A 57,671-nucleotide genomic window follows, 5' to 3' on the forward strand; every position below is an offset into this window, starting at 1 on the left:
AAAGCCAAATCTGAAAAGTGGATGCTACAAGTCCAGAGGGAATCTTCAAGAAATGAAATTCTGAAGAAGCATAAGTTTTATTGCGAAAAACAAAAGACCAGTATTCTATTTGGAACAGGCAGCTTTTCTGAAGGCTTAGATTTGCCGGGTAAACTACTTGAAAACCTCATCATCACAAAAATTCCGTTTGCCGTTCCGACATCCCCTGTAGAGGAAGCGCATGCGGAATATATAGAAAGAAAAGGTGGAAATCCTTTCCTGCAAATATCTGTGCCTGAAGCCAGTAAAAAGCTGATTCAATCTGTCGGGCGGTTGCTGCGTAAAGAAAGAGATTCTGGTAGAGTCATCATCTTAGACAGAAGACTTGTCACCAAGCGATATGGCAAGTCTTTGATTGACTCATTGCCCCCATTCAAACGACGTATCGAATACTAATAACGACGTGTCGATTATAAATAAAGAAAAACTAATACATGGAATTCATTGAGCCAACAATGTTGGTGGTGCTCGCTTTAGTGGCATTCTTAGCCGGATTTATCGATGCTGTAGCTGGTGGAGGCGGTATGCTTACTGTCCCTGCCCTACTTTCGCTGGGTCTGCCACCACATATTGCACTAGGTACCAATAAACTCGCTGCAACTTTTGCTTCTTCGACTGCAGCCATCACTTACTATAAAAAACGTCTATTCAGACCTGAGTGCTGGAAGAAAGCATTTATAGGAACGTTAATAGGTGCGACACTAGGAACACTCGTTGTTGATGCGATCAGCACAGAGTGGTTGGAAAAAGTTCTTCCATTAGTCATTTTGCTCTCAGCGCTTTACACCATTTGGCACAAACCCGTAAATGCATCCAATAATGCCGTTCCTGAACCGTGCCCAAGCCTGACTCGAAAGCAGTGGCTACAAAGCCTCACTTTAGGTTTTTATGATGGGGTTGCTGGTCCGGGAACCGGGGCATTTTGGACCGTCAGTAGTATGGCTTTGTACAAAATGAACATTCTGCTAGCGTCTGGACTGGCAAAAGCCATGAACTTTACCAGTAACTTCACCTCTCTGATTACTTTCGCAATCTTAGGTCACATTAACTGGGTACTTGGGCTCACCATGGGTGTATGCTTAATGGCAGGTGCCTATGTAGGCGCTCACTCAGCTATCAGGTTCGGAGCAAAGTTCATACGACCAGTATTCATTACCGTTGTCGTAGTTCTGGCTGGAAAATTAGCGTTTGATGCATGGTTTGTAAGCCTATGAGCAATTTCAGATCGTTAAAACAGAAAATCGAGCAGCTTAGTGAACAAGCTGCACAACTCGACAGGCAGAGAGGCGAACACCATCAGCCGTTGTTTGATGAAAGGCTTTTTCACAGTAGGTCTCGTCTTCTTGTACCATGCGTAAAAGAACTCCAAGCGACTTATGATTCTATCGTCCGAGAGCAAGAAAGCGGGCGATTAACAGCTCTTAGAGCAGAGCATTTAACCTCTCAGATGGTTGCTCAGATGGAAGCCATTCAAAGAGAGCTGTCAACTCAAACCATACGTAAAAGTGAAATCAAGCATTCCAGCCACTTTCAAAAACCGATTAACCAGCTATATCAGGAAATGGCTCAGCACCAAGAATGGGAACGTCGCCTCAAGGAGCTGGTTTTAGAAAAACAACGGGAACTGGATGCCTCGCCAGCCTATATGCAGGGTCAGGCGCAACAAGCATTAGTAGCCACAGAACAGAGGCTAAAGCGCTGTCAGGAATCCAAACTAAAACTCGAAAATCAAATTACTTATAGAGAACGTAATCAGCCATGAGCAACCCTACTCCACTAGATTCAGCACCTGACGAAATCAAGTTGGCTGTCGACCTTATTTATCTTCTCGAATCGAATGAAATTGAAGCCAAGACAGCATTGGCTGCACTGGAGATCGTAAAAGCAGATTTAGAAAGGAAGCTGGACTCAAAATAGATCTGAGCCACATAGATCACTTTTGAAAAAATATCGTCACTTCAGCGACTTCGATTCCGAACTTTCGAATTGAAGTTCGGTTGAACACGTGTTTTTCATCCTGACGGTATAGCCAGTCATCGAAATGAACTTCAATTGTCGAATCATCAAGTTCGAGCAAAAAGTCGTAACGCCAATGAAGAGCGTTGCCTGATTCGACACCCGTCGCCTCTCCAACAATATCATCGGCTCTTCCAATATAACTGCCATCGTCTTCTCGGGTGATGACCCATATCCTTTGGTCTTTTTCTCCGTCATCGAATACAAAGTCCTCGACCAAAGTGAGCGTGTTTTCTTCTACAGTACCAACCAAATCAACCGTGAAGCGGCGTGCCTGCTTGTCTGTGTAATCCTGAATCATTCCCCAGGCCTGAGACTCTCCTTCAAAATAGCCAAATAAATCGAAATTCGGCGTCGCCGCTTGATAATCATCGATGTCGGCTGAACAAGCGGCTAAAAGAGTAATAAGCCAGAGAATCAGGATTTTTTTCATCTACGTTTTCCTAAGGTCTGTTGACCTATCAATTGTTTTCTGTGTTTTGGGTATTCGGTATTAGGTGAGAACCAAATAGAAAGAAATGCGTCGTTTAACTGCTCGCTGGTTATATCACCAAGGTGGTTCGCCTTGTTCTGAGAATCGTAGAAAATGAACTGACCATTCTCGCCATCAGACACGTACACCAACCTTTCACCTTTGTTGATGTCTGGATATATACCTGACAAAGTCGCGATCCAATCGTCTCTTTGTTCCTTGCTATAACCCAAATGCTCCCATTGCTCCTGAGTTACATCCAGCAATTGCTGCTTAGGAATATCTCGAAGGTAGTTGATAAGCAACGCCATAGGATGAGGCGACACATCACCGCTCTCTTTGTATACGCCATCAGGGGTTTTTAGCTCAGACTTATAAATATCGAAAAACAACCAGCTTAAGCTGGATTTACCAACGGTTTTCCATCCGTCCCAGTCTTGGTTATCTTGTGAGCTTGGTGTCGAGCTTTGAGCATTAGCAGCCATCAAAATCCCGAACATCAAAATACCTACGTACTTTTTCATAACATCCCCCAGCGAGAGCTTAGTAATTTGGTCACAAAATAGCCGAGCAAAAACCATTCCAAGAACAAAATGGAGAGGGTGAGTAAGACGCCAAGCTCCCAGTCTACCGCTCCTAAGCGATAGCCGGCAAAGTAGCTTAATGATCCGGATACCCCTACTAATAGCGATACGAAAATTCTTGGGTATCGGTTCACCAGACTTCTCATTTGCACGGCATACCAACCAAACAGCCCCCAGAGCAACGTAAGCCAGACAGGGAAGGACACAGAAGGAAAAGTGAAAAGCCCTGTTTGCCAGTTAATGTGGTCGACTAAAATACCGAGAGCACTAACGGCAAAAATTAGCCTCAGCTTTTTCACTTCATCAACAAAGCAGAACAACAGAGTCAATACACTGGCTACAACTAACCATGCCTGAGTGTTTTCTCTACCGATGACAGCAAGGAACCAAAGCCCCTGAAACCATAAGCTGCTGGCGATAACAGGTACATTGCTCTTGCTGATCATAATCAGCTCACCTTGTGGAATGTCAGGTGAACGGTGCTTATCGTATTCGCCAGAAAACCACCTTCACAGTAGCTCAGGTAATAACGCCACATACGCACGAACCTTTCGTCGTATCCAAGCTGAATCACTTGAGGATAAGCTTGATTAAAGGCATGATGCCAGTCGGAGAGCGTACGGGCATAATCTTGCCCTATGTCATATAAGTCCCTGACAACAAAACCACTATGACGTGTCGTTTGTTCCAAAAGATGAGTAACGGACGGCAAAAAACCGCCTGGGAAGATGTACTTTTGAATAAAGTCGACTTGTTTGCTGTATTGTTCGAACCTTTGATCCGCAATGGTGATCGCCTGAATGGCTAACAGCCCTCCCGGTTTAAGCAGGGAGTAACATTTCTCAACATAAGAAGGCAGATACTGCTTGCCTACCGCTTCAATCATTTCAATCGACACGACCTTGTCGTATTGACCATCAAGCATACGATAGTCTTCTTTGAGCAGTGTGATCTTATCTTCTAGCCCAGCCTGTATTATCTGATCTCTGGCGTACGCATGCTGCTCTTCTGAGATCGTAGTGGTGGTAACCTGACATCCGTATCGGGATGCCATGTAAATCGCCATCCCTCCCCACCCAGCACCGATTTCGAGAACGTGATCGTCTTTAGTCAGTCGGAGCTGCTGACAAAGACGTTCCATCTTGTTGATTTGTGCCGAAGCTAACGAATCATTCTCTGAATTGTAGATACCTGACGAGTACAACATGTTCTCATCAAGAAACAATGTATATAGATCGTTGCCTAAGTCGTAGTGCGCTTCTATGTTCTGTTTTGACTGAGTAAGTGAATTTCGATTCAGCCAATGTGCAACCCGTAATCCAGCTTTCTGGATCCAACCAACGTTTTTATCCACCGCATCCAGAGTATCCAGATTCTCCGCCATTACACGGGTTACCTGAGTTAAATTCGGGCTATCCCATAAACCGTCCATGTAAGCTTCTGCTCCACCAATGCTTCCTCCTTTTACCACCCGCTCGTAAAAGTCTGCATCCAGAATGTCTATGATTGCTCTTTGTTCAGCAGATGGGTCTCCAAACTCCATTTGCTCACCAAATCTTTCGGTAATCGTGACCTGCCCTTTGGACAAATTACCTAACAACTTTAAAACCAGAGATCGGTAAGCCTGCTGACGAACAGACAGGACACCTTCAGAGGCAAAGGAACGGCTATTTAGCATGAGGTGTTTCCTTATTTTTATTATCAGGGTGAGAGTAATAATTCGCGCCTTTGACCCAGAGCTTGAGTGCGTGCCAGTAAATGCCCACAACCACTTTCACAGCCATGATTGGAGTTTTTACCAGGTATCGAATCAGCGTCCATCGGTTCAAAGGTTTCGCATCCATCGCCATGGAAGCATCAAACACTTTTTCTTCCTGATGGCACTCAAGGTGCACCATCAGCTTGTTAGTCAAGGGTTTTAACGACCAAACGTATTGTTGTTCGATAGGATTAAAAGGAGATACGTGAAATTCTTTATCGTGTTTCCAGTTTTCTCGTTGTTCCCCAGGTTCGGCTTTCACAGCATAGTAATGGCGCTCATTCCAGGGGGTATTGCTGACTTCTGCCAGAAGATAGCGCCATTCATCTTGTTCATCGTACAGATAGTAAAAATTGACCGGACTAAAATAGATGCCGAAATACCTCAGATGGCAGACAGCTTTCACCTTTCCTTTTAGCTTTACACCCGTCAGGTCTCGAACTTTTTGCTGAACTGCTTCTTTCAAATCACCAGAACCCACGTAATCTTCTCGGCGAAAACGAGCCCAGTGCCAACGTTTGTCACCAAATCCAATCAGTTTTTCTTTCAGATGTTCTAATTCATCCAGATCCAAACAAGGCATAAACAGCGGATATCTCAGGCTGTGCTTCACAGGGGAAAACCGCCTGTGCGTCACTTCGCCTTCTAGCATGCAGCTTGAGAAAGTCATGCGACCCCCTTCTTGAGTGCCGCTGCTTGCATTCTGATGCCTTCAACCACTTCTATCGCACTTCGAACACCGTCTTCATGAAACCCGTTGTACCAGTATGCTCCGCAGTACCATGTCGAGTTCAAACCATCGATTGAGGTCTTCTGCTTTTGTGCTTCGTGTGATTCTTTAGTGAACACAGGATGGTGGTAAGTGAATTGTCGGATAACCTTTGACGCATCAATCTTGTCACTCGAATTCAAGGAAACACAGAAGGTTTCATCGCTTTCTATATGCTGGAGAATGTTCATGTTGTAGGTCAAAGAAGGTAAAGATTGCTCCTCGCCATCTTCCCCAGAGAGAAGATAATTCCAAGATGCCCAAGCCGCGCGTTTTTCAGGAAGCAGTCGGGTATCGGTGTGAAGAACAACTTCATTAGCTTGGTATTGCATATCTGACAGCAAAGACTGCTCTTTCTCAGACGGATCACTCAGCAACCTGAGAGCCTGATCGCTATGACAGGCAAAGACGACAGCATCAAAATGCTCCATTCCGTGTCGTGACTTTATCAGTACTCCACCATGCCTTCTTTCTACGCTTTCCACCGGGCTGTTAAGACGGATATTGTCTTTAAAGCCTTTGGTAAGTGGATCAATATAGGCTTTAGAACCTCCATTGATCACATACCATTGAGGTCGGTCAGTAATATCAAGCAGACCGTGATTCAAAAAGAAATTGAGGAAAAACTGCAGAGGAAACGCTCGCATATCAGCCAGTGTAGAAGACCATATCGCCGCTCCCATTGGCAGAATATAGTTATCGGTGAAGTAGTGACTGAAACGGTTCTGCTGAAGAAAGTCTCCAAGGGTCTGCTCTACCCAATCATTTTCATCTACTGCCTTTTTTGCGAGTTTGTTGAAGCGAAGAATTTCGTAAATGAAATGATAGAACTTGGGATTGAGAAAATTACGTTTTTGAGCAAATAGCGTAGAAAGCGTGTGACCGTTATATTCCAACCCGTTGCTTTGATTGCTCACGCTAAAGCTCATCTGAGTTGGAGTACCTGTCACCCCTATCTCATTCATCATTGATATAAAGTTAGGGTATGTGCGATCGTTGTAAACGATAAAGCCAGTATCTACAGCATAAGTTCTGCCTTTTCGCTCTACATCAATTGTGGCGGTATGCCCGCCAATGTAATCGTTGGCTTCAAAAATCGTAACATCGTACTCTTGATGTAAATAGTATCCACACGTTAGCCCTGATATGCCCGACCCAATAATAGCAATCTTCATTTGTCCTCCATCCCTATCCCGTTGTCACCCACTTCGAGACAATTCTTCGTTGCCACGAGTAAGGTAAAAGCCCAATCGTTCTTAGAATCCAGGTGAACGCTTTGGGAAAATAAATACTTTCTCGTCTCTCATGAACACCAAGACGAATCTTTTCAGATGCTTCTTCCACACTGACCATCAAAGGCATCGGGAAGTCGTTTTTATCAGTAAGCGGTGTCTCGACAAACCCTGGATAAACCATGGAAACATCGACACCTTCTTTCTTCTTCGGTAAAGCCAGACTTCTGGCCAGGTAACTGAGCGCGGCTTTGGATGCGCCGTAAGCTTCTGCTCTAGGAAGCGCAATTTCACTGGCAATAGAACCTATTATGACCAGATGATCACCTTTCATAACCTGTGTCTGGCTGGCTTCTAAGCAGTTAACAACTCCAAGGAAGTTGACGTTTACAATACGCTGAAAGACTTGAGTGCTAACCTCGCCGTTATCGATGTACTCACAATCACCAGCATTAAATATCCAGAGCTCTGGGCGTGGTGATAGTTCATTGAAGGCTTTCGCGGTCTGTTCACTGTCGGTGACGTCAAACTGCAACGTTTTAATATTGCTTGAGTGTTGTTCCAGTTCCTGCAATCGGTCGTGGTTTCGACCACATGCCCATACCTGATGCCCGGACTGTGCATAATCTTTGGCAAGCTGAAGCCCGATGCCTGAAGTCGCTCCGGTAATCAATACTACCTGCTTGCTCATTGCCCTAACCCCGACTTAATTTTCTTAATAAGTAAGCCGAGCACCGGAATTTGCTCGTAAAGCATTGACCCCAAGTCAAAGTAATCTCTATGGTGCTTGACTTTATTGTCTTCAAAGGAGATCTGGCTAACGCCATCCACTTTTACTTCTCTAGCTCGGTTTAGCTTGGGGTGCTTCAGTGACATGGTCCAAACGATAAACCCTGTGTCGCCGAACTGGTGGCTCTCGTGAATGTGAAAATTACACTGTTGAACATTCTGGTACAGGCTTTCGAAGTAGGCATAAAGAACGCCATTTCCTTCTAAACGATGAGCAGGGTCTTCAAATACCACGTTTGGGTGATAAAGTTCTTTCACCGTGCCTAAATTGTGCTTCCCAAGTGAACGGTAAAAATCTGCTACATGCTCAATATCCATCTTTACCCCGCTACTGACTTCCCATTAGTTATACAATTATTTTTTTTGTACACATATTTAATATAGCTGTAAAAGTTGTACAAATATATTTTTGTATAACTTTTGCTGTCAGTTTTGTTTACGAGGGGAAAATCAAAACGGATCACAAACAAAAAAGGCCCGATAAAAATCGGACCTTTTCTTTTACTATTCAGTATGTTTTAGCTGTTTCGAAGCGCAGCAATACGATTATCTAGAGGTGGGTGACTAGACATAAGTGCCGAAAGTGCACTCTTACCGTTGATACCAAATGCCATCATCGAACCTTCCAGTTTCGGCTCGTGGCTGACTTTCAATCGCTCCAACGCTGCAATCATTTTATGCTTACCAACCAGATCCGCAGCTCCGGCATCAGCATAAAACTCACGGCGACGGCTGTACCACATAGTAATGAAGCTAGCTAGGAAACCAAATACAAGCTCCAGCACAATAGATACCGCGAAATACGTCATCATGTTAGTGCCGCCCTCTTCATCGTCATTAGATGAGACAATATTAGCGATAAAGCGAGACAAGAAGATAACGAAGGTATTCACAACACCTTGCATCAAAGTCATGGTAACCATATCGCCGTTAGCAATGTGGCTAATTTCGTGAGCGACTACCGCTTCAGCTTCATCTCGGGTCATATTGTGCAGAAGACCTGTCGAAACTGCGACCAAAGAATCATTGCGCTTTGCACCTGTTGCAAAGGCATTGATATCAGGTGAATCATAGATAGCAACTTGTGGCACACCGATACCTGCCTGCTGAGACTGACGCTGAACGGTTTCAAGCAACCAGTGTTCTGTCTCATTACGTGGGCTTTCGATGACCTGACCGCCCACAGAGCGCAATGCCATCTTCTTAGACATCAGCAGTGAGATAAACGCGCCACCAAAACCAAATACCGCTGCCATGACAAGTAAACCAGACAGGCTACCTGGTGACATTCCAGTTACAGCATAAACAATGTTTAATACGATACTTAGCACCAATATAACGGCTAAATTGGTTGCCAAGAATAACATCACACGCTTCATTAATTTTTCTCCAAATAGGAAGCTTACTTTATCTAACTCTTCGGCTAGTCATACTTTAGGATCTGTTGACCCTAGAATGAAGAGCTTTCTTATACCTTATAAGCGCTCGACAAAACACCTAAGAATGTAACATATACATATAGTCTTAAATTTTAAAAACAAGGTTAAGAGCAAAATTGCAACATTTGATGTCTGAGATGCTCAAATTGTGAATATTCATTCAATCTTAAGAACTTCAGGAAGTTATCGCACAAACAAGCGGTCTTATACTCGGGTATTAGACCATAGTCTTATTGCCGTCGAATGACACTAGATCTAGAGTTGGGACGTCGGAAAGCGATTCCCAAATAGAATATCCACGGAGAATGGAAACATGAATGACAACGGAAATTTTCAGATGGCTATTGATATGCTTTGCTGCCACTTGGGTTTAACCGAAGATGAGGCGCGTGAGCAGCTAGGGTTGAAATCAGACGTTCAACGCCAGCAGCAGATCACTGACACTCAGCAAGCATTGATGGGTCTAACTGCAGAAAAATAAGAAATTCAAAAACAAAAAACGGCTGCTTCTGAGCAGCCGTTTTTTGTTGTTCCAAAGCAGCGGTCAATTAAGCAAATATGGCTTCTTCAACCAAAGCCGACACATCAATATACTTACCAATGTTTTTGCTCTTGGCACTTGGTACGTATGGGATCTCTCCCAGCTTAGGTGCAGGAATTTTGTCTTCAAGCATCTTGATGATTTCAGCATAATGCTCAGTGCCCGGATTAATTCGGTTACCCACCCAGCCTACAAGCTCCAAACCATCATTTTTGATAACTTCAGCCGTCAACATAGCGTGGCTCAGGCAACCAAGCTTAATCCCAACCACCAGCACTACAGGCAGTTTTTCTTTCTTAACCCAAGTCGACAGGCAGTCAGAATCTGAAACTGGAACTCTCCAGCCTCCCGCTCCTTCAACAAGAACCACGTCTGCCTTCTGTTTGTGCTGAGAAAGCTTCTCGCTTAGCACGTCATAATCAATTTCCATACCGTCGCGCTTAGCCGCAATGTGTGGAGAGGCAGGGAGCATCATTGGGAATGGATTTACGTCATCGTAGCTTACATCAAGACTGCAAGCTTCTTGCAGGTGAAGAGCGTCTGAATTTCTCTTCCCTTGTTCTGTCAGCTCGCACCCCGAGGCAATCGGTTTGTAGCCAATGGTTGAAAATCCTTTGTCATTAAGGGCTTGGAGAATTGCTTTTGAAGCAACCGTTTTTCCCACTTCGGTGTCCGTACCGGCAATAAAAAATGCATTTAGCATGCTGATATCTCTCCTAAACAAACTTGGTAAGTTGCAGGTAATAGATCTTGATGGGCATACAAGCGTCGGTAGGCTTTATCTACGTCTTTCAGCTTGGACTTTGTAACCAGACCAACTGAGCGACCTTCGACATAGTTAGCACCGATGCCCTTTAAGTCTCGCATCAACTCCAGAGCAGAGTTGTATCTCAAAGTGATGGGAAACGAGTCTATGTGATGAGTACTACATCCTGCTTGCGCTAACGCAAGTTTTACCTGTTTACTGGATAAAAATGCATTCACATGTTGATATGCATCAACTTTGCTCCATGCGTTCTTTAGCTCTATCAATGAGCCATCCAGAAGAGTAGAAAACCATGCTTTCCCACCCGGCTTTACTACTCGTTGAATCTCCCTTAGCGGCACGGATAAATCATCACACCACTGCAACGCCAAGCTGGAGAAAACAAAATCAAAGCTGTTGTCAGAAAATGGTAGAGAGTCTGCATCGACATTTTCGCAGTGCACGTTCAGTCCCTCACATCGATATTCTGTCGCGGACAACATTGCTTCCGATAGATCTGCCGCCACCACCTTAGCGCCTCTGGTAGCCAGAATTTCAGAGAAGTAACCAGTACCGCAGCCTAAATCCAGTATGATTTTTCCTGTCAGATCCTCAGGCATTTTATCAAGAAGAAGATGACCAACCTGGCGCTGGAACGCGGCATGCTGATCATACGTTGCTGCAGCACGCCCAAAAGATTCGGAAATGGCTCGTTTATCGGATGTGTGATGAGAGATTAAAACCGCTTGTTCTAACATACGCGACTCGCTACTACTTGTTTAATCTTGTTTGCCATCTTTGCTACGTCTGCTATCGAGTGATTCGCTGTCAATGTAATGCGCAGCCTCGCCTGACCTTTAGGCACTGTGGGAGGACGAATAGCCGTCACCCAAATCCCCTGTTCTCTGAGGTTATGAGCTACATCTACCGCTACCTCTGCTTCCCCACAGAGAAAAGGTTTAATCGGAGTATCTGTGTGGACGAATCCGGGTAAATCGGCAAGCGCTTCATCATAAGCATCTGACAACTCGGCTAGTTTTTCCCTTCTCCATTGCTGTGTACGCATCAAGGAAACAGAATGAGTCAGAGCATGCGCCTGGGAAGGCGGCATTGCGGTCGAATAAACATGATGACGAGCGAATTGCGTAAAGTAATCACCCAAATTGGCGTTACACATCACTGCCGCACCAGATAAGCCTGGGGCTTTACCAAATGTCACCACCAGAATGTCTGGTTTAATACCAGCATATTCACAACTACCCCGACCTTCTTCACCCAGTACGCCAATTCCATGGGCATCGTCCACCATCAAAGCGGCATTATTCAATTCGGCTTTTTCTGCCAGACAGGACAATGGAGACAGGTCTCCATCCATGCTGAAAACGCCTTCAGTCACTACCAACGTAGATTTCGAAGGGTCAACAAGCGAATTCAGGTGGTCGATATCATTATGTCTGAAGCGCTTCATGGACGCTGGAGAAAACATCCCCGCTTCCATTAGCGACGCATGGTTTAGCTTATCTTGGATAAGAAGATCATCTTTTTCCAAAAGGGAAAAAAGCACAGCCTGATTCGCACTAAAACCTGAACTGAACAAGATGGCTCGGTCAAAACCCAGCCATTCACACAAAGTCTCTTCTAGCTTGCAGTGAGCATCGGAAAAGCCAGTAATAAGCGGAGAAGCCGCACTTCCGGCACCATATAAACTCAGCCCCTGCTGCCATGCAGACACTAAGTCTGGCTCTGTTGCCAAACCAAGATAATCGTTGCTGGAAAAATTTAGGTATTGCTTACCATCTCGTTGAAAATCCGAGCTATTTGCCCCGCTCAAAGCCGTGAGTCGGCGAGACAGCCCTTTCTCCTCACGCTCTTTTAGCCGGGACTGGATTCGGTCTTTAAACGCTTGCATCGTAGAACAAATCGTCTTTTGCTGGGCGTGCTGCTACACGTTCCACTACCCTATCAAGCAATTCATTCTCTTCAATTTCGTCTGGCTTCTGACTAACAGCCTGGCTGTTGATTCCAAGTTTTTTGAACAGAAGCATATCTTTGTCTTCAGAAGGGTTTGGTGTGGTCAGTAGCTTACAGCCATAGAAGATAGAGTTAGCACCAGCCATAAAGCATAACGTCTGCATCTGCTCATTCATGTTTTCACGTCCTGCAGACAAGCGAACTGCCGACATCGGCATCATGATGCGTGCGATGGCGATCAGACGGATAAAATCAAACGGTTCAACGTCATCCACACTTTCAAGTGGCGTACCTTTCACTTTAACCAACATGTTGATAGGAACACTCTCAGGGTGAACCGGTAAGTTCGCCAGTTCAACCAAAAGACCAGCACGGTCATTTACACTTTCACCCATGCCGATAATACCGCCAGAACAGATCTTCATACCTGCATCACGAACGTGCGAAAGCGTATCCAGACGATCTTGATAAGTACGAGTGGTGATAATGCTGCCGTAGAATTCAGGTGAAGTATCCAGGTTGTGGTTGTAGTAGTCCAGACCAGCATCTGCCAGTTCACTGGCCTGATCCGGCGTTAACATACCCAAAGTCATACAGGTTTCTAAACCCATACCCTTTACCCCTTTGATCATCTGGGTTAGGTGTGGCATGTCTCTTTCTTTTGGGTTTTTCCAGGCAGCTCCCATACAAAAACGAGTTGAACCAGCATTCTTGGCTTTCTGAGCCGCATCGAGAACTCGTTCCACTTCCATCAAACGCTCTTTTTCGACGTCAGTTGTGTAACGGGCACTCTGAGGGCAGTACTTACAGTCCTCGGGACACGCACCGGTTTTGATTGAAAGCAGGGTACTTACCTGAACATGGTTGTGCTGCTGATGTTGTCTGTGAATCAATTGTGCTTCAAACAACAGATCCATAAACGGCTTATCCATAAGGGCTCTGACTTCAGCATGAGTCCAGTTATGACGTACTTCCACGTGCGTATCCTTAATTTTGATTATTGTTAATTGCTACTTGGCTAGTGTACTGACAACCGATAGACTGTCAACATTGCAAACCCAACCAAGGTTTACAATTGTTCATTTTTTAAACAATTAAAATTAAAGAGAGCACCATGGATTTAGCCTTCGACCGAGAGCACATCTGGCATCCCTACACTTCTACCCTCACACCTCTGACCTGCTATCCAGCCGTATCAGCCAATGGAGTTAAGATCCACTTGGAAGATGGTAAAGAGCTTATTGATGGGATGTCGTCTTGGTGGTCGGCTATTCATGGGTATAACCACCCAGTTCTGAATCAAGCAGCAAAAACTCAAATCGATAAAATGTCGCACGTGATGTTTGGTGGGCTTACTCATGAACCCGCCATTGAGCTCTGCAAAAAGCTATTAAACATCGCACCAAGTAGAATGGAACACGTATTCCTCGCCGATTCTGGGTCAGTCGCTGTCGAAGTCAGTTTGAAGATGGCATTGCAATACTGGCATGCCAAAGGAGAAAAGCGTCCGAAGTTTTTAACTTTGAAAAATGGATACCATGGCGACACGTTTGCGGCGATGTCAGTCACCGATCCTGATAACTCCATGCACAGCCTGTATAAAGGCTTTCTGCCAGAACACATTTTTGCTGAAAATCCAAAATCTGGGTATTTCGATGAATGGAAGCCAGATGACATCACTGATTTTGAGCTGAAACTCAAAACTCATCAAAGCGATATTGCTGCGGTCATTTTAGAACCCATTGTTCAGGGTGCTGGAGGCATGCATATATATCATCCCCAGTTTTTGAAAGAGGTTCGTCACTTGTGCGATGAGTACAAGGTTCTTCTGATTCTCGACGAAATTGCCACTGGGTTTGGTCGTACGGGTAAAATGTTTGCATCTGAACACGCTGAGATTGAACCAGACATTCTATGCGTAGGAAAAGCCATTACCGGGGGATACATGACCCTCTCTGCCACTATGGCATCAAAAGAAGTCGCGAATACGGTTTGCGGAGGCGAAGCAGGCTGTTTTATGCATGGTCCCACGTTTATGGGTAACCCTTTAGCATGTGCCGTTGCCAGCGCAAGTTTAGCGCTGCTTGAAACCAATGACTGGAAACAACAAACACAGAATATAGAAAATTGGTTCTCAGAAAAGCTTCCAAAACTAGCATCTAATAAACGCGTTAACAACGTGCGCTGGCTCGGAGCAATTGGCGTTGTAGAAACCCATCAGAACGTCAATATGGAAGTGATTCAGGAGCATTTTGTTCAGCAGGGTGTCTGGATTCGCCCGTTTATGAATAGAATTTATATGATGCCTCCGTACATTAGTGAAGAGCAGCATGTCGATATACTGATTTCTGCTATATCAAGCGCTTTAGAAAAAGACGTTTGCTTCCAGTAAGGAAGGGCATTCAAAACGCAAAAAGCTGGCATAAGCCAGTCTTTTTTTTACGTTTTAACTCAGTTAATTAACCGATGTGCGTTGCACCATTCATGTACTTCTGAAGTGCGGTTGGAATGGCGATACGACCATCCGCTTCCTGGTTGTTTTCCAATATAGCAACCATGGTACGACCTACTGCCAGACCGGAGCCATTCAATGTATGTACAAGCTCTGGTTTCTTTTCACCTTTACGGCGGAAACGAGCTTGCATACGGCGTGCCTGGAAGTCCCACATGTTTGAACAAGATGAAATTTCGCGGTATGTCTCCTGAGCCGGAACCCAGACTTCCAAATCGTAAGTTTTACGAGCACCGAAGCCCATATCACCAGTACAAAGTACGACTTTACGGTAAGGAAGCTCCAGAAGCTGAAGTACCTTTTCAGCATGACCAGTCAATTCTTCAAGTGCATCCATTGAATCTTCTGGTTTAGTGATTTGAACCAGCTCTACTTTGTCGAACTGGTGCATGCGGATAAGACCACGTGTATCACGACCATAAGACCCCGCTTCAGAACGGAAACAAGGTGTGTGTGCTGTCATCTTAAGCGGTAAATCAGCTTCTTCAGAGATGGTGTCGCGAACCATATTCGTTACTGGCACTTCTGCGGTTGGAATCAGCGATAGTTTACGAGGTTCTTCATCGCTGACTTTTTCAGTCAGTGGCTCAGTGTGGAACAGATCTTCACCAAATTTTGGAAGCTGACCTGTACCATAGAGACTATCTGCATTCACAAGGTACGGCACGTACATTTCAGTGTAACCGTGCTCATCGGTGTGAAGATCCAGCATGAACTGTGCAATTGCACGATGCAGACGAGCAAATTGACCTTTCATTACGATGAAACGTGCACCCGTAATTTTGGTCGCGCTTGCGAAGTCCAACCCACCGCTAAGCTCACCAAGGTCGACATGATCTTTCACTTCAAAGTCGTACGATTTCGGTTCGCCCCAGCGAGAAATCTCAACATTTTCGCTTTCGTCTTTACCGTCTGGCACAGAGTCATCTGGCAAGTTTGGTACAGACAGGGTTACGTCTTCTAACTGAGACTGAATTTCAGCCAGCTGCACTTTCTTTGCATCCAGCTCACTGCCAAGGTTGCCGATTTGTTTTTTAATCTCTTCCGCGCCTTCTTTGTCGCCAGCAGCCATTTTCTGACCAATTTGCTTGGAGATGGAGTTGCGTGAGGATTGTAAATTTTCAACTTCTACTTGAATGGACTTACGTTGTTCTTCAAGTTGACGAATTGTCTCTACGTCTAGCTTAAAGCCGCGACGTGCTAATTTTGCAGCTGTTTCATCCAGCTCAGTTCGAAGTAATTTAGAATCCAGCATTGCTAATCCTATGCCTTTTGGTTTGTTTTGAAGACGTAGCAGGCTCCCCTGCTACTAAGAAATTTAACTCGGTAAAGATATCCAAAAAGCGCTACTTTTCATAGCGCTTTTGTGGGCTTTTTGTGTCCAAAGAGGCGAGATAATCTAACTTTTCGCCGATTTTGGTTTCTAAGCCCCGATTTGTAGGGAAATAGTAGCGGGTTTCTGCCATTTCAGGAGGAAAGTAAACTTCCCCAGCAGCGTAGGCTCCGGGTTCATTATGTGCGTATCGGTACTCTTCACCGTAACCCAAATCTTTCATCAAACTGGTCGGTGCATTCCTAAGATGAGGCGGTACCTCGTATTCGGGGTGATTCTGAGCGTCTCTCAGTGCTTGTTTCCAAGCGTTATATACAGCATTACTTTTTGGAGCACATGCTAAGTAAACTATCGCCTGCGCAATGGCGCGTTCCCCTTCCGCTGGTCCAACACGAGCAAAACAATCCCAAGCTGACAGGGCAACTTGCATTGCACGAGGGTCTGCATTGCCAATATCTTCGGAGGCGATAGCAAGTAATCGGCGAGCAATATAAAGCGGATCACATCCGGCAGAAATCATTCTGGCAGACCAGTACAGTGCCGCGTCCGGATCTGAACCTCGAATTGATTTATGCACAGCAGAAATAAGGTCGTACCAAACGTCCCCTTTATTATCGAAGCGCGCGACTTTCTCACCAGCGACTTCGGCTAATAGCGTTAAAGGAATGTACTTTGCGCCCTCTTCTTCGGTCGCCATATCGAATAACAACTCAAGGTAATTGAGTGACATTCTGGCGTCGCCATTAACGAGTTCAGCTAAACGATCCAAAACTCCTTCTTCAAAGTTGGCTTTTCGTTACCTAATCCGCGCTCTTTGTCATTCAAAGCCTGATTGAGTACCTGAAGAATGTCTTCGTTATTCAAAGAAGAGAGTTTGTATACCCTGGCTCGGGAAAGTAGAGCGTTATTTAGCTCGAAAGAGGGGTTTTCTGTGGTAGCACCAATGAAAGTGACCGTGCCATCTTCGATGTGTGGAAGAAAGGCATCTTGCTGGCTTTTGTTGAAACGATGCACCTCGTCTACAAACAAAATAGTTTTACGACCTGTCGACTTATTGTCTCTGGCCTTTTCAATGGCTACTCGAATGTCTTTCACGCCAGACGTTACTGCCGATACTCGCTCAACCTCGGCATTGGCATAGTTCGCAGCAACCTCTGCCAGCGTTGTCTTGCCCGTGCCCGGCGGTCCCCATAGAATCATGGAATGCAGATGCCCCGCTTCTAGGGCACGTCGCAGAGGTTTACCTTCACCAAGGACATGTTGCTGACCAATGTATTGTTCAACAGTCTCTGGACGCATTCTCGCGGCTAGAGGTCGAAAATCATCGCCACCAGCAAAATCCAGCGTGTAATTACTCATGGTTAAGGTTACTCATTACTTAACCCATCGCGTTCATCGTACACCTCAACTCCTTCTGGCGGAGTAAAGGTGAAGGTATCCTCAGATGGCGCTGATAAGTTCATTGAAGTAAATGTAAACTCACTTGTCTGACCGTCCTGCTCAATAACGGAAAAGCTTTCTATCTTCCCCTTACCCGTCACTTCGATAACAAACAGACCTTGCGTTGTATTTTTATCTACTGGCTTAAGCACAAAGCGGTTGTCTTTCTGCTCCACTTCGTAATTATCCCAGTCGCTTTTTCGGTCACGAGTTAAAAGTACGAATGGAGTCTGCCCGGTCGCTTGCTCCTGGCTGTAAATACTAACCTGCTCCATGAACGGTTCGTAAAACCATACGCTACTACCATCAGAGACTAACTCGCTTTCATCTGGAAAATCAGTGGACCAGCGAAACATGTTCGGACGAGCGATTTCTGCTGTTCCTTTGGCTTCTTGGATAACCTCACCATCGGGCGCTGTAACAGTTTGAGAGAAGTCAGCGCTAAAGCCTTCGTTCTTGCTCAGCCTTTCGCTCAATTCTGATTTGGGAGACGCAAATACCGCAGTCGAGATGCCTAAGGCACAGATTATTAACCATCTACTCATTTTAATTCTCTATTACTACTCGGTTTTCTCTTGATACCGATTGGACAACGAATACTTTCCTCTGTTTCATTACCTTAACTAATCTTTGATTGGCGGTGGAGCCAGTACCTCTCGGTTACCATTGTGACCAGGAGCACTCACAATTCCCTGAGCTTCTAACTGCTCGACAATACGAGCGGCGCGGTTATAACCAATCTTGAATCGGCGCTGCACACCAGACACAGAACCACGGCGGCTTTCCACTACGTGCTCTACCACTTGATCAAACAGTGGATCTACGTCTTCATCCGCTTCCATTGATTCTCCCGGAAGCAGAGTATCTGCGGTCTGCTCACCGTTGGTAATTTCGTCAATGTAGGTTGGCTTACCACGCGCTTTCCAGTCGTTTACGACGGAGTGAACATCATCGTCTGAAGCAAATGCCCCATGAACACGTACTGTGTGGCTTGAACCTGGAGGTAGGTAAAGCATATCACCCATACCCAGCAAGGATTCCGCACCGCCCTGATCCAGAATAGTTCGGGAGTCCGTTTTGGTTGATACAGTAAAGGCGACACGGGTTGGTATATTCGCTTTAATCAGACCGGTAATTACGTCGACCGACGGACGCTGCGTGGCGAGAATTAAGTGAATACCTGCTGCACGAGCTTTTTGGGCCAAGCGGGCGATCAGCTCTTCCACTTTCTTACCCACTACCATCATCAGATCGGCAAATTCGTCAACGATAACAACAATGTAAGGCAGTTTTTCAAGTAAAGGTGGCATCTCATCCATGCTGTCGCCAGGTTGCCACAACGGGTCGTGGATTGGATGCCCCGCATCGGCTGCCATTTTCAGCTTTTCGTTGAAACCTTTGATGTTACGTACACCAAGTGCCGACATAAGCTTGTATCGACGTTCCATCTCACCCACACACCAGCGAAGTGCATTCGATGCGTCTTTCATATCGGTTACGACTTCAGAAAGCAGGTGTGGGATACCTTCGTAAACCGAAAGCTCCAGCATTTTCGGGTCAATCATGATAAAGCGAACATCTTCAGGTTTCGCTTTGTAAAGCATACTGAGGATCATGACGTTCACACCGACCGACTTACCAGAACCTGTAGTACCTGCCACCAGTACGTGAGGCATTTTTGCTAGATCGGCGACTACCGCCTCACCCGCAATATCCTGACCTAACACAACGGTTGTTGGCGATGTTGCACTCTCAAACTGAGGGCTATTTATCACATCCGATAAGAAAACGGTTTGACGGCTCATGTTCGGTAGTTCAAGCCCGACGTACGGCTTACCTGGAATCACTTCAACTACTCGAACTGCCATGGCAGAAAGTGAACGCGCCAGGTCCATAGATAAACCTGAGATTCGGCTAACTTTAACACCTGGAGCCAAGTCCAGCTCAAAGCGGGTAATGACGGGACCAGGGAAAATATCGACAACTTTCGCTGTTATCTTATAGTCTGCCAGCTTCGCTTCTACCAGACGTGCAATATCTTCTAGCGCAGCTCGATCGATATGGTTTTCACGTTTCTCAGGGTGATAAAGCAACTCAAGTGTTGGCATAGGTGACGTAGGAACAGGCAGCGTTTGATCCTTTTGAATCAAGAAAGGATTCTGGCTGGCTGCCATATTTTTCTGAGCATCAGCCACCAAAGACTGAAATGCAGCCACGTCTTCATCTTTCTCTTCAGCAGGCTGTTCTGACTGCTGTTCTTCGACAGGCTCCGACGCCGCCTCTTCTGATTGAGAAACTTCAATAGGCTCAGGTTCAATCTCACTCTCTACTGGTTGTGACTCAAACTCAGAAATAGTTGGGTGAGTCTCTTCCACATCCACCGCATCAAAGTTAATAGTTTCATGAGCGATTTCTCGAGATAATTCTTCTACCTCTTCTTCTGGATTAGCATCAGAAGGCAAACTCTCCCATGGCAGGTCACCAGAGCTGTGCTCAGAAACCTGTTCACTAGCTGCTACTTTTCCGGCATTTTCCGCGTAGTCGTTCGCCTGTTCAGCTTGCTGCGTCAATTCTTCTATTGTCGCATCAGGTGAAAGTTGTCTTTCTTCAGCATCCCAGTCAGATTGAACCGACGGTTGAGAGTCAGGGGTATCTGTGTCATGTACCAAAGGTTCTGGCTCAGGTTGTTGAGCCGAATGAGGAATATGAATATTGAATCTGGACTCGGGTTCTTCTTTTGATTCATCAAGAGCCGAGAAATGAGGTTCTGACTCTTCCGCTTCACCTTTTAGATCTGAAACTGGTTCGTGAAGTTCTGGTTTGATGTGCTCTTCTTTTGAGCCACGTAAAAGATTAATAAACCATGCAACGGCAGCTATAGCGGACTGACCTAACCACTCAACAATAGAAAGCCAGGAAATTCCTGTCAGTAAGGTAAATCCTGCTCCCCATAGGAAAAGCAATACCAATGTGGTACCAAGCAGGTTAAACATCGGCAGAGCAAGATTTGTGATCACATCACCAATCACTCCTCCTGACGAGAAATACCAAATATCATCAAAATTAATGTCTGCAAGACCACAGCTAGTGATCGTAACAATCACTAGACCAAGCAGGCGAGTTCCCCACAGCACGAAATCGATCGGCTCTTCTTCCGTGCGTTTACGGAAAAAGACCCAGGTCATAACGGAAATAGCGATAGGGAGAGGATAGGCAATAGAGCCAAAAACAAAGAAAAGACTGTCTGCAACCCAGGCACCAAATTGACCGCCAAGATTTTTAACATCCCCATCCCATGCCGTCTGCGACCAGGAAGGGTCTGCTGGGTCAAAAGAAAGCAGAGCAATAGAGATAAGAATTGCTGTTAAGCAACCGAGAATGAAGCAGCAATCACGTAGCCTTTGGATCCCATTTAAGCGAGGCGAAGATGCCTCTTCTTGGGATTTGATGATGGTTTCAACCTTTTCTTTGTTCTCTCTGAACATATACCAACTTTATATTTATCATTTTCCAAAACGCACCGAGCGGCAATAGCCGCTCGGTTTGTCTGATGATTTAACCACATCAAGCAGTAAAACCCAATCGTTGTTCTGTATACAAACCTGAGAAAAAGGCTAGCGACTGAACAAAATAAGGGCAATGAAACAAACGAATCTTCCGAAGCTGAATCCAGATCTCAAAGGATTTCAGAATACATACTCATCTGTATTCGTTTGTGATTGCTTTATCGGGTTTTAATAACCAGCTGGTTGGTTTGTTTGACTTCTTCCATCACAACGTATGTGCGGGTATCGTTCACACCTGGTAGACGCAGAAGTGTGTCACCCAGCAGCTTACGGTATGCACTCATATCAGATACACGTGTTTTAAGAAGATAGTCGAAGTCGCCAGATACCAAGTGACATTCTTGAATGTCATCCAGTTTCTGCACGGCATGGTTAAACTGTTCGAATACGTCTGGCGCGCCTCGATTCAATGTAATCTCAACAAACACCAATAGCGACGCATCCAGGTACTGAGGATTCAGCAACGCTGTGTATCCCGTAATGTACCCTTGTCTCTCTAAACGACGCACACGTTCTAGACATGGCGTAGGAGACAACCCCACTCTCTTAGATAACTCTACATTCGAAATACGACCATCTTTCTGAAGCTCGTTAAGAATGTTTCTATCAATACGATCAAGTTCCTTGGACGGCTTCTTATAGTTATCCACCATTTTTTATCCCACCTTATTACTTCCTTGCAAAAAAATATACTACAACTTTTTAATATTCAGTATCAAATTTTTCAAACACAACTCTATACTAGATATTAATTCGACAGAATTACCCTACACATAGATAATACAACCAGAAATATTGAGGAGTCAGGATGATTATTGGCGTACCGAAGGAAATCAAAAACCACGAATACCGAGTGGGGATGATTCCATCCAGTGTGAGAGAACTTGTCTCTCACGGTCACCAAGTCATTGTCGAAACGAACGCCGGTAGTGGCATCGGCTTTTCCGATCAAGACTATATTGCCGTAGGTGCATCCATTCTTCCTACTGCTGCTGACGTTTTCGCGAAAGCAGACATGATTGTTAAGGTTAAAGAACCTCAAGCTGTCGAGCGCGCTATGCTGCGCGAAGGGCAAATATTGTTCACATATTTACACCTAGCACCAGATTTTCCACAAACTGAAGAGCTTATCAAGAGTAAAGCTGTCTGCATAGCATATGAGACTGTAACAGATAATATGGGTCGTCTGCCACTATTAGCACCAATGTCTGAGGTTGCGGGTCGCATGTCTATCCAAGCTGGCGCACAAACTTTGGAGAAATCTCATGGTGGTCGCGGCCTTCTTCTGGGCGGTGTTCCGGGTGTTGAACCTGCAAAAGTTGTCGTTGTCGGCGGCGGTGTTGTTGGTTCAAATGCAGCTCGTATGGCGGTTGGTTTACGTGCAGACGTTACTATCCTAGACCGTAATATCGACACACTAAGAGCCCTTGATGAAGAGTTCCAGGGTCGTGCAAAAGTGGTTTACTCTACTGAAGACGCGCTTGAAAAACATGTACTTGAAGCTGACCTAGTGATTGGTGCGGTACTAATCCCAGGTGCGGCTGCGCCTAAGCTAATTACAAAAGAACACATCAAGCGCATGAAGCCAGGCGCTGCTGTTGTAGACGTAGCTATCGACCAGGGCGGTTGCTTTGAGACATCAAAAGCAACAACACACGCAGAGCCAACATACATCGTAGATGACGTGGTTCACTACTGTGTTGCTAACATGCCGGGTGCGGTTGCTCGTACTTCAACGTTTGCACTTAACAATGCAACATTGCCTTACATTATCAAGCTGGCAAACAATGGTTACGAGAAAGCACTTCTTGCTGATGAAGGTCTGCTTGAAGGTCTAAACGTAATCCACGGTAAAGTAACCTGTAAAGAAGTTGCAGAAAGCTTTGACCTTGAATACGTTGACGCGAAACAAGCTATCACGATGTTCAACTAAATTCGGTTTTGGTTTTGAAAGACCTGCTCTATGCAGGTCTTTTTTTCGCCTGAATTAAAATATTCCTTGGAGTATCATTCCGTTCGCAAAATTCGCAAAGCGTCACTTCGTAACCTTTTTCTTGAAGATAAAGGGCTCTATCCAATATCAACCAGAGCTCTAATGGTCTTTGAAAAATCTGCTGAACCAGGCTCAAACGCTCCATGATCCAAAAACGCTGTTCGCCAATTTCTTGCCAGTATTCGAAATCCATATCACCGAGATTCAGCTCTTTTTTCTCTGCTGCCCAATGACAAAAATGCTGAAAACCTTCCGAAAGCATGGACTTTTTAATACTTGGTATTGGCGTATAGTCACTTTGCTGTTTTTGTCTCAAATAGCTATCGAGACCGAGGCGAAATATCATCTCTTCCCTTCGATGCTTATGAACTCTTTCTCCACCAGTTACCGTTGCCTGTAGTGGAATACGAAGCTCTGATCTGGAAAGTGAGAGATCCAGACGCTTACCTTCACTGGAAAGCGGAGTGTAATGTTCAGCTTGGATTAGGTGATAACAGCAAGGGGCTATTGAAAAAGCCGACAAATTTGCGTCGCTGCCGTGTCGAATCAGGCTAATGTGTAAATCGCCACATGCGTGTAGCGCGACAGCATGCATTTCGGGCTTGAATATGGCTTTAGAGCTATCTGAAAGAGCATCTCCCTGAATAAAGGTCATCGGCAGTTTCTTTTTATCAGCAAGCGTTTGTCCGCTCTCACACAAGCTGTGTTGCCATTCAAAACTGGTTACATGCTCTTGAGATTTTGATGACAATACCTGACCTAAAAAGCCCTTTCCGGAGCACCACTCTAACCATTCAGAACCATGATGAGATTCAATACACGCCTCTCCCATGGAAAGAATCTGGCTCAGCTTCTTGCCGGGTATACCTGTTTCAGCGCCTTTAGATAGAACGATATGACTTAAGCCTCGACTTGGCAAAGAGGTTAATTCTTTTAGCCTTAAAGCATCAGGAAGAGTCTCTGAGATTCTACGAATTAATTCATCAGGATCTGATTTTAGCTCGATTATTTCGTCCTCGGTCAGATCCAATAACCAGGTGTTAAGTTCGGGATGACTTGAATCCCAAGGGTACTCAGACTGAAGACTCAAATGAAATGGCTGAATACGCCATAAAGAGTCGTATCGTTTAAGAATGGATGTTATGTCTAAAAAGGTATGGTTCATGATTCCCCCGAATGCGGCGATTGTAGGGGGAATCAAAGGTAAGGGGAAGTGCTTTATCGGACTGGTAATTCGATGTCTTTAAACATCTCTTCAATTTCTGCGTTACTTTTTAAAGAGATCGCCTGTTCAACTACAGGTCGAGTTAGGTGAGGCGCGAAACGCTCCATAAAATCGTACATATAAGAACGTAAGAAGGTACCTCGTCGGAAACCGATACTTGTCGTACTTGCACCGAAGATATGACTGGCATCTATCGCCACCAAATCAGAATCCAGCTCTTTGTCGACAGCCATAGAAGCAATCACTCCAACACCAATTCCCATGCGGACGTAAGTTTTAATCACATCGGCATCGGTTGCGGTAAATACGATACGTGGTGTCAGCCCTGCATTGTTAAACGCGGTATCCAGCTCAGAACGACCAGTAAAACCAAAGACGTATGTCACCAGTGAATAGGTCGACAAATCTTCGATTGTCACGTGATCTTTCTTAGCCAATGGGTGGTCTTTGGTCACTACAATAGAGCGGTTCCAGTGGTAACAAGGCAGCATGATCGCATCCTGGTATAGATGCAAAGCCTCTGTCGCGATAGCAAAGTTTGCCGTACCTTTTGCTACAGCTTCAGACATTTGCGAAGGCGTGCCCTGATGCATGTGAAGTGACACCTTCGGGTAACGTGCAGTAAACCCTTTAATGACATCTGGTAATGCATAGCGAGCCTGTGTGTGCGTTGTGGAGATATTCAACGTTCCCATTTCAGGATGGGTATGCTCCCCTGCTACGGCTTTGATGCTTTCCACTCTCGCCAGAATTTCACTCGATATACGAACAATATCTTCACCTGCACTGGTGACCTGAGTAAGGTGCTTTCCGCTGCGCTCGAAGATTTGTATACCGAGCTCATCTTCCAGTAATCGCACCTGCTTACTGATGCCTGGCTGAGAGGTAAACAGGCTTTCCGCTGTTGCCGACACGTTCAAGTTATGATTCACAACTTCAACAATGTACTTCAATTGCTGTAATTTCATCGCGACCCCGTATTCCGTTACTCTCAATTTATATACCGAAGTAGCCTCGACGACTTTTTCATATTGAAGTTACTTGGGTATATAAGTATTAGTTATAACGCCTTCAGCTAAAAAAAGACAGTAAAAACGCAGATACTTATGTGAGGAGTTTGACTATCAACTATAGTATTAGGTAGGTTTTGCTATAGACCCCGCATAAATCGGGGCAAATTTAATTTTTTCATTAATTTTTCCTCTAAGTAAGGATAATAATGAACTTTGTTCTTATCTTGGGTACAGAAACAATACATTATCGTGTATCCTCGGGGGTTAGCTTTTTTGTACGGAATGCAGACTTAAGTTTATGAATATTGGTTTAATAATTGCGCTTGTTGCCATTTTGTTGGTTCTCGTTATCGGTTACAACATAATGCTCCAGTACCGCGTGAAAGTAGAGACTGCAAAGAAACAAGAATCCACTCGTCATTTAGCCGTTATCGACGCAACAGAAGACCTAATCGGTAACGCACACCACTTGCCTTACAGTAAAGAGTTATTGGTGTGCCTGAATACACGAATTCTTGATGCACTAGAATCTATGTTCGAGCTTGATCCTAAAAATAAACAACTCAAAGCTCGCATTGCAAACATGCAATCGCAGATTCAGCAACTAAAGGATAATTATCAAGGCGGTGAAACAGCTTCTTTTAAAGTCCCAAGTAGCGACAAGCAAGCTATTATTATGCTTAAGCTGGTAAAGAGACTTAGAGAAACCATTCGAAGCGAGCACAATAAAGGTCGCTTTGACACGCAAGGTTACGTTGCTGAAAATGCTCGTTTGGAGCAGATTCAAGTTCGAATCAACATAGAAAACGTAATCAAGCGTGCCAATGATTCTGTGCTACGTGGTCAAGCAGGTACAGCAAAACAGCTTCTGAAGAAGGGCTTAGATGCTCTAGCTTCAAAAAATGATTCCTACTCAAATAAAGCAAAAGAGAAGCTTCAGGCGATGCTTGATGACCTGAATCAGAAGAGACAGGATAAAGAAGCGGAGCATGCAAAAGATCGTGACGAAAAAGAACGTAACGACGATATGGATGCACTCTTCGGCGAAAAGAAAAAGTGGTAAACTACCACCAGACTCAAATCAACCAAAGGTCGCTTTCAGCGACCTTTTTTATGTTAGCTATTAACCATGATTGATAACGAAACTATTCAAGAACTGCTCCAGCCAATCAAATCCTTCCTTCAATGTGATACTCCCGAAGAATGGATTGAAGAAGCCAAAAAACCTGAAAACCTGCCAGTCGTTTTGCTGGATCATTTGTTATGTGAGCTTAAAGCAGGTCAGTCAGCCATGTACCTCATCCGCAAATACGCGGTCGATAAAGACAGCGCACATACCTTACTCGATTGGTTTAAACCCTACGAAGATTTTGCCTACAGAAAAATCGGAACTATCGAGACATTAAAAGGGAAGAGTAATATTTCCAAGTCCATCATGGCGAGAGGCGACTCTCCCTATAGCCAGGATCTTATCGATAAAATGGTCCTCTTGATCAAAGAAGAACTGCATCATTTCTATCAAGTACTCGAGATAATGGAGTCGCGAGGCATTCCATATGAAAACATTTCAGCCAGCCGATATGCGAAAGGCTTACTCTCAGAAATGAAAACTCACGAGCCACAAACACTGATCGACAAACTCATCATCGGTGCTTATATCGAAGCTCGATCTTGCGAACGATTTGCAAAGCTTGCTCATCATATGGACGAAGACATCTGCAAATTCTATATCTCTCTCCTACGGTCAGAAGCCAGACATTATCAAGATTACCTGACCTTAGCCGAACAAATTGCAGGAGAAGACATTTCTGAAAGAGTGGCATTTTTCGGTCAGCTAGAAGCGGATTTAATCTCATCCCCAGATAGAGATTTCAAATTCCACAGCGGTAAACCCGCCTAAAAAAACGCCCACTTTTGAAGTGGGCGATTTTTTAATTATTCCAAATTTTTATGCGAGTGTCGCATTGATCTCAGCGAGAACTTTAGCAGGATCGGCAGCTTGCGTGATTGGACGACCAATCACCAAGTAGTCTGAACCCGCTTCAATGGCATCAACTGGAGTCATGATACGCTTCTGGTCGCCCACAGCAGCACCTGCTGGTCGTATTCCCGGTGTTACCAGCTTAAACTCGCGACCTAGCTCAGACTTAAGCAGAGAAGCTTCCTGAGCAGAGCACACGACCCCGTCAAGACCTGAATGCTTAGTCAGATTGGCTAGACGCATCACTTGCTCTTGAGGAGCAACATCCAAACCGATACCCGCAAGGTCATTCTGCTCCATGCTGGTTAATACTGTTACACCTATAAGCAGTGGGCGGTCTTTACCGTAAGGCTCCAGGATTTCGCGAGAAGCACTCATCATTCGTTCACCACCACCAGCATGTACGTTAACCATCCATACTCCTAGTTCTGCTGCCGCTCTTACCGCTTTTGAACAGGTGTTAGGAATATCGTGGAACTTCAGGTCAAGGAACACTGAGAAGCCTCGTTTATGCAGCTCACGTACAAATTCAGGACCAAACAGAGTAAACATCTCTTTGCCCACCTTCAGGCGGCAAGTACTTGGGTCAATTCTATCGACAAACGCTAGTGCATCTTCTTGCTTGTCGTAATCAAGTGCCACGATGACTTTCTGGTCGATCACTTTTATCTCCTACTTTAAATGAGCCTATTTCTAAGCAAAAGATCACGGTTAAACCATGATCTGCAAATTCTATTCACCATCAAGCCCGCGAATCGGCTTAATGGTACCCCACCCTTTACAAGACGGGCAATGCCAATACAGAGAGCGAGTTGCAAAGCCGCATTTTCGGCAACGGTGATGGGGTTTCACCTTAAGCTGTTCACCTACCATGCCCTGAAGCGTTGTCAGGCTTTCTTTGGCACGACCTTCTTCTGCTTCTTCAAGGTGGTAATCCATCAGACGATAGAACCCTTTCATGGTCGGGTTCTTAACCAGCTGCCTTGTGAGCAACGTCTGTGCTGCCGCAACACCTTCATGCTCTGCGACTAACTGAGCTAACATAAGCTCTGCAGATACACCGGCTTTTTTCTCGATACACCGATGCAGAAACTCAAGTAACTCCCCTTCTTTGCTCAGTTTTTGATAGCACTCAGCAATAGTCGGCAAAACCTGCCCCAAAAAGTCTACGTCTTGATCCAGCACTTGCTCAAGGTAGCGGACGGTATTGCTGTAATCGTCTTGAGCCTGATAAATCTTCCCTAATGCAATGCTGGCACGAACACAATTTGGGTCTTCGGTGAGCGCTTTTTTCAGTAACGCTACTGATTTCTTAATGTTCCCATCACCTTGCTCCTGCATTGCAAGTTCGCAGTAGTAGTGTGCGATATCTTTCTTAATTCGGATTTTACCTAACTTCACCAGCGCAGAAGCGTACTCGATGGCTTTACTCCATTCCCGAGTTTGCTGAAAAATGATGACTAGCTGTGTCAGTGCGGCTTCCCGGTGGTCTGGTTCATCCAGTAACTGAAGGAATATTTTCTCTGCACGGTCTAACAGACCAGATACCATAAAATCTTTAGCAAGCTGCTGAAGCGCAATGTTCTTTTGCTCAATGGTAAGCCCTGAACGGGAAATGAGGTTTTGGTGAATTCGGATCGCGCGGTCTACTTCACCGCGAGATCGAAATAAGTTACCTAGGGCTAAATGAGTATCGATGGTTTCATCATCGACTTGAAGCAACTCGATAAAATGGTCGACCGCTTTATCTGACTGATCGGAAAGAAGTAGGTTTAGACCAGTAACATACTGGCGGGATATCTGATTTGATTGTTTCTGCTTGTCGAAGTTTGCACTGCGGTTACCCATGTACCATCCATAGGCTGCCGCAATTGGTAACAACAAGAAGAGAAGTTCAAGCATTCAATTTGCCTTAGGCGTTACTCTGTTGCTTCTCTATTGCTGGCTGGTTATTGAGTTGTTTTCTGAGCTTACGGATGGTGAGCTTTTGCTTGAACTGAACACTACCAAATACAAGAGCCGCTATCCCAAAGCCAACAACAAACACCAAACCCAACAGTAATGACAAGTGGAAATCACCTTTTGCTAACAGATAGTTGAATGAAACCACCTGCTGATTTTGCGCGCCTAAAGCCAAGGCGATCAGCACAAGAGCAATTACCAAGATTATTTTTATAATTTTCATAAATCACTACTCCGGAATAAGCTTAGGGATTAGATTATGCAGGAATTTATACGATCAAACCATCAAGAATCTGATGAATCTAAGTATTTTAGTTATAAAAAAGCGGCATACGAGATGCATGCCGCTTTTCTATAACACCAATTGGTGATTAGCCGTGGATGTTAACGCGTTCGCGTAACTCTTTACCCGGCTTGAAGTGAGGTACGTACTTGCCGTCTAGCTCAACTTTTTCACCAGTTTTTGGGTTACGACCCATTCTTGGCTCACGATAGTGCAATGAGAAACTACCGAAACCACGGATCTCAATACGATCACCGCTTTCCAGGGTTGACGCCATATGTTCAAGAATATCCTTGACGGCATCTTCTACTTCTTTTGCAGAAAGGTGTGTTTGCTGCGCGCAGAGTCTTTCTATTAGTTCAGACTTAGTCATAGTTCCCCTCATTTCAATGGAATCAAAAAGGCACTTATCGAAAAAAAGGGAGCCTAATGGCTCCCCTTTAGCGATTTATTATTCGCCTTTAGCAGCCTTGAATGCATCAGCCATAGCGTTACCGAACGCGCCTTCTTCAGACTTGTTCAGTGAAGCCATTGCTTCTTGCTCTTCAGCTTCATCTTTAGCTTTGATAGATAGGTTGATTACGCGGTTCTTACGGTCAACACCTGTGAACTTCGCTTCAACGCTGTCACCAACGCTTAGGATTAGAGACGCATCTTCAACACGGTCACGAGATACTTCAGAAGCACGGATGTAACCTTCAACGCCCTCTACAAGTTCAATTGTAGCACCTTTTGCGTCAACTGCAGTTACAGTACCGTTTACTAGAGCACCTTTCTTGTTGTCAGCAACATATGCGTTGAACGGGTCGTTCTCCATTTGCTTAACGCCTAGAGAGATACGCTCGCGCTCTGCGTCTACTGCAAGTACAACTGCAGAGATTTCGTCGCCTTTCTTGTATTCACGTACTGCTTCTTCACCTGGAACGTTCCAAGAGATGTCAGATAGGTGTACAAGACCGTCGATGCCGCCTTCAAGACCGATGAAGATACCAAAGTCAGTGATAGACTTGATCTTACCAGTTACTTTATCGCCTTTAGCTTGAGCTTCAGCGAATGACTGCCATGGGTTAGCTTTACACTGCTTAAGACCTAGAGAAATACGACGACGCTCTTCGTCGATCTCAAGAACCATAACCTCAACTTCGTCGCCTACGTTCACAACTTTAGATGGGTGGATGTTCTTGTTAGTCCAGTCCATTTCAGATACGTGTACCAGACCTTCAACGCCTTCTTCGATTTCAACGAAGCAACCGTAGTCAGTTAGGTTAGTAACACGACCAGAAAGCTTGTGACCTTCTGGGTAACGCTTAGCGATTGCTACCCACGGATCTTCGCCTAGCTGCTTAAGACCTAGTGATACGCGAGTGCGGTCACGGTCGAACTTAAGAACTTTAACTAGGATCTCGTCACCAACGTTTACGATCTCAGATGGGTGCTTAACACGCTTCCAAGCCATGTCAGTGATGTGTAGAAGACCGTCTACACCGCCAAGGTCAACGAACGCACCGTAGTCAGTAAGGTTCTTAACGATACCTTTAACTTCAGTACCTTCTTGTAGAGTTTCAAGAAGCTCGTCACGCTCAACGCTGTTTTCAGATTCGATAACAGCACGACGAGAAACAACAACGTTGTTACGCTTCTGGTCTAGCTTGATTACTTTGAACTCTAGCTCTTTGTTTTCTAGGTGAGCAGTGTCGCGGATTGGACGCACGTCTACTAGAGAACCTGGAAGGAAAGCACGGATACCGTTTAGTTCAACAGTGAAACCGCCTTTAACTTTACCGTTGATAACACCAACAACAGTTTCAGCTTCTTCGTAAGCTTTCTCAAGTACGATCCAAGCTTCGTGACGCTTCGCTTTCTCACGAGAAAGTTGAGTTTCACCGAAACCGTCTTCAACAGCGTCTAGCGCTACGTCTACTTCAGTACCTACTTCAACCTCAAGTTCGCCAGCAGCGTTCTTGAATTGTTCAGCTGGGATAGCAGACTCAGACTTAAGACCAGCGTCAACAAGAACGAAACCGTTCTCGATAGCTACTACAGTACCTTTAACAATAGTACCTTGTTGGAATTCAGTCTCGTTTAGAAACTCTTCAAAGAGTTGAGCAAAAGATTCAGTCATTATTTGATCTTCAATATTTAAACGTCCACGGGTGTCCTACCTCGTGGGGTTGATAAAATTGCCAGTCATCTTCCTTGCGACCAACAGTCCGACTGCCCCAATAGACATTATTGAGACAGTTTAGATTCAATAAATTCAAGCGCTTTCTGTACCACCTCATCAATAGAAAGTGATGTAGAATCAAGCACTAACGCGTCTTCCGCTGGACGTAAAGGTGCTACCGTTCTGTTTCGGTCACGGTCGTCTCTGTCCTGGATCTCGCGCAAAAGGTCATCAAATTTAACATCATGCCCCTTTTCTTGCAACTGCTTGTAGCGTCTATTCGCTCTTTCTTCGGCGCTGGCATCTAAGAAGATTTTCGCTACAGCGGATGGAAAAACTACCGTGCCCAAATCACGACCATCACCTACTAAGCCAGGTTCGGACGCAAATGAGCGCTGACGACGTAAAAGTGCTTCGCGAACACGCGGCAACGCTGCAATTTTTGAAGCTGCCTCGCCAGTGGTTTCTTTGCGAAGTTCTTTAGATACATCTTCGCCTTCCAGAATAACCTTCACCAGGTCACCTTCAGCGATAAACTGAACATCCAGGTGCGTGGCAATCGGAACCAAAGCATCTTCAGATTCCGTGTCTATTCCATGATGGATCGCAGCAAGTGCAAGAACACGATAAATCGCGCCCGAATCGAGCAAATGAAAGCCAAGTTTTTCCGCCAACAACATACAAAGGGTACCTTTCCCTGCACCGCTAGGACCGTCTACAGTAATAACTGGAGGTTGAAGGGACATGTTTTTCTCCGTTTTCGTTTGTAGTGAGCGTTCTTATGCCACCCACTTTTATCGGCGCGCTATTATACCGAAAGCTATGATGAATAAAAAACAAAAAAGTCCGTTATATTTTGTATACATGTGATACAAGCTTCTGTTTATACAAGAAAATGTAACACCACTTACACAAAACGGACTTTTGTTTGAAATATCAGACCTTACTAAATAATAGTCTATAGAATCGGTCTTTGACCTTTAGACACCCACTTCATGATCACATTATCAATAATGTTTGCACCTACACCAGTAAGCTTGTCAGACAATTTTTTCTTTTGAACATAATGAATAGACAGAACCGTCTTGTCTTGGCAGGCTTTCATCACCAAGTCGTCTGAGGTTGAGATCTCGTCAACCAAACCTAGGTCTTTTGCCTGAGTACCGAACCAGTGTTCACCAGTCGCTACCTTATCCAGATCAAGTGTCGGTCTGCGCTCATTGATAAAGTTTTTAAACAAACCATGTGTTTCTTCTAGCTCTTCTTTGAATTTATCACGTGCCTTGTCGGTGTTTTCACCAAACATAGTCAGGGTACGCTTGTACTCACCTGCAGTGAGTTGCTCGTACTCGATATCGTGTTTTTTCAGAAGTTTATTGAAGTTTGGCAACTGAGCAATAACACCAATAGAACCTACTACAGCAAAAGGGGCAGAGACAATTTTATCGGCCACACACGCCATCATGTAACCACCGCTAGCCGCAACTTTGTCGACAGAAATGGTAAGGGGCAGATTAGCCGCTTTGATACGATCTAACTGAGAAGACGCTAAACCATAAGCGTGAACCATTCCACCACCGGACTCGAGTTTTACAAGAACCTCATCTCCTTCTTTCGCAACAGCTACAATAGCACTGACTTCTTCGCGCAGTGCTGTCACTTCTTTTGCGTCAATGGATCCATTGAAGTCCAATACGAAAAGGTGTGGCTTTCTATTCGCTTCTAACTCGCCATCCTTTACCGTTTTCTTCACTTCTTTTTCACGTTCTTTGTCTTTTTCTTTCTGCGCTTTTTTATCTGCCTTGTGTTTAGCTTTTAAAAACGCTTCATCGTGAAGGTGGTTCTCAAGCTGCTCTACGCTGTGTTCGTATCGCTCAGTAAGATTGGTTACTTCCAACTCACCTTTTGCACCGCCCTGCTTTCCACCCACAGACTTTACCACCACGAGTAGCACTACAACGGCTGCCAGTATTGTGACGATCTTGGCTAAAAATAATCCGTAATCTAATAAAAATTCCAATGTGATATCCCCAAGAGAATGAATTGGTGTATTGTAACCATCTTGTCACGATTACCAATAGTAAATGCCGATTTTCGATAGTGATGTATCAATCACTTATAGGACATTAATGGTGGTCGCCAATTCATATTACAAGGTGAGAAAAGTGGATTATTCAGTCTCAGATAAAGCCTTAGCAGGCAGAGTCATATTGGTCACGGGTGCAGGAGCAGGTATTGGTAAGCAGGCGGCTATCAGTTATGCCGAACACGGAGCTACCGTAATTCTCTTGGGAAGAACCGTTGCCAAACTTGAAGAAACCTACGACGAAATTGAAGCAATCGGCGCACCGCAGCCTGCAATTATTCCACTTGATATGAAAGGAGCAACCAAACAACATTACCAGGATATGGTAGAGACCATCGAAGGTCAGTTTGGTCGTTTAGACGGTGTACTTCATAACGCCAGCATTCTTGGTGTGATCAGTCCTTTTGACCAAATTGGTGAAGACACCTACGACGATGTCATGCAAATCAACGTAAAAGCACAGTTTCTGATGACTCAGGCTGTGTTACCGCTTCTGAAAAAATCTGAAGACGGTCGTCTGGTGTTTACCTCTTCAACCGTTGGGCACGATGGGCGAGCATTCTGGGGAACCTATGCCATGTCTAAGTTTGCAACTGAAGGCATGATGCAGGTACTGGCAGATGAACTGGAAGATACAAGCGTTAGAGTTAGTGCGATCAATCCTGGTGGTACAAGAACGGGAATGCGTGCAAAAGCCTACCCGGCAGAAGATGCAGAATTATTGAAGACCCCATTGGATATCATGCCACTTTATCTTTACCTAATGGCTCCAGAGGGTAAAAGCGTACATGGAGAGTGTATTGACGCTCAACCCAAGAAATAGATGAGTTTCGCACGAAAGAAAAACGCCCGGCTCAGTGCCGGGCGTTTTTGTTAGATAATGTCTCTTAACCGATCCTGAGTCACTTTTACCAGCAAATCAGGTTGGAACTTAGATATAAACTTGTTGCAACCTACCTTCTCAACCATCGCCTCGTTAAAGCTACCGCTGAGAGATGTATTCAATGTGATGTAGAGATCTTTCATTCGGGGATCGCTGCGCACTTCGTGCGTCAGTTTATAGCCGTCCATTTCAGGCATCTCTGCATCGGTGATCATGAGGAGCAATTCATTAGCCACATCTTTCCCTTCATCACACCATGACTTGAGAAGATTAAGAGCCTCAAGACCATCATTACATTCCATGATTTCAAGCCCTAACTGGCTCAACGTGCCTCGAACCTGATTTCGAGCCGTTGAAGAATCATCGACAATCAGGATCTTACGACCCGCCATCTCGTGACTTAAATCTTCATCTAAAACGCCGTCGGAAATTGAAACGTCATAGTCGACTATTTCTGCCAAAACTTTCTCAACATCAATTATTTCAACGATGCGCTTTTGCTCATTTTCCATGATGTTGGTAATGGCGGTCAGATAGTTCGCGCGACCAGCGGTTTTTGGAGGTGGCTGGATTTCTGTCCAAGCGGTATTGATGATATTGCGAACCTGACCGACCAAGAAGCCCTGAATAGTACGGTTGTATTCAGTAATAATGAGATTCTGTTCTTCGCTATCCTGCATAGGTCGAAAGCCAATCGCAGCGCGAAGATCAATAACAGGGACAGATTCACCACGAAGCGATGCAACACCAGTAATATAATGATGCGCACCTGGTAGTTTAGTGAGTTGCGGAAGTTTTAAGACTTCCCGAACCTTAAATACGTTTACGGCAAAAATTTGCGAGCTATTGAGCTGGAACAATAACAACTCTAAACGGTTTTCACCGACTAGCTTTGTTCTTTGGTCAACGCTGCTTAATACTCCAGACATACGGTTTCTCACTAATTAATCAATAATTACAGAGTACAGCATCAATTGCATCTGCGCCATATTACGAACCAACTAATCCGGCTCAATCTGTACAGGAATGGATTAACCTTCAACCACTTTCATGAGTAGCTGACCATCGTACATCGCTTGTTTTATCAAAGCAGCTCCCGGCATCGTTGCTTCAGTATAGAAACGACTCTCCTCCAATTGTAGATCTTGATGGTAAACTGGCAAGGTCTGTGTTTCGATACATTCTTGAATCGACGGGTATAAAATAGACTTAGCCTGATTTATTACACCACCGATCAGCACTTTTTCCGGGTTAAATAAGTTAATCACAATGGCAATTGCCGCACCGAGGTATCTGCCGAGTCTCTGAATTTCTTCTATGGCTAATGCATCCCCTGCTTCCGCAGCTGCACAAATAGACTCAATAGTAATGTCGTCGTGAGGAATCGAAGTTTCTTCACCGTCAGCTATGCGGGCAGTGATCACTTCCCTTAATGCCTTTGAGCTCGCTAAGGTTTCCAGACATCCTGTATTGCCACAGTGGCATTGCTTCCCTTCAGGTGTGATCTGAATGTGCCCTAACTCACCAATATTGCCGTGTCGACCTTGCAGCACGCGACCATCAAGGATGATACCGGCACCTAAGCCATGATGAATTGAAATCAGAACAGAATTTTCTACACCCTGAGAATTCCCGAATAACTTCTCTGCAAGTGCCCAGGCTCGGGTATCGTTCGCAATGAAAACAGGCAGACCAGTCGCTTTGTAGATTTCTGGTCCTAACGCCAGGTTATTCACATTGTAATGAGGCATTTGCAAAACAATGCCTTTGTCGGAATCCACCAGCCCGGGAAGAGTAAGAGCGATACTGGTTACGCGATCCAGTTTGTCTGAATACACCTGAAAAAACTCTTCAATCTCGTGAAGTAGCCTTTCCAGCACTTCGTCCTGTTCGATTTCATCAATGGTGATTTTCGTATCTACCAATACGGAACCGCCATGTTCATGCAGAGCAATAGTCAGGTAGCCTCGACCAAGACGCATCGACAGAAATTGCCAACCTTCGTTATCTGTTTGAAGACCAACCGCAGGACGTCCACGGCTCGTCGCTTCCTGAACCGTCGTTTCATGAATTAAGTGAGCATCGATGAGCTCTCGGGTAATTTTGGTAATACTGGCGGGTGCCAGCTCGCTGGTTTTCGATAAGTCTATACGAGAAATAGGACCTTTTAAGTCTATCAACTTATATACACGGCCAGCGTTGACCTGCTTGATATGATCAATATGGCCTGGTTGAGCCATGTACATAGGAAACTCCGAAGATTGTAAACCTACTAATTTTTTTACTTTGAAAACTAATTGTGAAGCAGCTTAATCCATCGTCGTGACTCCCATCACGTATCTCTCAATTCTTTTTATACAAGTTTGAATTTAGACATTTTTTAAACCTGAGAATAGTGATCCACTCGATGTTTTTTTGCGAACGAAAATATCTCCTACTCGCTACACTTGTTTATACAAAAGCAAGAATACATGGAATTAAGGCGATCTAACGGAGATTCATATGTCTAAACTCATCAGACGAACAAAAATTGTTGCTACTCTGGGTCCTTCGACTGACAAAGACAACAATCTGGAAGGGATCATAGAAGCTGGAGCAAACGTGGTGCGAATGAACTTCTCGCATGGTAGCGCAGAAGACCACATTCAACGAGCTCAGAAAGTAAGACAAATTGCAGCAAGATTAGGTACTCACGTGGCGATTTTGGGTGACTTGCAAGGACCAAAGATCCGCGTGTCTACGTTCAAAGAGGGAAAGGTAGAACTCAATGTCGGTGCTAAATTTGTTTTGGATGCAGAGCTTCCGGCGGGTGAAGGAACAGAGACGGCTGTTGGCGTAGACTACAAAGAACTGCCTCGGGATGTGAGTAATGGAGATATCTTGCTGCTCGATGACGGACGTGTGCAGTTGAAAGTCCTGTCGGTAGAAAACGCTAAAGTGCATACCTCAGTCCTCATTGGTGGCGACCTTTCTAACAACAAAGGGATCAACAAAAAAGGCGGTGGACTTTCTGCTGAAGCACTGACTGAAAAAGACAAAGCCGACATCCTGACAGCTGCAAAAATCAAAGTCGATTACCTCGCCGTCTCCTTCCCAAGAAACGGGGAAGATATGAAATACGCCCGTCGCCTTGCAACAGACGCAGGGTTAGAGGCTCGAATGGTTGCGAAGGTTGAACGTGCTGAAACGGTTATTGATGACGACAGCATGGACGACATCATTCTGGCTTCAGATGCTGTCATGGTGGCACGTGGTGACTTGGGGGTTGAAATCGGTGACCCTGAGCTGGTTGGCGTACAGAAGCAACTGATTCGACGTGCTCGCAAGCACAACAGAACCGTGATTACAGCAACACAGATGATGGAATCCATGATCGAAAACCCAATGCCAACACGGGCGGAAGTGATGGATGTAGCGAATGCCGTGTTAGATGGTACGGACGCCGTCATGCTTTCTGGAGAAACTGCAGCGGGTAATTACCCTGTAGAGACCGTCAGATCAATGGCAGAAGTGTGTATTGGGGCAGAGAAAATGCCGTCTGTAAATGTATCTGGTCACCGCCTGACAAGGCAATTTGAGTCAGCTTCAGAAACTATTTCCATGGCAACCATGTACGCAGCTAACCACTTAGAAGGCGTAAAAGCGATGGTCAGCCTGACGGAATCAGGAAAAACCGTACTGACTATGTCGCGTTTGAGCTCTGGTCTGCCTATTTTTGCTCTATCGAGAAATGAAGCGACACTCAACCGTTGTACCCTGTATCGCGGCGTTACGCCTGTGTACTTTGGAACTGAAGGCGGTTCAGGTTTAGATACTACTTATTCAGCACTGGAGACACTGAAAGAACAAGGTTTTCTCGATGCCGGAGACGTCGTCATTATTACTCAAGGTGATGTGATGGATGTTATTGGTTCGACCAACTGCATGCGAATTATCGAAGTAAGATAGATTTGAGCCTGTTTGGGAATCAGGCAGAGCGAGGGTTTTGACTCGCTTCTGCCTCCAAGTAGGTTTCAATAAACCTGCTTCCGGCTTTCAAACCCAATTCGTAATCGGACAGAAGCGCTTCCCTATCACTCAGAAGAGAAGTCGATTCCAGAGGAGCTTCTGGATGAATTTGTACAACAAAACAATCATCAGGAGGTGACGTCAGAAATTGCTGAGTCAGAGAATAAGTCTGGTAATGCACCATCAACATATCCGCCAAACCAGAATCAAACGTTTCTCCCAGCATATGACTGAGGCGGTATACATCCCCTGCACCAAATAACCAACGCCCACCGTTAAGTAACCTTGGTTGAGCTTTATGAGTGCGATTCAGACCAGACTGATTAAATTTTTCCAATAGAAAATCTGCCCAGTCACTTTTCCACTCCAATACTTTTGTGTCCCACTGACTTTGCAGCGCATCGACCGATTGCCTTAACCAAACTGGCATGGCGTTCTCTGAGTCAGGTACATCTTCTACCGCAGATTGTTGTTCAAACGGTTCAGTACGAATCACAACAATCATTCGCCCACCCATTCGCCAGGCTTGCTGGACAGGCACAGAAGCAGATACGCCCCCATCAAGGTAGCGCACACCATCAATAACCACTTCTCCCTTATACAGCCTCGGAATGGCGCAAGTCGCTTTCAACACATCCACCCAGTTATCTCTCAACATAGGTAGATAATGATCTTGTAGATGAACTGCATCGGTTACTGAAGCAAAGGCTTGCTTACCCTGCAGTTGCTGTCTGCCCAAATCAACGTCGAGTTTATAGGGATACTGGCAAACTTTATCCAGAGCCCAGTCGATATCAAGCGTTTGCTGATTGCGTATATAGCCAAACAGGCTGAAAAATTCAGGTTGCGTGGTTAGATCAAGAAGAAAAGAACGCCCCAACCCAGCCTGACGGCACAGATAAGCGCAAAGGTTTAATGCACCAGCAGAGGTGCCATAGTAGGTATCGAAGGGGTCAAAATCAGAATAAAGAAAAGCGTCTAAAACACCGGCCGTAAAAATACCTCTTTGACCGCCACCTTGTGCGACCAAAGACGTGTTGCCACCAAAATAACTGTGTAAACGAGCGGTATCAATTGCGGTGGCAGACTCCGTGACTATTCCGGCATTTGTCATATCCGGCTTCTAACAACAGCCGCTTCTTAAGCGGTTGTAATCGCGATTACAGCAAATGCCACCAATACAGAAAATACGATGACGGTTGTGCCGACTGCAAATTTCAAATCAAAGTCCATACTTCACCTCCGGTTATTAACAAATTAATAACAGCAGAAAGATTTTCATTCAAGACTTCTTATCAACTTACAAACAAGTATGCTGCCAGTATCACATTTGCAAAAATGTTCACTGATCGTGTTAAGTACAGTACACAAATATCCACATTTGATGTTTTTTCCGTCAAATGAACTTTTTTTCCATTAAGTCATTCATATCTGCGATCAAAACCACAAACAGACTTTTACTAAACATAAGTTACAAATTAGCAGAATATTATTCTTAATTACTATGATTTAAAGATATCGAAACCCATTTCACCTAAACAAATTACACAATAGAAACTATTGCCATACAGAATCTTAATGGGTAGTCTCAACTCTACGCATAGCGGAAAGTTCCAGAATATGCATACACACATCGTAACAAATAGAACTAATCACTGAGTTTCACACTTAAAAACCAAATAATTCCCTAATAAATTGCCTTAGCATTGATTGTTAATTTCAAATTCATGCATTGTGAGCAAAAAACAAATTCAAATATGGGAAGTGTAAGTGTGAATAGACAGGCTCAGTAAGTCGTAAAGGAGTTAATTAATGAAGCGAGAACAATGGGGATCCCGCGCCGGTTTTATATTGGCAGCAGTAGGATCAGCAATCGGGCTTGGAAACATATGGCGTTTCCCTTATATGGCCTACGAGAATGGTGGCGGCGCATTTTTTATTCCATACCTTTTCGCCATGATTACCGCAGGTATTCCATTTATGATCCTCGAATTCAGTATGGGTCAGAAATACCGTGGTTCAGCACCAAAAACGTTATCTAAGATCCATCCTAAATTTGAGTGGCTTGGCTGGTTCCAGGTAGGCGTTGCCGCCGTTATCGCTGTTTACTATGTAGCAGTTATCGGCTGGGCAATTTCTTACTTTGGCATGTCCTTTACTCAAGGATGGGGCGAAGATACAAACGCATTCTTCTTCAGCGAATACCTGCAACTGGGTAATAACTCACCAACAAATCTTGGTAGCATTCAGTGGAAAATTGCCATAGCGATGCTGATTGCTTGGGGGATTACCTACGCAGCAATCGTTGGTGGCGTGAAATCTGGTATCGAACGCGCGTCTAAGATCATGATGCCTGTTCTGTTCATCATGGTTATTGTTCTGATTGGTCGAATGATCTTCCTGCCTGGCGCACTTGACGGTGTTAACTACATGTTCGAACCTGATTTCAGCAAGATATGGGATGTTAAGGTGTGGGCAGCTGCTTACGGTCAGATTTTCTTCTCCTTAAGTATCGGCTTCGCCATCATGCTAGCTTACTCAAGCTACCTACCTGAGAAATCAGACATCACGAACAACGCGTTCATGACAGTATTGATTAACTGTGGTTTCTCGATTCTGGCGGGTATCATGATCTTCTCTGTATTGGGTTACATGGCTCAGGAACAGGGTAAACCTCTGACAGAAGTTGTATCTGCGGGCGTAGGACTGGCATTTGTTACTCTGCCAGCAGCAATCAACTTGCTTCCTGCACCATATATCCTTGGTCCACTGCTGTTCTTTGCACTTGTCGTAGCAGGTCTTAGTTCGCATATTTCCATCATGGAAGCGGTAACGTCTGCCATCATGGATAAGCTGAAGTGGAGCCGTAAGAAAGCCGCAAACATTGTGGTAGGTATCGGGCTTGTGGTTTCTATGGCGTTTGCAACTAACGGTGGTTTGTTACTGCTGGATCTTGTAGACCACTTCGCAAACAACGTGGGCATCATGCTAGGCGGTCTGATCGAAATCGTATTGATGGCTTGGATTGTGAGTAAAGTAGGCGAAGTTCGTGAATACGTTAACGGTTCTTCAGATTTCGCTATCGGTCAGTGGTTTGATATCTGTTTGCGCTTTATTACGCCAGCGATTCTGATTTACATTTTAATCAACAAGCTTAGCGCTTTGTTCACCGATGGCTACGGTGGTTACGACCTGACTCTTGGTTGGGTTCTGATTGCTGCCCTATTTGCATTCGGTCTTATCATTAACGCAACTAGCCGTAAGGAGATCAACGCATGACAACAGGTGCAATCATCATGATGGTTTTAGGTTTGGGTATCACTTGGGGCGGCGCAGCATTCTGCATCAAGCGAGCGATGGACAAACAAGACTAATCAGTCGCTTAAATAAAAAATGCCGGCAGTTGCCGGCATTTTTTTAGAATGAATATCGGACACCAACCGAAGCATCCAATCCTAAGTTAATACCTTTATGGATGTTCAGACCCGGAGCAACTTGCGCATACGCATCCCAGCCTTTGGCGAAATCCCAATCCAGCCCCAATGGCATTCTTGGTCCAAAGCTTTCCTCCCAGCCAATCCAGGCACCAGCTCCAAAGTACCAGGTAAAAGGCACTTCTGAAGATTCGAACTGACCTTTTTTGAGTAGATAATCAGCCGAAATGCCGTGATTGCCGATCGCAAAGTTGTAGGTATCTTTGTATTGAGCCACAACACTCAAACCTTGGTCTAAGCCCATACCCAACTTCCATTCACCTTTCTGATTAGACTCTGCGAATACAGGCTGAGCAACCACTGTTAGCAGCATTGCTACACCAGCTACTGAACGAGAAACAGCTTTCATTTTTAACCCTTACACAATTTCGTTGTGCGGATTTTCCGTAAACCTATGGTTGGGGTAAATAGAAAAGAAGTTAAAGTTGTGTCAATTTATTGATGAATACGTGTGGCTTGTACGGCTAAAGAAGGTTGGAGATAGAAAAAAGGTCAGCACTGCTGACCTTTAATGATGTATACGGTGTGATGGTTTTAGTCTTGTTCGATCTTCTTATGACCTTCATCAAGATGTACAACATCAACCAAATCATCGCCAGACACCTGGAATGCCTGTCCAAAACCTTTTACAAACAGCCCTTTGATAGGCGTGAGCTTAAACAGTTTGAAATCCTGAAGCTGGCTAAGACCATCAATGATATCGCCAAAGCGGTCACGCATCTGGTCAATAACTTCACCCCATTGTGCCGCCTCACGATCAACCACTGAAGCCGTTGCATCAAATGTTAGACGCTTACGTGCAAACAACTGCTTTGATGTGTCCTCATCTTCGATCATCATGATCGAAACTTGAGGGTTTGTTGCAAGGTTTCTTGCGTGACGAGCAATTTCAGAGATCAGTACAAAGTAACCATTTTCGTTTTGAACAAACGGTGCGTAGCTCACGTTTGGACGGTTTTCTTCGTCTACTGTTGCCAGTTGTAATGTCTTACGCTCTTCACGGAACTCTTTGATTTCAGGTCCTAAACGAGTCTGCAAGCGCTCTTGTTTTGCAGCTTGATCCATATTGTTCTCTCCTAACACTTATATTTAATCTAACATGCAGCCATGAGTCGATCTCATTTTTCTTTCGCTGCACGTCAGTTGAACTACGCGTATTGCTTCTTTAGCGCGTTAAACTTTTCTACCTGCTCTGGAATGAGCACTCTCTTCTCATCTCGACCCAGGTAAATTTTGAAAATGCTGTCTCCCTGCTCCGTAAAGAAACCGAAGTAATGGCTTTCTTTACCACGGAAAGGCTTACTGACCAGAGCAACGGCTTTGACCAGATCTAGCTTAAGGTGACCATGCATTTCGCCTTGTTTACCCATCAGGTTGTAATAACCGTGTGCTACCTTGCCTTTAGGGAACGGGGCTTTCACTTCAAAAATTGAGCCCATTGAGTGAACAATCGTTGTTACCGGTCCCCAATCGACTAAACCTTCCAGAATTTCCTGAGCAGATTCACCCGCAATCATCGTCGCCATGTCACCTGGAAGTGAACGAACCACTTCCAGTTCTGATACATTTAATTGCTCTGCGATGGTCGAAGGAAGTAACGTTTCATCTTGCTCTAGCAGTTCAGCAACATTTTGTTTTAATTGTTCTTTATCCATAATATTTCCAGTTAACAGCTACGCAACACTCGCAGCATTTTCGTAAGTTTGAAGTGCTTGAATCACGCCTTGTGCAAGGGTGACAGACCAGAATGATCCAGCAAGTGTCAGTTGCAGATAACGCCCATCCCGCTCAACTAAACCGTTTGATTCCCAATGTTTAAATAGCGGTTCAAGCCACTCAAACACACCAGTGTAACCCAGTTTTTCCAGGTTTCTCGCGGCGAGAACTCCGGCATCAAAGCCTGCTTTAATCTCGTCATGCAAATCGGCGTCTTTGCTTCTGGGCATCATCATTGCCGCAGTTGGCTCACCAGATTTCACTCGCTTCAAATACTGATCCAGCATTCGGACATTCATCAGGGAGTAACCTGATAAATGACCACCAGCACCACAGCCAACCGGCAGTACTTCTGCCGACGTTTTCGCGATGCTGTTGTACAAGCTGCGTTCGCGGTTATCGAGCGCCCAGTGATTCACACTTAAGCGACGCATATGGTGCTTATCCATAAAACTTACCCCAGCAGCAAACAACTCCGCTTTTTCAGGTGTTGTTGCTGGCGGAGGCATTTTTCCTTTCTCGACCAGATTGATCATCGGCGCTGAACCACCAACCATAAGCTGGTACAAATCAATACCGTGAGCGCCTGTTTCAAGATAGTCATTCAAATCTTGTTCAAAGACTTGCCTGTCTTGGTGTGGCAACCCGTAAAGCAGATCGATCACAATCGGCGCTTCATCTTGTCGACTCAGTTCAGAAAGGCGATTAAGTACCACTTCTCTGTCGTCCAAACGTTTTGCGGTCCGACGAACAAGCGTGTTAAAGCTTTGCACACCAAAGGAGAATCGGTTAAATCCTCCTTCCAACGCATTTTCAAACATTTCATCGCTAAAGCGATTAATTCGACCTTCAAGTGTAATTTCACAATCCGTGGTCAATGGAAACAGAGTCCTTATTCTTGTTCCCAGGATCCTAATTTGTTCTGATGACAGGTCCGTAGGAGTACCGCCACCAATATACACAGCGTGAAACGCACCGGACTGAGTCCAGGCTTGTTTCGCTTTATGTTCCAGTTCTACAAGCAATGCAGAAAAATATTCATCTACCAGCTTGCGACTTGCTGCATTCTGAAAGAAGTTGCAAAACGTACAACGAACCCGGCAGAAGGGAATATGAACATAAAGGCATCTTTTCTTGTTTGGGTTTAACTCCGACCCAGACAATGCGAGTTTTAGCTGTTCAGATAATTGCTCTTGAGAAAGTGGAGGCTGTGAACGACCTCCAGCATGCGCTGAGCGCTTTTTTTCGAAGGCAAATCTCAACGGATCCGGGGTGGATGTTCCCAATACAGATTCGTCCAGCACTTGAAGGTTTATAGTCATCTTAGTTTACACACAATGTGCCTCATAACGCTTATACCGAAGTAATCTCTTGGTATTCAGCTGTGCTCGGTCTCTGCGATTACCATCAAAATAAACGACGAATCTCAGCCAATTACTCTTACTAGCATCAGACAGAATATGAAACTCTGAGCGCCGAATCCTAAGGTCACTTGGGTATATATAACTAAGCTCGCAATATAGTAATTTTCAGATTATGATAATGCAATTGATAATTAGTGTCATTCGTATCAGTCTGTCACAATAGTATTTTTATTTCTAAATGCGCCAATATGCAATGTGATTAACTGAAACCTCATCCAAATTAAGAACATTTCAATCATGGAAAAGATCCTATCTACTTTTAAGTCCATTACCATTGCAATGGCAACTTTGCTCATTAGTACGTCCCTTTTTGCTCAAGAACGCGTGATCAGCGCCGGAGCAGCAGTCACAGAATTGATCGACGCTCTGGGGGCTTCCTCTCAGCTTGTAGCGATCGACGTAACAAGCAACCAGCCTGAGGGCAAAGAGCTTCCTGTGATCGGTTATCACAGAAGAATTTCGGCAGAAGGGCTTCTGGCTCTGGCGCCTAACACTTTGATCGGTTCTGAGGAAATGGGACCAGCAACGGCACTAAGCCAGCTAAAAAACGCTGGAGTAAAGGTAGAAGTGGTGAACACGTCTCCTACTGTTGAAGGTCTGCTGTCTCGAATTGACGAAGTGGCTTCAATTACGGGTTCTCAGCAGCAAGCACCTGCTTTAAAAGATAAAGTTCAGACTCAAATCGACACCATCACAAATAACCATCCTGATAAAGCCAAGCAGAAGCGCGTCCTTTTCTTGCTGATTCATGAAGGTCGCCCAGCCAATGTTGCCGGTAGCGAAACAACACCAGATGCACTGATTTCTCTTGCTGGTGCATTTAATCCGGTAGCGGCTTCGGTAAAATCCTATAAGCCTCTTTCGACTGAATCTCTTGTAGAGATGCAGCCAGACGTCATTCTGGTAAGTGGTCGCAGTTGGGAAAAACTAGGTGGTGCAGATGCCATTCTGAAAACCATGCCTTTGCTTGCCGCCACTCCAGCAGGCAAAAACAAAGCGTTTGTCACTATTGATGGAAAAGCACTGGTTGGCGGTCTTGGGTTGAGAACCCTAGAAGAAGCTCAGCGAGTTAACCAAATCCTTTACCCATAAGAAAACGCTATCTATGCTCAGAAAAATTCCAATTTCAGCGTTAGTAATGCTGTTTGTCGCGTTATTGGTGTTTACCTCTGCAAGCTCTATCGCTGTCGGTCCAATGAACATCACCATTGCCGACAGCTTCAAAAGCTTGTTTCCATCGGCTTTTACGCTGCCGGATCACATCAAAATTGTTATCAACGAAATCCGTCTACCTCGCACACTTATGTGCATAATTATTGGTGCGATTCTCGCGCTTTGTGGTGCGGTAATGCAGGGGTTGTTTCGCAACCCACTGGCTGAACCAGGTATTATTGGCGTCTCTGCTGGGGCAATGCTCGGAGCAGCCATTGCAATGGTGCTTTTTGCCAGTTGGCTCGAAGAAGCAGCAACCATAATTAGCCTGTTTGCTGTTCCGATTTTTGCGTTTATCGGTGGCTTAATCGCAACCATGATTGTTTATCGTCTGGGCACCAGCAAATTTGGGACATCCGTAACCATCATGCTGCTGGCAGGCATTGCCATTAGTGCACTTAGCGGTGCTGGAATAGGATATCTGAATTTCGCAGCAGACGATCAGGCACTACGTGACCTTTCTTTGTGGTCTATGGGTTCATTAGCGGGTGCTACCTGGTCAGGAATTGGCTTAGGAAGCGTGACTTTGCTTTTGCTGTACATCACTTTCCGTCGTGAGGCGATGCCTTTAAACGCCATGTTGCTCGGAGAATCTGAAGCCGCGCATATGGGTGTCAACGTTCAGTCCTTTAAGCGTCGTTTGATTGTGTTGTCTGCCATAGGTGTGGGCGTTGCGGTCAGCCTGACTGGAGTGATTGGATTCATCGGTCTTATCGTCCCTCACCTGATAAGAATGCTGGTTGGTCCGGACCATAGAGGTTTACTTCCCCTCTCCGCTTTATTTGGCGCGCTGATATTAACTGGCTCAGATATGATTGCTCGAGTAGCAGTGGCACCTGCCGAACTCCCGGTGGGTATTGTGACGGCTCTGATTGGTACACCTTTCTTCCTTCTTATTTTGATCCAACAGAGAGGGAAAATGATATGACCACTCCAGTTATCTCGGCTAAAAACCTTAATCTGAGCTTTGGCAATCGAAAAATCATCGATGATCTTTCTATCGACATTTACGCAGGTCAAGTGACTGCGTTGATGGGGTCAAATGGCGCAGGTAAAAGCAGCCTGCTGAAAATTTTAAATGGCGAAATCCCAAGTGAAAGCGACGTTTACTATCTGAATAAGTCACGTACTGAATGGGATAAAACCGAATTAGCGAAGTACGTAGGCATGCTTCCTCAGCACAGTACTTTGAGTTTCCCATTTCTTGCTCAGGAAGTGGTTGAACTTGGTGCCATGCCATTGGCTCTTCCGAACTCAGAAATAAAACCGCTGGCATCCGAGATGATGCGTAAAGTGGACGTTTCAGACTTGGCTAACCGCCTGTACCCTTCTCTTTCTGGCGGAGAAAAGCAGCGGGTTCACTTAGCGCGAGTATTGCTGCAGATTTCCAGTAGTGAGAATAAAATCCTGATGCTGGATGAGCCTACTTCGGCTCTGGATCTTGCCCATCAACACAGCACGTTAGCATTGGCAAGGGAATTGGCAGCAGAAGGAGCGGCAGTTATCGTTGTATTGCACGACCTGAATTTGGCGGCACAATATTCAGACAGAATGATTTTCCTGAATAACGGAAAGATTGTTGAAGATGACTCACCTTGGGAAGCTCTGAACTCCCAGCTGATCGAAGATGTGTACGGATTCAAAACCTTCATCGAAAAGCATCCTAAACATCAATATCCTGTCGTCTACCCTGCTTAATAAAACAAAAAAACCAGCCGAAGTTCGGCTGGTTTTTTAATGATTACCAAGTATTACGCGTTATTGCGAATCCACTCATCCATATCCGTTTTCAGGTTGTCTGAGCGAGTACCAAAGATTGCCTGAACACCACCTGAAACCACAACAACACCTGCTGCACCAAGCTTCTTCAGCTGATCCTGGTCAACCTGTTCAGTGTCTGCGACTGAAACACGCAAGCGAGTGATACACGCATCCAAACCAGTAATGTTTCCTTTACCGCCAAACGCAGAAACAAGGTCACCAGCCAGTTCAGTACCTGTTGATACTGTCGCTTCTTCCTCTGATTCCTCTTCACGACCTGGTGTTTTCAGATCCAGTGCAGTGATCACTGCGCGGAAAACAAAGTAGTAAATTGCTGCATAACCAAGACCTACAGCGATCATCAGTACTTGTTTCTGAGCATTGCCAGACAGAACAATGAAGTCGATCAGACCGTGCGAGAAAGACGTGCCGTGTACAAAACCTAGCATGTTAGACACAACATACGCAGAACCTGCTAGCAATGCGTGGATTCCGTATAGTACAGGCGCCACAAACAGGAATGAGAACTCAATTGGTTCCGTAATACCGGTCAGGAATGAAGTCAGGGCAGCAGATGCCATGATACCCATTACTTTTGCGCGATTTTCAGGCTTCGCACAGTGAGCAATAGCGATTGCTGCTGCTGGCAGACCAAACATCTTGAACATGTAGCCGCCCGCAAGCTGACCGAAACCGTTACCCGCAGCACGAGACGCTTCATCTGCAACAAGGTAGCAAGTAAGTACGCCGTTTTGAGCTTCACCCGCTGCATTCAGACACGAACCCGCTTCGAAGAAGAAAGGCACGTTCCAAACGTGGTGCAAACCAAATGGGATTAGTGAACGTTCAATAATACCGTAGATACCGAAAGCAACGGTTGGGTTCTGATGGGCAGCCCAATCGGAGAACGTCTGCATAACCACTGCGACTGGAGGCCATACGATTGAAAGAACAAGCGCCAATGCGATGGCTAAGAAGCCAGTAATAATTGGAACCGCACGCTTGCCCGCAAAGAAGCCGAGGTATTCAGGCAACTGAATCTTGAAGAAACGGTTAAATGACCAAGCCGCAATACCACCGACCAGAATGCCACCTAGTACACCGGTCTCGTATTGCTTGGTGATCAAATCGATAGATCTGTCATCCAGAACCTGACCTGCCGCCTGTGCAGCAGCCTGAGCAGATTCAACATCCATTTGAGCAAGCACACCCAAAGTTGCCGCCATAATGCCGTAGCCGACAATAGCAGCAAGACCGGATACACCGTCATTATTTGTGAAGCCTAAAGCAACACCTACAGCAAAAAGTAGTGGCATCTGACCAAAGACAGAGCCCCCTGCTTTTTCCATTAAACTTGATACGACTTCTGGGATAAAACTGAGATCGGCGGCACCGACACCTAATAGAATACCCGCGACTGGCAGCACAGAGACGGGAAGCATCAGCGCCTTACCTACTTTTTGCAGGTTAGCGAAAAGATTTTTAAACATGTTTATGCTCCTGATTGATTATTATATTTTGAACACTGACGGCACACCCCCGTAGCCTTGTACCATCCACGATCAGTACCTGTATCTCGATACCAATCACACTAGTAAACATGTCAGGTTTCAAAGGAACGAATTCCTGTTGAGAATTATATTTTTAGCCTCTAAATATTTCGTGACCTATCTCACCCTTTAAATTGGATTGTGAAATTTAGTTCCAAAACAGTACCGGGATCACAGTTCAAATTTTACGATGTAATGCTTTTCAAATATCTAATTCATTGTTTTTTAATAAAGATAAATATCACACCCACACTTGACATAAGGTAAACAAAAAATAAACACTTGTTATTTTACGTAACAAATTTACAAGTTCTTATTTTTGCTACTTTATTCGCCAACACATATAGTGAACGTCTCACAAAGTTTGATTTGGAATAAAAAAAGGGAGCTTTCGCTCCCTTTTTATCGAATTTGAACTTTTTATCTCAAAAAAAGATTTTGGAAATTTCTGGTGGTTGTTTGAGCAACCTCCCCTAAAGACACGTCTTTTAGCTGCGCAATATACTGAGCGACTTCTACAACGTAAGCTGGTTGATTCTCTTTTCCACGATGAGGAACCGGTGCCAGATAAGGTGAATCGGTTTCAATCAGAAGCCTGTCCATCGGCAGCGCTTTCACCACTTCTTTAAGCTCTGTTGCCGCCCTGAATGTCACGATGCCGGAAACAGAGATATAGAAACCCAGTTCCATTGCCGCCTCTGCGAAGGGTAAATCCTCTGTGAAACAGTGGATGACACCACCACATTTCTGAGCCTGACCATTTCTTAATATACTAAGAGTATCTTCTCTGGCTTCTCGCGTGTGAATGATCAGCGGCTTATTGATTTCAACAGCAAGCTCTACTTGTTGCTCGAATCGCTCGATTTGAAGGGCTTTAGTTTCCGGTTTGTAATGGTAGTCAAGACCCGTTTCACCAACCGCAACAACACGAGGGTGCTTAGCATATTCATGCAACTTCTCGAGTGTAAAATCGCTTTCTACATCTAAAGGATGAATGCCGCACGATGCGAACACATTTTCAAATGGTCGAATCATATCCATCATTTTCGGAAAGCTGTTTAACGTCACGCCCACCGATAATAAGTGCTCAACTTTAGCTTGTTTTGCTTTCTCTACAACATCTGCCACATCGGTGTGCAAATCTTCATAATTCAACTTATCTAAGTGGCAATGTGAATCAACAAACATTTTTCTTCTCGTGTAAATCTAAAAACCACTCTGCAGTCAGTAATTCCGCGTTTAAGCCGGGAAATGTTTTTAACTGGTGAATAAGCTGGTTTACTTCTCGTGTTTTTTTATAAGCAAGATCATAACTCACCAGTTTGGCTAGTGGCTCCACCTGCTTTTCTTGGTTTTGAACGAAGTGACTTTTCTGGATATCAGTCAGGAGAATACTGAGCCAGCCCAGACGTTCAACAGGCGCATCTTTTAAGCTCTTCCAGACTTGACCGAATGACGGTATCGGTTCAGAGAGCTGCTCCACCAGAACGTGGGTCATCTCTAAAAATACCTTTTCCGAACCACTTTCAACAAACGCCTGAGCTGATAGCGGAGCACCGTGAGTAAGCTTTAGCGCTAGTTCACTGACTGGTTTATCGCTATTTTGGTTTAGCCAGCTCATCGCCTGCTGCTGGTCTGGCTGAACAATGTCCCATTGCTGACAGCGGCTCACTATTGTTGGCAACAGTTGATGCTTATCACCTGTCAGTAACAGGAAGACACAGTTTTCAGCTGGAGACTCCAGCGTTTTTAGCAACGCATTAGAGGCAGATTCGTTCATGGCTTCAGCAGGTGCTATAACAATTAGGCGCTTTCCACCCAGTTGAGACGATTCCAGCGCCCAACGATTTGCCTGTCGAATCTGGTCAACCGAGATGGTTTTGCCTTCTTTCTCAGGTGAAATCTGATGGATATCGGGATGGCTGCCTGACTTAGATAAATCACAGCTGTGGCAAAACCCACACGCATCATCGTCTGAGTTTACGCAGACCAAGGCTTCTCCAAATTTTGACGCTAACTGCTCTGCACCAAGACCAGAATGGGCATGACAAAGCAAAGCACCTGTTACGCGATCATTGCGTAGCAGAGCTTGCCAGTGTTCCCAAGTTGTCTGTAGCCAGGGGTATAACGCGTCCATTAGTGCTCCAGGTTTTCAAACCAAGCTTGTAATGCGTTTCGAATGCTGTCTGCCACCTGATCGATGGATTGTTGTGCGTCAACAATAACAACGCTTGAATCTGCATGGGCCATTTCCAGGTAACGATCACGAGTTCGTTCGAAGAAGCTGATGTCCATCTTTTCAATACGATCAAGTTCACCACGACCACGCGCGCGTTCCAATCCGACTTTCGGGTCGATATCGAGGTAAATCGTCAGATCTGGCTTGAATTCACCAAGCGAGACTCGCTTTAATGCGCTCATGGTATCGCGTTCGATTTGGCGACCACCACCCTGATATGCTTGAGACGACATATCGTGCCTGTCCCCTACTACCCAAGAACCACTTTCCAGAGCAGGTTTAATCACCGTCTCGACGAGCTGAACGCGAGCGGCATACATGAGCAGAAGCTCAGAAATGTCCTGTAACGCTTCACCCTCGTGCTCTTTTTTCACCAGAGCACGCATTTTTTCGGCTAACGCTGTTCCGCCAGGTTCCCGCGTATTTACGATGTTTTCAACACCGATCTGTTCAAGCTTTTCTTTTACCGCTTGAATAGCAGTACTTTTACCTGCCCCTTCAAGCCCTTCAATGACGATAAATTTCGCTGGGATCATTTCTTACTTCTTAATACTTTTAAATATTCTCGAACCGCCCGGTTATGAGCAGCAAGGTTTTTACTGAATACGTGACCACCGTGACCACTGGCCACAAAATACAGATAATTACTTTCTTCTGGATTGACCGCCGCATAAATGGACGCGGGTCCCGCCATGGCAATTGGAGTCGGCGGCAGCCCTTTAATCACATATGTATTATACGGGGTCGGCGTTCTTAAATCTTTCTTACGTATGTTGCCATCGTAGCTGTCACCCATACCATAGATTACGGTAGGATCTGTTTGCAGCCTCATCCCTTTATTTAGTCGGTTAATAAAAACCGAAGACACACGCTCACGCTCTTCATCTATGGACGTCTCTTTCTCTATGATAGAAGCCAGAATCAGCGCTTCATAGCTGGATTTAAGCGGAAGCTTTTCTTGCTTCCCATCCCAGGCACTGCTCAATACGCGATTTAAATCTCTGTTCGCACGCTTAAGAATATCCAGATCAGAGGTGCTAGCGGTATAGTGGTATGTCTCCGCGAGGAAAAGACCTTCTAGCTTTTCACCACCAATCTTGAGCGCTTGTGCAATTTCTGCTTCCGTTTTGTCTTTCGTTAAATGACGAAGATGTTCAGAACCGTCCAAGACCGCTCGCCACTCTTTAAACGTCGTTCCTTCTACAAAGGTGATGGAAAACTGGTGTTCTTTTCCTTCACCTAAAAATTTCAGCGCATCACTTAGTGAAAGCGACGCCGGTAACATAAACGTTCCCGCTTTAACGTTAACTAATTCTGGGTACAAATGGCGGATTAACTTAGAAAATGGGCTTGGAGCAATCAATTCTGTCTGCTCCAGTTTCGTCAATACGCCCTGAAAGCTGGTGCCAGATTTAATGGTGATGAGTATAGGCTGAGCATTTTCTAAAGTTTGACCAACATAGTTTTTAGCCTGTTGACTGACGTAAAGCCCACCAGCGATCAGTACTGCGATGCCGAGAGCCAAAACAACCGCAATCTTTTTAATCACGTTAAAAATATCTCCTGAAATGTTTTGGTAATTGGACCGATTTCAAACTCAGTCTCGTTTATTTTTGTCACGGGGCAAATTTGTAGAAGAGCATTAGTGATGAAGACTTCTTTTGCATCCAAGACCTCTTCCATAGAAAACGAGCGCTCAACGAGCGTCATACGCCTACTCATGGCTTCTTCAATCACCTGTTTTCGCATGATGCCTGCAACACCAGCCAGGTGAAGCTTAGGTGTGCAGAGCCTGAATCCATCATCTAGCCAAAACAGATTCGCAACACTAGTTTCTACGACATTACCATCAATATCGCAGACGATCGCATCTTTCCAGCCATTTTTCTCGACTTCAGACTTAGCCAGAACCTGTTCCAGTCGATTGTTATGCTTTAGCCCCGCGAGTAAAGGCTGATGGCCAAGCTGAGTTTTGCACTCGCCTAACTCAATGCCTTCACGAACCCATTTGTTGTAATGCGCAGGAAACGCAAAAGCCGTTACTGTAACGGCTGGAGCAGAAGTACCTTCTGTTCCGTAGCCTCTGCCCCCTGTCCCGCGACTGATATGGATTTTTAAGCCTGCTTTTTCATCATCTAAAGCGACTTTGTTACACCATTCATAAACTTGTTGCCAATTCGGAGCCGGGATTTTTAACACCGTCAGGCATTCTGCCAGACGTTCTTTGTGGTAATTCCAGGATTGAATCTGCTTTTTACAGGTCAATAGTGTCGAAAAGCATCCATCTCCATATTGGAAGCTTCGATCGGTAACAGAAAAGAGTTCTTGTGGTCGTCCGTTGACGAGAATCATAGCTACTCCATATAAACAAAAGCGGCTCAATGCTAAGCATCAAGCCGCTTTAAAACAAGCTTAACTATACTACTCTATCGATTCTTTTAGAATCGCATCAGATCTTTTTGAAGATCAGACAGCCGTTTGTTCCACCGAAACCAAACGAGTTACACAAAGCGTATTCGATATTCACATCGCGCGCCGTATGTGGAACCAGATCGATACCTTCAGTACCTTCGTCTGGGTTGTCCAGGTTGATTGTTGGTGGCACTTTCTGATCGACCAGAGCCAAAGCAGTGATGATGGCTTCTACAGAGCCAGCTGCACCCAACAGGTGACCGATCATAGACTTGGTAGAAGACACGAGTACTTTTTCAGAACCAGCTTCACCAAGAGCACGTTTGATGCCTTTGATTTCTGCAATGTCACCCGCTGGTGTTGAAGTGCCGTGCGCATTCACATAACCGATTTGTTCACCAGTTACGCCTGCGTCACGCATTGCTGCTTCCATTGCCAACGCGCCACCAGAACCGTCTTCACTTGGAGAAGTCATGTGGAAAGCGTCACCGCTCATACCAAAGCCGACAAGCTCACAGTATATTTTCGCACCGCGCGCTTTAGCGTGTTCATACTCTTCAAGTACCATCATGCCAGCACCGTCACCAAGAACGAAACCGTCGCGATCTTTGTCCCATGGACGTGATGCTTTCTGAGGTTCATCGTTACGCGTGGACAAGGCTTTTGCAGCACCAAAACCGCCAATACCAAGCCTGGTCGATGCTTTCTCTGCACCACCCGCTACCATGGCATCTGCGTCTCCGTATGCAATCATACGTGCCGCATGTCCGATATTGTGCAAACCTGTTGTACAAGCGGTTGAAATAGCAATGTTAGGACCACGAAGACCTTTCATAATAGAAAGGTGACCCGCAATCATGTTAACGATGGTTGAAGGTACAAAGAATGGGCTGATTTTACGTGGACCCTTTTCGTATAGCGCAGTGTGACCAGCTTCGATTAAGCCTAGACCGCCGATACCCGAACCAATGGCAACACCCACTCGAGGACCATTTTCTTCGGTAACCGCCAGACCTGAGTCATCAAGCGCTTGAATACCCGCAGCAATGCCATACTGGATGAACAAATCCATCTTACGGGCGTCTTTTTTAGACATGTACTCTTCGCAGTTGAAGTCTTTGACCAAACCTGCAAAACGAGTTGAAAATTCGGAAGTATCAAAGTGATCGATATCGACGATACCACTCTGACCTGCTAGCAGGGCTTTCCACGATGATTCTACAGTGTTGCCTACCGGTGACAACATACCCATGCCAGTGACAACTACACGACGCTTGGACACGATATAACTCTCCGGAGTTGAAATTGATAAAGTGAAAGGATAGAAGATAGACGATAAAAACTCAGGCGGTCAAGGATGACCGCCTGGGAGTGCAAATTACTGAGCGCTGTTCACGTAGTCAATTGCAGCTTGAACAGTAGTGATTTTCTCAGCTTCTTCGTCTGGAATCTCAGTGTCGAACTCTTCCTCTAGAGCCATAACTAGCTCTACAGTGTCCAGAGAATCAGCACCTAGATCGTCAACGAAAGAAGCTTCATTCTTAACTTCTGCTTCGTCTACACCTAGCTGTTCAACAATGATTTTCTTTACGCGTTCTTCGATGTTGCTCATTTTTCTTTTCCTTTACAGACTTCGCTTTATGCGATGTTTTCCGTAGTTTATTCAAACTTTTAAAAGTTGCAAGGGTGTCCTTGCTGGTCAAACCACAATTTGCGCGATTTTTCCCGAAATTCGGTACATTTTTGACCTAAATCATGCATAAATCAATTACGCAAGACTTAAACCATGTACATACCGCCGTTTACATGCAGGGTTTCACCTGTAATATAAGCCGCTTCTGGTGATGCTAAAAACGCCACTGCAGATGCGATCTCACGCGGGTCACCAAGACGACCGGCTGGTACCGCTGATAGTGTAGCAGCACGTTGCTCATCATTCAGCGCTTTTGTCATATCAGTTTCAATAAAACCTGGTGCAACTGTGTTCACTGTCACACCACGAGACGCAACTTCACGTGCCATCGACTTAGTAAAGCCGATTACACCCGCTTTAGCAGCCGCGTAGTTTGTCTGACCAGCGTTGCCCATAGTACCAACAACCGAACCAACATTGATGATACGTCCGTTACGTTTTTTCATCATACCGCGAAGTACCGCTTTAGATAAGCGGAAGATCGAAGTTAAGTTAGTATCCATGATGTCTGTCCACTCATCATCTTTCATACGCATCAGCAGGTTATCACGTGTGATACCCGCGTTGTTTACTAAGATGTCCAGCGCACCAAACTCATCATTGATGGTTTTAAGAACAGATTCAATAGATTCCGCATCAGTCACGTTCAGAGCAAGACCTTTACCGTTCTCACCAAGATACTCACTGATCGCTGCCGCACCGTTCTCGCTTGTTGCAGTACCAATTACTGTGGCACCACGTTCTACCAAAAGTTCAGCGATTGCACGACCAATACCACGGCTTGCACCTGTAACCAGTGCAATTTTGCCTTCTAGATTCATCATGTTGATTATTCCTTAAATTTAAAACTACTTAGCCGCTTCTAACGTTGCTGCGTCATTTACAGCTGCACCGCTAAGCGTTTTCACGATTCGTTTTGTAAGACCAGTCAGCACTTTACCTGGACCCAATTCGTATAATTTTTCAATGCCTTGCTCGCTCATCTTCTCGACGCCTTCAGTCCAGCGAACCGGGCTGTGAAGCTGACGAACCAGTGCATCTTTAATTTTTGAAGGATCGGTTTCAGTCGCCACGTCAACATTATTGATAACAGGAATGCTTGGCGCGCTGAATTCGATCGCTTCCAATGCTTCAGCCAATTTATCAGCGGCTGGCTGCATTAGCGCACAGTGAGAAGGAACGGAAACAGGAAGCGGCAAGGCACGCTTAGCGCCCGCTTCTTTACACAATGCACCTGCACGCTCAACTGCGTCTTTGTTACCTGCGATAACAACCTGACCAGGAGAGTTAAAGTTTACAGGTGAAACAACTTCACCTTGAGCAGCTTCTTCACACGCTTTCGCAATCGCATCATCCGCTAAGCCG

Annotated in this window: 60 protein-coding genes and 1 pseudogene (1 of these 61 running past the window's edge); 16 read left to right on the forward strand and 45 right to left on the reverse strand. The window is 45.1% G+C overall.

Annotated elements, in window-relative coordinates:
* From RH89_RS20525 to rsmS, 4 genes are all read left to right on the forward strand, one after another.
* The coding region (locus tag RH89_RS20525) for a helicase C-terminal domain-containing protein (RefSeq protein WP_004406011.1) at positions 1–435 on the forward strand (435 nt) is incomplete at its 5' end.
* 38 nt (positions 436–473) lie between these two features.
* Positions 474–1,253, forward strand: a complete 780-nt coding sequence (locus tag RH89_RS20530) for a sulfite exporter TauE/SafE family protein (protein ID WP_004406013.1) — start codon at positions 474–476, stop codon at positions 1,251–1,253.
* On the forward strand, positions 1,250–1,801 hold the full coding sequence (locus tag RH89_RS20535) for a primosomal replication protein (RefSeq protein ID WP_004406019.1): 552 nt from the start codon (positions 1,250–1,252) through the stop codon (positions 1,799–1,801). Before RH89_RS20530 ends, RH89_RS20535 begins: the two co-directional genes overlap by 4 nt.
* A complete protein-coding gene (gene rsmS / locus RH89_RS20540) occupies positions 1,798–1,956 on the forward strand; it encodes a pleiotropic regulatory protein RsmS (RefSeq protein ID WP_004406020.1) in 159 nt (52 codons plus the stop codon). The genes RH89_RS20535 and rsmS overlap by 4 nt, the downstream gene beginning before the upstream one ends.
* A 16-nt stretch (positions 1,957–1,972) precedes the next feature.
* On the opposite strand, the gene RH89_RS20545 is transcribed toward rsmS, so the two are convergent.
* The 9 genes from RH89_RS20545 to htpX form a co-directional block, all read right to left on the reverse strand.
* Positions 1,973–2,488 (reverse strand): DUF3833 domain-containing protein, encoded by a 516-nt coding sequence (locus tag RH89_RS20545; protein ID WP_004406021.1) that lies wholly within the window; start codon positions 2,486–2,488, stop codon positions 1,973–1,975.
* Entirely contained in the window at positions 2,485–3,051 is a 567-nt protein-coding gene (locus RH89_RS20550; RefSeq protein WP_004406022.1) for a chalcone isomerase family protein, read from the reverse strand. The genes RH89_RS20545 and RH89_RS20550 overlap by 4 nt, the downstream gene beginning before the upstream one ends.
* Positions 3,048–3,557, reverse strand: a complete 510-nt coding sequence (locus tag RH89_RS20555) for a DUF2878 domain-containing protein (RefSeq protein WP_004406023.1) — start codon at positions 3,555–3,557, stop codon at positions 3,048–3,050. Before RH89_RS20555 ends, RH89_RS20550 begins: the two co-directional genes overlap by 4 nt.
* 2 nt (positions 3,558–3,559) lie before the next feature.
* Positions 3,560–4,789, reverse strand: coding sequence for an SAM-dependent methyltransferase (locus RH89_RS20560; RefSeq protein ID WP_004406024.1), 1,230 nt, complete (start codon positions 4,787–4,789; stop codon positions 3,560–3,562).
* Positions 4,779–5,540 (reverse strand): DUF1365 domain-containing protein, encoded by a 762-nt coding sequence (locus tag RH89_RS20565; RefSeq protein ID WP_004406025.1) that lies wholly within the window; start codon positions 5,538–5,540, stop codon positions 4,779–4,781. Before RH89_RS20565 ends, RH89_RS20560 begins: the two co-directional genes overlap by 11 nt.
* Positions 5,537–6,814 (reverse strand): NAD(P)/FAD-dependent oxidoreductase, encoded by a 1,278-nt coding sequence (locus tag RH89_RS20570; protein ID WP_004406027.1) that lies wholly within the window; start codon positions 6,812–6,814, stop codon positions 5,537–5,539. The genes RH89_RS20565 and RH89_RS20570 overlap by 4 nt, the downstream gene beginning before the upstream one ends.
* Positions 6,815–6,827: 13 nt before the next feature.
* Positions 6,828–7,562, reverse strand: coding sequence for an SDR family NAD(P)-dependent oxidoreductase (locus RH89_RS20575; RefSeq protein ID WP_004406028.1), 735 nt, complete (start codon positions 7,560–7,562; stop codon positions 6,828–6,830).
* Complete coding sequence (locus tag RH89_RS20580; RefSeq protein WP_004406030.1) at positions 7,559–7,978, reverse strand: nuclear transport factor 2 family protein; 420 nt, start codon at positions 7,976–7,978, stop codon at positions 7,559–7,561. The genes RH89_RS20575 and RH89_RS20580 overlap by 4 nt, the downstream gene beginning before the upstream one ends.
* A gap of 200 nt (positions 7,979–8,178) precedes the next feature.
* Positions 8,179–9,039, reverse strand: coding sequence for a protease HtpX (gene htpX / locus RH89_RS20585; protein WP_004406032.1), 861 nt, complete (start codon positions 9,037–9,039; stop codon positions 8,179–8,181).
* 373 nt (positions 9,040–9,412) lie between these two features.
* Here htpX and RH89_RS30130 point away from each other — a divergent pair, with 373 nt between their 5' ends.
* The gene (locus RH89_RS30130) at positions 9,413–9,580 is read left to right on the forward strand and encodes a hypothetical protein (protein WP_004406033.1); all 168 of its coding nucleotides are present in this window, start codon (positions 9,413–9,415) and stop codon (positions 9,578–9,580) included.
* A 67-nt stretch (positions 9,581–9,647) separates the two neighbouring features.
* On the opposite strand, the gene bioD is transcribed toward RH89_RS30130, so the two are convergent.
* From bioD to bioB, 4 genes are read right to left on the reverse strand one after another with little or no spacing between them, the layout of a single operon-like run.
* Positions 9,648–10,343, reverse strand: coding sequence for a dethiobiotin synthase (bioD, locus tag RH89_RS20590; protein ID WP_004406034.1), 696 nt, complete (start codon positions 10,341–10,343; stop codon positions 9,648–9,650).
* Positions 10,337–11,143: a malonyl-ACP O-methyltransferase BioC gene (gene bioC, locus RH89_RS20595; protein ID WP_004406035.1), complete on the reverse strand. Its 807-nt coding sequence runs from the start codon at positions 11,141–11,143 to the stop codon at positions 10,337–10,339. Before bioC ends, bioD begins: the two co-directional genes overlap by 7 nt.
* On the reverse strand, positions 11,137–12,294 hold the full coding sequence (gene bioF, locus RH89_RS20600) for an 8-amino-7-oxononanoate synthase (RefSeq protein WP_004406036.1): 1,158 nt from the start codon (positions 12,292–12,294) through the stop codon (positions 11,137–11,139). Before bioF ends, bioC begins: the two co-directional genes overlap by 7 nt.
* Positions 12,281–13,333: a biotin synthase BioB gene (bioB, locus tag RH89_RS20605; protein WP_004406037.1), complete on the reverse strand. Its 1,053-nt coding sequence runs from the start codon at positions 13,331–13,333 to the stop codon at positions 12,281–12,283. The genes bioF and bioB overlap by 14 nt, the downstream gene beginning before the upstream one ends.
* Positions 13,334–13,470: 137 nt before the next feature.
* Between bioB and bioA the strand changes: the two genes are divergently transcribed.
* Positions 13,471–14,748 (forward strand): adenosylmethionine--8-amino-7-oxononanoate transaminase, encoded by a 1,278-nt coding sequence (gene bioA / locus RH89_RS20610; protein ID WP_004406039.1) that lies wholly within the window; start codon positions 13,471–13,473, stop codon positions 14,746–14,748.
* Positions 14,749–14,815: 67 nt separating this feature from the next.
* Here the strand turns inward: bioA and serS are convergent, their stop codons facing one another.
* The 5 genes and pseudogenes from serS to lrp all read right to left on the reverse strand — a co-directional run bounded on the left by serS (position 14,816) and on the right by lrp (position 21,860).
* Positions 14,816–16,123 (reverse strand): serine--tRNA ligase, encoded by a 1,308-nt coding sequence (gene serS, locus RH89_RS20615; protein WP_004406040.1) that lies wholly within the window; start codon positions 16,121–16,123, stop codon positions 14,816–14,818.
* Between the two features lie 91 nt (positions 16,124–16,214).
* A pseudogene (locus tag RH89_RS20620) lies at positions 16,215–17,560 on the reverse strand (replication-associated recombination protein A).
* An 8-nt stretch (positions 17,561–17,568) separates the two neighbouring features.
* Positions 17,569–18,186, reverse strand: coding sequence for an outer membrane lipoprotein periplasmic chaperone LolA (gene lolA / locus RH89_RS20625; protein WP_004406041.1), 618 nt, complete (start codon positions 18,184–18,186; stop codon positions 17,569–17,571).
* A 78-nt stretch (positions 18,187–18,264) separates the two neighbouring features.
* Positions 18,265–21,126 carry a DNA translocase FtsK gene (locus tag RH89_RS20630; RefSeq protein WP_004406042.1) on the reverse strand — a complete coding sequence of 954 codons (2,862 nt, stop codon included), beginning with the start codon at positions 21,124–21,126 and terminating at the stop codon, positions 18,265–18,267.
* A gap of 239 nt (positions 21,127–21,365) precedes the next feature.
* Positions 21,366–21,860: a leucine-responsive transcriptional regulator Lrp gene (lrp, locus tag RH89_RS20635; protein WP_004406045.1), complete on the reverse strand. Its 495-nt coding sequence runs from the start codon at positions 21,858–21,860 to the stop codon at positions 21,366–21,368.
* Between the two features lie 155 nt (positions 21,861–22,015).
* Between lrp and ald the strand changes: the two genes are divergently transcribed.
* Positions 22,016–23,140: an alanine dehydrogenase gene (gene ald, locus RH89_RS20640; protein WP_004406046.1), complete on the forward strand. Its 1,125-nt coding sequence runs from the start codon at positions 22,016–22,018 to the stop codon at positions 23,138–23,140.
* A gap of 28 nt (positions 23,141–23,168) precedes the next feature.
* On the opposite strand, the gene RH89_RS20645 is transcribed toward ald, so the two are convergent.
* Both RH89_RS20645 and cysB read right to left on the reverse strand, forming a co-directional pair.
* On the reverse strand, positions 23,169–24,365 hold the full coding sequence (locus RH89_RS20645; protein WP_004406047.1) for a methyltransferase: 1,197 nt from the start codon (positions 24,363–24,365) through the stop codon (positions 23,169–23,171).
* A gap of 53 nt (positions 24,366–24,418) precedes the next feature.
* Positions 24,419–25,393 (reverse strand): HTH-type transcriptional regulator CysB, encoded by a 975-nt coding sequence (gene cysB / locus RH89_RS20650; protein WP_004406048.1) that lies wholly within the window; start codon positions 25,391–25,393, stop codon positions 24,419–24,421.
* A gap of 343 nt (positions 25,394–25,736) precedes the next feature.
* Between cysB and RH89_RS20655 the strand changes: the two genes are divergently transcribed.
* Both RH89_RS20655 and miaE read left to right on the forward strand, forming a co-directional pair.
* Positions 25,737–26,501: a hypothetical protein gene (locus tag RH89_RS20655; protein ID WP_004406049.1), complete on the forward strand. Its 765-nt coding sequence runs from the start codon at positions 25,737–25,739 to the stop codon at positions 26,499–26,501.
* 66 nt (positions 26,502–26,567) lie between these two features.
* Positions 26,568–27,338: a tRNA isopentenyl-2-thiomethyl-A-37 hydroxylase MiaE gene (miaE, locus tag RH89_RS20660; RefSeq protein WP_004406050.1), complete on the forward strand. Its 771-nt coding sequence runs from the start codon at positions 26,568–26,570 to the stop codon at positions 27,336–27,338.
* Between the two features lie 48 nt (positions 27,339–27,386).
* Here the strand turns inward: miaE and pyrF are convergent, their stop codons facing one another.
* From pyrF to sohB, 7 genes are all read right to left on the reverse strand, one after another.
* On the reverse strand, positions 27,387–28,082 hold the full coding sequence (gene pyrF, locus RH89_RS20665) for an orotidine-5'-phosphate decarboxylase (protein ID WP_004406051.1): 696 nt from the start codon (positions 28,080–28,082) through the stop codon (positions 27,387–27,389).
* 69 nt (positions 28,083–28,151) lie between these two features.
* Positions 28,152–29,321, reverse strand: coding sequence for a lipopolysaccharide assembly protein LapB (lapB, locus tag RH89_RS20670; protein ID WP_004406052.1), 1,170 nt, complete (start codon positions 29,319–29,321; stop codon positions 28,152–28,154).
* Between the two features lie 10 nt (positions 29,322–29,331).
* Positions 29,332–29,604, reverse strand: coding sequence for a LapA family protein (locus RH89_RS20675; RefSeq protein ID WP_004406053.1), 273 nt, complete (start codon positions 29,602–29,604; stop codon positions 29,332–29,334).
* A gap of 148 nt (positions 29,605–29,752) precedes the next feature.
* Positions 29,753–30,049: an integration host factor subunit beta gene (gene ihfB, locus RH89_RS20680; RefSeq protein WP_158091126.1), complete on the reverse strand. Its 297-nt coding sequence runs from the start codon at positions 30,047–30,049 to the stop codon at positions 29,753–29,755.
* Between the two features lie 66 nt (positions 30,050–30,115).
* The gene (gene rpsA / locus RH89_RS20685; RefSeq protein ID WP_004406055.1) at positions 30,116–31,786 is read right to left on the reverse strand and encodes a 30S ribosomal protein S1; all 1,671 of its coding nucleotides are present in this window, start codon (positions 31,784–31,786) and stop codon (positions 30,116–30,118) included.
* Between the two features lie 107 nt (positions 31,787–31,893).
* Positions 31,894–32,574 carry a (d)CMP kinase gene (gene cmk, locus RH89_RS20690; RefSeq protein WP_004406056.1) on the reverse strand — a complete coding sequence of 227 codons (681 nt, stop codon included), beginning with the start codon at positions 32,572–32,574 and terminating at the stop codon, positions 31,894–31,896.
* Positions 32,575–32,786: 212 nt separating this feature from the next.
* Complete coding sequence (gene sohB, locus RH89_RS20695; protein ID WP_004406060.1) at positions 32,787–33,848, reverse strand: protease SohB; 1,062 nt, start codon at positions 33,846–33,848, stop codon at positions 32,787–32,789.
* A gap of 145 nt (positions 33,849–33,993) precedes the next feature.
* On the opposite strand from sohB, the gene RH89_RS20700 reads away from it, so the two are divergent.
* On the forward strand, positions 33,994–34,737 hold the full coding sequence (locus RH89_RS20700; protein WP_004406061.1) for a YciK family oxidoreductase: 744 nt from the start codon (positions 33,994–33,996) through the stop codon (positions 34,735–34,737).
* A gap of 50 nt (positions 34,738–34,787) precedes the next feature.
* Here the strand turns inward: RH89_RS20700 and RH89_RS20705 are convergent, their stop codons facing one another.
* Complete coding sequence (locus RH89_RS20705) at positions 34,788–35,726, reverse strand: chemotaxis protein CheV (protein WP_004406062.1); 939 nt, start codon at positions 35,724–35,726, stop codon at positions 34,788–34,790.
* Between the two features lie 102 nt (positions 35,727–35,828).
* Complete coding sequence (gene mlc / locus RH89_RS20710) at positions 35,829–37,043, reverse strand: sugar metabolism global transcriptional regulator Mlc (RefSeq protein ID WP_004406063.1); 1,215 nt, start codon at positions 37,041–37,043, stop codon at positions 35,829–35,831.
* Positions 37,044–37,299: 256 nt separating this feature from the next.
* Between mlc and pyk the strand changes: the two genes are divergently transcribed.
* A complete protein-coding gene (gene pyk, locus RH89_RS20715; RefSeq protein ID WP_004406064.1) occupies positions 37,300–38,745 on the forward strand; it encodes a pyruvate kinase in 1,446 nt (481 codons plus the stop codon).
* A 19-nt stretch (positions 38,746–38,764) separates the two neighbouring features.
* On the opposite strand, the gene RH89_RS20720 is transcribed toward pyk, so the two are convergent.
* Together RH89_RS20720 and cydH are read right to left on the reverse strand one after the other, a co-directional pair.
* Positions 38,765–39,919, reverse strand: coding sequence for a patatin-like phospholipase family protein (locus RH89_RS20720; RefSeq protein ID WP_004406066.1), 1,155 nt, complete (start codon positions 39,917–39,919; stop codon positions 38,765–38,767).
* 26 nt (positions 39,920–39,945) lie between these two features.
* Entirely contained in the window at positions 39,946–40,038 is a 93-nt protein-coding gene (gene cydH, locus RH89_RS29770; protein ID WP_004406067.1) for a cytochrome bd-I oxidase subunit CydH, read from the reverse strand.
* A gap of 579 nt (positions 40,039–40,617) precedes the next feature.
* On the opposite strand from cydH, the gene RH89_RS20725 reads away from it, so the two are divergent.
* Positions 40,618–42,084: a sodium-dependent transporter gene (locus RH89_RS20725; protein WP_004406068.1), complete on the forward strand. Its 1,467-nt coding sequence runs from the start codon at positions 40,618–40,620 to the stop codon at positions 42,082–42,084.
* Complete coding sequence (locus tag RH89_RS29505; RefSeq protein ID WP_004406069.1) at positions 42,081–42,179, forward strand: MetS family NSS transporter small subunit; 99 nt, start codon at positions 42,081–42,083, stop codon at positions 42,177–42,179. The genes RH89_RS20725 and RH89_RS29505 overlap by 4 nt, the downstream gene beginning before the upstream one ends.
* 43 nt (positions 42,180–42,222) lie before the next feature.
* Here RH89_RS29505 and RH89_RS20730 read toward each other — a convergent pair whose 3' ends face one another.
* The 4 genes from RH89_RS20730 to hutW form a co-directional block, all read right to left on the reverse strand.
* A complete protein-coding gene (locus RH89_RS20730) occupies positions 42,223–42,648 on the reverse strand; it encodes a hypothetical protein (RefSeq protein ID WP_004406071.1) in 426 nt (141 codons plus the stop codon).
* A gap of 185 nt (positions 42,649–42,833) precedes the next feature.
* Positions 42,834–43,364: a heme utilization protein HutZ gene (gene hutZ, locus RH89_RS20735; RefSeq protein ID WP_004406073.1), complete on the reverse strand. Its 531-nt coding sequence runs from the start codon at positions 43,362–43,364 to the stop codon at positions 42,834–42,836.
* Between the two features lie 83 nt (positions 43,365–43,447).
* The gene (gene hutX, locus RH89_RS20740; RefSeq protein ID WP_004406074.1) at positions 43,448–43,954 is read right to left on the reverse strand and encodes a heme utilization cystosolic carrier protein HutX; all 507 of its coding nucleotides are present in this window, start codon (positions 43,952–43,954) and stop codon (positions 43,448–43,450) included.
* Positions 43,955–43,972: 18 nt separating this feature from the next.
* The gene (gene hutW / locus RH89_RS20745; protein WP_004406075.1) at positions 43,973–45,337 is read right to left on the reverse strand and encodes a heme anaerobic degradation radical SAM methyltransferase ChuW/HutW; all 1,365 of its coding nucleotides are present in this window, start codon (positions 45,335–45,337) and stop codon (positions 43,973–43,975) included.
* A 339-nt stretch (positions 45,338–45,676) separates the two neighbouring features.
* Here hutW and RH89_RS20750 point away from each other — a divergent pair, with 339 nt between their 5' ends.
* From RH89_RS20750 to RH89_RS20760, 3 genes are read left to right on the forward strand one after another with little or no spacing between them, the layout of a single operon-like run.
* Positions 45,677–46,531, forward strand: a complete 855-nt coding sequence (locus RH89_RS20750; protein ID WP_004406078.1) for a heme/hemin ABC transporter substrate-binding protein — start codon at positions 45,677–45,679, stop codon at positions 46,529–46,531.
* 13 nt (positions 46,532–46,544) lie between these two features.
* Entirely contained in the window at positions 46,545–47,579 is a 1,035-nt protein-coding gene (locus RH89_RS20755) for a FecCD family ABC transporter permease (RefSeq protein WP_004406079.1), read from the forward strand.
* On the forward strand, positions 47,576–48,349 hold the full coding sequence (locus tag RH89_RS20760; protein ID WP_004406080.1) for a heme ABC transporter ATP-binding protein: 774 nt from the start codon (positions 47,576–47,578) through the stop codon (positions 48,347–48,349). Before RH89_RS20755 ends, RH89_RS20760 begins: the two co-directional genes overlap by 4 nt.
* Positions 48,350–48,402: 53 nt before the next feature.
* Here the strand turns inward: RH89_RS20760 and ptsG are convergent, their stop codons facing one another.
* The 10 genes from ptsG to fabD form a co-directional block, all read right to left on the reverse strand.
* Positions 48,403–49,902: a PTS glucose transporter subunit IIBC gene (gene ptsG / locus RH89_RS20765; RefSeq protein WP_004406081.1), complete on the reverse strand. Its 1,500-nt coding sequence runs from the start codon at positions 49,900–49,902 to the stop codon at positions 48,403–48,405.
* Positions 49,903–50,382: 480 nt separating this feature from the next.
* Complete coding sequence (locus tag RH89_RS20770; protein ID WP_004406085.1) at positions 50,383–51,150, reverse strand: TatD family hydrolase; 768 nt, start codon at positions 51,148–51,150, stop codon at positions 50,383–50,385.
* Positions 51,140–52,099 (reverse strand): DNA polymerase III subunit delta', encoded by a 960-nt coding sequence (holB, locus tag RH89_RS20775; protein ID WP_004406086.1) that lies wholly within the window; start codon positions 52,097–52,099, stop codon positions 51,140–51,142. Before holB ends, RH89_RS20770 begins: the two co-directional genes overlap by 11 nt.
* Positions 52,099–52,737 (reverse strand): dTMP kinase, encoded by a 639-nt coding sequence (gene tmk, locus RH89_RS20780; RefSeq protein ID WP_004406087.1) that lies wholly within the window; start codon positions 52,735–52,737, stop codon positions 52,099–52,101. The genes holB and tmk overlap by 1 nt, the downstream gene beginning before the upstream one ends.
* Complete coding sequence (mltG, locus tag RH89_RS20785) at positions 52,734–53,750, reverse strand: endolytic transglycosylase MltG (protein ID WP_004406088.1); 1,017 nt, start codon at positions 53,748–53,750, stop codon at positions 52,734–52,736. The genes tmk and mltG overlap by 4 nt, the downstream gene beginning before the upstream one ends.
* Complete coding sequence (gene pabC, locus RH89_RS20790) at positions 53,747–54,553, reverse strand: aminodeoxychorismate lyase (protein WP_004406089.1); 807 nt, start codon at positions 54,551–54,553, stop codon at positions 53,747–53,749. The genes mltG and pabC overlap by 4 nt, the downstream gene beginning before the upstream one ends.
* A gap of 97 nt (positions 54,554–54,650) precedes the next feature.
* A complete protein-coding gene (fabF, locus tag RH89_RS20795) occupies positions 54,651–55,895 on the reverse strand; it encodes a beta-ketoacyl-ACP synthase II (RefSeq protein ID WP_004406090.1) in 1,245 nt (414 codons plus the stop codon).
* 96 nt (positions 55,896–55,991) lie between these two features.
* Complete coding sequence (gene acpP / locus RH89_RS20800) at positions 55,992–56,225, reverse strand: acyl carrier protein (protein WP_004406112.1); 234 nt, start codon at positions 56,223–56,225, stop codon at positions 55,992–55,994.
* 167 nt (positions 56,226–56,392) lie between these two features.
* On the reverse strand, positions 56,393–57,127 hold the full coding sequence (fabG, locus tag RH89_RS20805; protein WP_004406113.1) for a 3-oxoacyl-ACP reductase FabG: 735 nt from the start codon (positions 57,125–57,127) through the stop codon (positions 56,393–56,395).
* Between the two features lie 27 nt (positions 57,128–57,154).
* Positions 57,155–57,671, reverse strand: the 3' portion of a protein-coding gene (fabD, locus tag RH89_RS20810) for an ACP S-malonyltransferase (protein WP_004406116.1). Its footprint extends 407 nt past the window's final position; the window shows 517 of its 924 coding nt (coding positions 408–924); the start codon falls outside the window, past its right edge — the gene reads right to left on this strand; its stop codon occupies positions 57,155–57,157.

Origin of the sequence: Vibrio nigripulchritudo ATCC 27043, assembly GCF_000222685.1 — a bacterium.
GTDB classification, from domain to species: Bacteria; Pseudomonadota; Gammaproteobacteria; order Enterobacterales; family Vibrionaceae; genus Vibrio; species Vibrio nigripulchritudo.

Coding starts and splice junctions, on each gene's coding strand:
- RH89_RS20530 (WP_004406013.1), top strand. CDS start 474: ATGGAATTCATTGAGCCAACAATGTTGGTGGTGCTCGCTTTAGTGGCA.
- RH89_RS20535 (WP_004406019.1), top strand. CDS start 1,250: ATGAGCAATTTCAGATCGTTAAAACAGAAAATCGAGCAGCTTAGTGAA.
- rsmS (WP_004406020.1), top strand. CDS start 1,798: ATGAGCAACCCTACTCCACTAGATTCAGCACCTGACGAAATCAAGTTG.
- RH89_RS20545 (WP_004406021.1), bottom strand. CDS start 2,488: ATGAAAAAAATCCTGATTCTCTGGCTTATTACTCTTTTAGCCGCTTGT.
- RH89_RS20550 (WP_004406022.1), bottom strand. CDS start 3,051: ATGAAAAAGTACGTAGGTATTTTGATGTTCGGGATTTTGATGGCTGCT.
- RH89_RS20555 (WP_004406023.1), bottom strand. CDS start 3,557: ATGATCAGCAAGAGCAATGTACCTGTTATCGCCAGCAGCTTATGGTTT.
- RH89_RS20560 (WP_004406024.1), bottom strand. CDS start 4,789: ATGCTAAATAGCCGTTCCTTTGCCTCTGAAGGTGTCCTGTCTGTTCGT.
- RH89_RS20565 (WP_004406025.1), bottom strand. CDS start 5,540: ATGACTTTCTCAAGCTGCATGCTAGAAGGCGAAGTGACGCACAGGCGG.
- RH89_RS20570 (WP_004406027.1), bottom strand. CDS start 6,814: ATGAAGATTGCTATTATTGGGTCGGGCATATCAGGGCTAACGTGTGGA.
- RH89_RS20575 (WP_004406028.1), bottom strand. CDS start 7,562: ATGAGCAAGCAGGTAGTATTGATTACCGGAGCGACTTCAGGCATCGGG.
- RH89_RS20580 (WP_004406030.1), bottom strand. CDS start 7,978: ATGGATATTGAGCATGTAGCAGATTTTTACCGTTCACTTGGGAAGCAC.
- htpX (WP_004406032.1), bottom strand. CDS start 9,039: ATGAAGCGTGTGATGTTATTCTTGGCAACCAATTTAGCCGTTATATTG.
- RH89_RS30130 (WP_004406033.1), top strand. CDS start 9,413: ATGAATGACAACGGAAATTTTCAGATGGCTATTGATATGCTTTGCTGC.
- bioD (WP_004406034.1), bottom strand. CDS start 10,343: ATGCTAAATGCATTTTTTATTGCCGGTACGGACACCGAAGTGGGAAAA.
- bioC (WP_004406035.1), bottom strand. CDS start 11,143: ATGTTAGAACAAGCGGTTTTAATCTCTCATCACACATCCGATAAACGA.
- bioF (WP_004406036.1), bottom strand. CDS start 12,294: ATGCAAGCGTTTAAAGACCGAATCCAGTCCCGGCTAAAAGAGCGTGAG.
- bioA (WP_004406039.1), top strand. CDS start 13,471: ATGGATTTAGCCTTCGACCGAGAGCACATCTGGCATCCCTACACTTCT.
- serS (WP_004406040.1), bottom strand. CDS start 16,123: ATGCTGGATTCTAAATTACTTCGAACTGAGCTGGATGAAACAGCTGCA.
- lolA (WP_004406041.1), bottom strand. CDS start 18,186: ATGAGTAGATGGTTAATAATCTGTGCCTTAGGCATCTCGACTGCGGTA.
- RH89_RS20630 (WP_004406042.1), bottom strand. CDS start 21,126: ATGTTCAGAGAGAACAAAGAAAAGGTTGAAACCATCATCAAATCCCAA.
- lrp (WP_004406045.1), bottom strand. CDS start 21,860: ATGGTGGATAACTATAAGAAGCCGTCCAAGGAACTTGATCGTATTGAT.
- ald (WP_004406046.1), top strand. CDS start 22,016: ATGATTATTGGCGTACCGAAGGAAATCAAAAACCACGAATACCGAGTG.
- RH89_RS20645 (WP_004406047.1), bottom strand. CDS start 24,365: ATGAACCATACCTTTTTAGACATAACATCCATTCTTAAACGATACGAC.
- cysB (WP_004406048.1), bottom strand. CDS start 25,393: ATGAAATTACAGCAATTGAAGTACATTGTTGAAGTTGTGAATCATAAC.
- RH89_RS20655 (WP_004406049.1), top strand. CDS start 25,737: ATGAATATTGGTTTAATAATTGCGCTTGTTGCCATTTTGTTGGTTCTC.
- miaE (WP_004406050.1), top strand. CDS start 26,568: ATGATTGATAACGAAACTATTCAAGAACTGCTCCAGCCAATCAAATCC.
- lapB (WP_004406052.1), bottom strand. CDS start 29,321: ATGCTTGAACTTCTCTTCTTGTTGTTACCAATTGCGGCAGCCTATGGA.
- RH89_RS20675 (WP_004406053.1), bottom strand. CDS start 29,604: ATGAAAATTATAAAAATAATCTTGGTAATTGCTCTTGTGCTGATCGCC.
- ihfB (WP_158091126.1), bottom strand. CDS start 30,049: ATGAGGGGAACTATGACTAAGTCTGAACTAATAGAAAGACTCTGCGCG.
- rpsA (WP_004406055.1), bottom strand. CDS start 31,786: ATGACTGAATCTTTTGCTCAACTCTTTGAAGAGTTTCTAAACGAGACT.
- cmk (WP_004406056.1), bottom strand. CDS start 32,574: ATGTCCCTTCAACCTCCAGTTATTACTGTAGACGGTCCTAGCGGTGCA.
- RH89_RS20705 (WP_004406062.1), bottom strand. CDS start 35,726: ATGTCTGGAGTATTAAGCAGCGTTGACCAAAGAACAAAGCTAGTCGGT.
- mlc (WP_004406063.1), bottom strand. CDS start 37,043: ATGTACATGGCTCAACCAGGCCATATTGATCATATCAAGCAGGTCAAC.
- pyk (WP_004406064.1), top strand. CDS start 37,300: ATGTCTAAACTCATCAGACGAACAAAAATTGTTGCTACTCTGGGTCCT.
- RH89_RS20720 (WP_004406066.1), bottom strand. CDS start 39,919: ATGACAAATGCCGGAATAGTCACGGAGTCTGCCACCGCAATTGATACC.
- cydH (WP_004406067.1), bottom strand. CDS start 40,038: ATGGACTTTGATTTGAAATTTGCAGTCGGCACAACCGTCATCGTATTT.
- RH89_RS20725 (WP_004406068.1), top strand. CDS start 40,618: ATGAAGCGAGAACAATGGGGATCCCGCGCCGGTTTTATATTGGCAGCA.
- RH89_RS29505 (WP_004406069.1), top strand. CDS start 42,081: ATGACAACAGGTGCAATCATCATGATGGTTTTAGGTTTGGGTATCACT.
- RH89_RS20730 (WP_004406071.1), bottom strand. CDS start 42,648: ATGAAAGCTGTTTCTCGTTCAGTAGCTGGTGTAGCAATGCTGCTAACA.
- hutZ (WP_004406073.1), bottom strand. CDS start 43,364: ATGGATCAAGCTGCAAAACAAGAGCGCTTGCAGACTCGTTTAGGACCT.
- hutX (WP_004406074.1), bottom strand. CDS start 43,954: ATGGATAAAGAACAATTAAAACAAAATGTTGCTGAACTGCTAGAGCAA.
- hutW (WP_004406075.1), bottom strand. CDS start 45,337: ATGACTATAAACCTTCAAGTGCTGGACGAATCTGTATTGGGAACATCC.
- RH89_RS20750 (WP_004406078.1), top strand. CDS start 45,677: ATGGAAAAGATCCTATCTACTTTTAAGTCCATTACCATTGCAATGGCA.
- RH89_RS20755 (WP_004406079.1), top strand. CDS start 46,545: ATGCTCAGAAAAATTCCAATTTCAGCGTTAGTAATGCTGTTTGTCGCG.
- RH89_RS20760 (WP_004406080.1), top strand. CDS start 47,576: ATGACCACTCCAGTTATCTCGGCTAAAAACCTTAATCTGAGCTTTGGC.
- ptsG (WP_004406081.1), bottom strand. CDS start 49,902: ATGTTTAAAAATCTTTTCGCTAACCTGCAAAAAGTAGGTAAGGCGCTG.
- RH89_RS20770 (WP_004406085.1), bottom strand. CDS start 51,150: ATGTTTGTTGATTCACATTGCCACTTAGATAAGTTGAATTATGAAGAT.
- holB (WP_004406086.1), bottom strand. CDS start 52,099: ATGGACGCGTTATACCCCTGGCTACAGACAACTTGGGAACACTGGCAA.
- tmk (WP_004406087.1), bottom strand. CDS start 52,737: ATGATCCCAGCGAAATTTATCGTCATTGAAGGGCTTGAAGGGGCAGGT.
- pabC (WP_004406089.1), bottom strand. CDS start 54,553: ATGATTCTCGTCAACGGACGACCACAAGAACTCTTTTCTGTTACCGAT.
- acpP (WP_004406112.1), bottom strand. CDS start 56,225: ATGAGCAACATCGAAGAACGCGTAAAGAAAATCATTGTTGAACAGCTA.
- fabG (WP_004406113.1), bottom strand. CDS start 57,127: ATGAATCTAGAAGGCAAAATTGCACTGGTTACAGGTGCAAGCCGTGGT.